The organism is Marvinbryantia sp. (assembly GCF_047017445.1).
GTDB lineage: Bacteria > Bacillota > Clostridia > Lachnospirales > Lachnospiraceae > Marvinbryantia.
In genome coordinates this window covers 1-57,671 of record NZ_JBKXTT010000007.1, presented here as the reverse complement: position 1 = coordinate 57,671, position 57,671 = coordinate 1, and the positions used below count along the sequence as shown (strand labels likewise).

Here is a 57,671-nt window from a genome sequence, read left to right as displayed (position 1 = left end):
CAAAAATCTCCGGCACTGTCTTTCCCTGGTCAAACCCGATCTCACAGAAAACCCAGCCGCCCGGCTTTAAAAATTTTTTCGCATCGGCCGCAATTCTGCGGTAAAACCTAAGACCGTCCGCGCTCCCGTCAAGCGCTGTAATCGGCTCATAGTCCCGCACCTCCGGCATCAGCCGGGGAATTTCCCCGCTCGCAATGTAGGGCGGATTGGAAACAATACAATCGTATTTCCCTTCCACCGCCTCAAAAAGATCGCTCTTAATAAAAGCTACGTCCGCCTGCAGTGCGGCGGCATTCTCCTGCGCGACCGCGAGCGCGCCCTCTGAAATATCCGCCGCAAAAGCACTGATGCGGCATCGCTTTGCCAGACTGATAATAATACAGCCCGATCCGGTGCACATATCAAGCACCGCCGCACCCGGACGGATTTTTTTCTCCGCCTCCAGGACAAGCAGCTCCGTATCCTGCCGCGGGATCAGCACCTGCTCATTCACGCGGAAAGAATACCCCATAAAATCCTGCTCGCCGGTAAGATACTGCACCGGCATATGCTGCGCCCGCCGCCCGATCAGCTCCCGGTAGCTCTCTGCCGCTTCCTTCGGGCAGCTTTCTGTCATTTTCAGAAAATAATGCGTGCGGTCGATGCCCGTCACGTGCTCAAGCAGAATCCAGGCGTCAGATGCCGCCTCCGTGATTTCCTGTGCCTTCAGCGCACCGATCCCCCACTGCAGCAGCCCGCAGTAAGAACGTTTTTCCGCCTTCTCCTGCTGCATGTCTTCCTCAGCGTCCCGGCATCCGGCTTTCGCAGCTTCCTCCGCAGCATTTCTCATCCTGCCGCGCCCTCCGCAGCGACGCCCTGCTTCTCTGTCGGCGCGCTATCCTTCTCCGTCCGCTCCGTGCCCGGAACGATCGTCTCTTTGCACACGTATTCTTTCTCTGTAATTTCGTAATTTGTTCCAAAATTTTCATTTAAAAATTTCTTCCAGTCGAACACTGCTTCCACGGAAGCGATCGCCACCTCCACCATATCCGGCGTCGGCTCGCGCGTCGTCTGGTGCTGCAGCATCATGCCCGGCCTGCTCAAAAGATTTACAAGCCTGTTCTCCGATTTCCCGGCAAGGCGGATAAACTCATAGGAAATACCTGCGATCACCGGCAGCAGCAGAATGCGGATCACAAAGCCGAGCACGCTCGACTCCACGCGGATAAACATATGCACGATCACGCTGACGACCATGACGATCAGCAAAAAGCTGGTTCCGCAGCGCTTATGCTCCCTGGAGCTTTTCATCACGTTTTCCACGTTCAGCTCCATCCCGTGTTCGATACAATTGATGCATTTATGCTCCGCGCCGTGGTACATAAACACCCGCTGGATATCCTTCATATTTGAGATCAGCTTGATATAAAGCAGGAAGATCGCAATCTTCAGAATACCCTCGCAGGTAACAATAATGTTGGTATTGTCCGTCACCTTCTGAAGAAGCAGCGACAGAAAATACGGCAGGATCATAAATACCGCTACAGCAAAGACCATGGAAATAGCCACCGTAATGCCCATCAGGATGTCCATGCCCTTCTTTGTGTTTAAAAAGCTGTCGATTTTTTTATCAAGCTTTGACGGCTCCTTCTCCGGCTCTTCCTCCTCTTCATCCTCAAAAAAGCCGGCGGAGTATGTCAGTGTTTTCATGCCAAGCACCAGTGAATCCACAAAGCTGAACACACCGCGCACAAACGGAAGCTCCAGCACCTTTTTCCCTTTGATAAATGCCGGAGATTCTTCCGTTTTCACGATAATCTCTTTATCGGGCTTGCGTACTGCCACGGCATAACGGTCGCCGTTTTTCATCATGACGCCCTCCATGACCGCCTGTCCGCCAATTCCAGAACCTTTCATACTGTCCTCCTTAAAAACGAAAGTCCATTCGGGACCTTCTTTCCCCACAAATGAAAGCCCCGATTGCTGCGTGCTGACGCATGTCGACCGGGCTTTCATAGCAAAAAAGGTTGAGATTTGTCCAACCTCAACCTTACCGTTACCATTTCTATTATGCATTGATGCCGTATTTCTTGTTAAACTTATCAATACGTCCGCGGGCAGCCGCTGTCTTCTGCTGTCCTGTGTAGAACGAATGGCACTTTGAGCAGATTTCTACGTGGATGTCCTTCTTTGTAGAGCCTGTCGTAAATGTATTTCCACAGTTGCAGGTAACAGTTGCCTGATGGTATGCCGGATGGATTCCCTCTTTCATGATTTTCACCTCACAATTCAGTTAAGCAATGCTTGGATTATAGCACATTCCGACTTTATTTGCAAGTACTTATATAAATTTTTGCTTCTTTACTGTCTGCACAAATTCACGGTTATCCCGCGTACGCACAAACAAATTGAGAATATTCTCCACCGCCTCATCAGATTTCATACCATTTAACGCCCGGCGCATAATGTACACCGCCTCCTGCTCCTCGTGGTCAAGCAGCAGATCCTCCCTGCGCGTGCTGGATTTCGGAATATCAATTGCCGGGAATACACGCTTTTCGGAGAGCTTGCGGTCCAGAACAAGCTCCATGTTGCCGGTGCCCTTAAATTCCTCATAGACCACATCGTCCATCTTGCTTCCGGTATCCACAAGGGCCGTTGCAAGCACGGTCAGGCTGCCGCCCTCGCGCATATTTCTCGCCGCACCGAAGAAGCGCTTCGGCATATGCAGCGCCGCCGGGTCAAGACCGCCGGACAGAGTACGTCCGCTTGGCGGCACGACCAGGTTGTACGCGCGTGCAAGGCGCGTGATGCTGTCCAGAAGGATCACCACGTCACGTTTGTGCTCCACCAGACGCTTTGCGCGCTCAATAACCATCTCGGACACGCGCTTATGATGCTCCGGCAGTTCGTCAAAGGTCGAATAGACCACCTCCACGTTGTCGCCAACGATCGCCTCACGGATATCTGTAACCTCCTCCGGGCGCTCGTCGATCAGCAGGATGATCAGATGAACCTCCGGATTATTTTTCAGGATTGATTTTGCGACGTCCTTTAATAGCGTCGTTTTTCCCGCTTTTGGCTGGGACACGATCATCCCGCGCTGTCCTTTTCCGATCGGGGAAATGAGATCCACGATACGCATGGACACGTCCCTGCTTCCGCGCTCTAGGCGCAGCCGCTCGTTCGGGAAGATCGGCGTCATATCTTCAAAGTTGTAGCGCTTTGACGCCTCGCCCGGCGCCATGCCGTTGATCGACGTCAGATACAAAAGCGCGCTGAATTTCTCCTGCATCGTCTTAATACGTGTGTTTCCGGTCAGGATATCTCCCGTTTTCAGCCCGAATCTGCGGATCTGTGACGGGGATACATAAACGTCGTTTTCCCCCGGAAGATAATGATTGCTGCGGATAAAACCGTAGCCATCCGGCAGCACTTCCAGAATTCCCTGCACAACAATGCCGCTGTCAAGCTGCGCGATATCCACGGGCGGCTTGTCCGACCGTTCTCCGGCCTCGCCGGCCTCCGCCGCTGTATTTTCTGTTTTTTCCTCTGCCGGACGGCGTTCCGTTTTCATTTCCACCGCAGAAGATTCTGCCTTCCCCGCGGCAGCGATCGGCTCCTCCGCTTTTGCATCCGCCGCGTTCTTCTGTCCGTCTTTCTCGTCCTCCGCAAGCATCAGTTCCACTACCTCTGACTTGCGCATACCGCCAGTTACCTTTAGTCCTCTTGCCCTGGCAATCTCCTTTAGCTGAACTGCCGGGAGCGATTCATACTGTTCTCTCGTCATAAAATTTCCTTTCTATTCTCACTCTGCGTATCTAACAAAAATACGAATATCCATCATCTGCACTTTAACATTTATAAAATGGGTATCTGTCGGAATTGACACGATATTATGTAGATAGCGGTATTATAGCACGTTGTTTTTCAAAATGCAACATTTTTCTATGCCAGCATTCCGCCAAGCATGCCTCCTCCAAGGCAAAGCAGCATCGTTGTGATAATTTCCGCCGCCTTCGCATCAATGCCGCCTGATATCCAGGAAGCCGCAAGCAGCATGATAAAATAAAGCGTGCCCGTCACCAGTCCCCACAAAAATTTCCGGCTCCTTATCCCTTTTCCCGCCAGCAGCCCGCCTAAAAAACTGCTGAGTACATAAATCACGAGGATTCCCACCGAAACCATACTCTGCTGCGGTTCCAGCCTGTAAAGCAGCAGCGCCGTAAGCAGCAGCAGAATCCCCGTAATAATATAGGAAATAATCAATGATTTCACCACGACCCGGATATTTGATCCTGCAAGCATAAATTCTCCTCCCTCCTGTCTGTTGTTAATATATGCGGCAGGCCCGGAAAGTATTCCTGACAGATGCGCAGCTGCAAACAGATACTAAAATTTATATAAAGTGTGCTTGTTTCCTTGATTTTTTTTTAGAAATACGCTATCATTATCAAACAAGTGCAGTATTTGATCTCTGCACCGAAAGGAGATGACATTTTGGACTCAGGCGAGGCCATACAGCTAGGCGTAATAGTGCTGCTGATTGCCCTTTCCGCATTTTTTTCCTCAGCGGAAACGGCTTTGACCACGGTAAACAAAATCAAAATCAAAACTCTGGCGGATGAAGGAAACAAACGCGCCGCCACCCTCTTAAAGGTGACGGAAAATCCGGGAAAGATGCTCAGCGCCATATTAATCGGCAACAATATCGTAAATATCGGTGCAGCTTCTATGGTTACCACCCTTGTCACCAGTCTGTTCGGAAGCTGGGCGGTCAGTATCGGAAGCGGCGTACTGACGCTGCTGATTCTTATTTTCGGTGAGATTTCCCCGAAAACATACGCTTCCCACAATGCAGAAAAGCTTGCATTGTCGGATGCCGGAATCATTTACATACTGACAAAGGTGCTTACACCGGTTATTTTCATTACGAACCAGCTTTCTAATCTGCTTATCAGGCTTCTTGGGGTCGACCCCAATGCCAAAGGCGACGTCATGACGGAAAATGAGCTGCGCACCTACGTGGATGTCAGCCACGAGGACGGCGTCATTGAGCAGGAAGAAAAGCAGATGATCTACAATGTGTTCGATTTCGGCGACACGCAGGCGAAGGATATTATGATCCCGCGGGTGGAGATGGTTTCCGTTGATGTCAACGCCTCCTATCACGAGGTGCTGAATATTTTCCGCGAAGAAAAGTTTACCCGACTGCCGGTTTATGAGGAAAGTACCGATAATGTCGTTGGTGTGCTCAATATCAAGGATCTGATCTTCTGTGACGAGAACAGCTTTGATCTGCGCGGCATGATGCGTGAACCATATTTCACGTATGAATATAAGAATACTTCGGAATTAATGGATGAGATGCGCCAGGCTTCCATCAACTTCACCATCGTGCTGGATGAATATGGCGCAACGGCAGGTCTTATTACACTGGAGGATCTGCTGGAGGAGATCGTCGGCGAGATCCGCGACGAATACGACAAGGATGAGGAAGATCTCATCAAAAAGATTTCCGAAAACGAATATGTGATCGCCGGTTTTATGAAGCTCGACGACGTCAACGATGCGCTGCATCTGTCGCTTCACTCGGAGGACTACGATTCCCTCGGCGGTCTGATTATTGGCGGACTTGACCATCTGCCTGCGGTTGGCGAATCCGTCACCACAGCGGACGGCATCCGTCTCGTGGTGGATGCGGTCGACAAAAACCGGATCGACCAGGTACATCTGTATCTTCCCAAAAAGGAAGAAGAAATAAGCGTTTAAAGTCAAAAAAGGCTGCGTCCCGCTGATATTTAAGCAGGCGCAGCCTTTTCTTTTTTAAATACCGGACAAGATGTCTGATTACTGTTCACGCCAGCCTCAAACACTTGCTGTTTGTATTCTTTCTATTTTACAACCAGATTGACAATCTTATTCGGAACGTAGATTTCCTTCACAACGGTCTTGCCGTCCACAAGGGAGTGGATCTTGCCGTCCGCGAGCACCAGACGGATTGCTTCGTCCTTGTCACAGCCTGCCGGAAGCGCTACCGCTCCGCGCACCTTGCCGTTAATCTGTACACCGACCTCCACCATCGCGTCGATGGTCTTGCTCTCCTCGTACTGCGGCCAGGACGCAAGCGACAGGAAGCCTTCGCCGCCAAGCGTTTCCCAGATTTCCTCGCAGATATGCGGAGCGATCGGGCAGAGCAGCTTGATCAGCGTGACAAGCTCATCCTTTGTGAGGGAGCCTTTCGCATAAATTTCATTTACCAATCCCATCAGCGCCGCGATCGCGGTGTTAAACTTCGTCTCCTCCAGATCGTTTGACACCTTCTTGATGGTCTTGTGGAATGCCGTCTCCAGCTCCGGCGTCACACCCTCACCCGACACCATGTCGGTAAGCGCAGCCACACGCTCCAGGAAGCGTTTGCAGCCCTTCACAGAATTTTCGCTCCACGGCGTTGCCGCGCCATAGTCACCCATGAACAGCACATACGTGCGCAGTACGTCAGCGCCGTACTCCTCCACCACATCCAGCGGATCGACCACATTTCCCTTGGATTTGCTCATCTTATCGCCGTCCGGTCCGAGGATCAGTCCCTGCGCCGTGCGCTTTGCATACGGCTCCGGCGTGTTGACAGCGCCGATATCGTACAGGAAATGGTGCCAGAAACGGGAGTAGATCATATGTCTGGTGACATGCTCCATACCGCCGTTGTACCAGTCGACCGGCATCCAGTATTTCAGCTTTTCCATATCCGCAAGCGCATCATTGTTGTGCGGATCGATGTAGCGCAGGAAGTACCAGGAGGAACCCGCCCACTGCGGCATCGTATCAGTCTCGCGCTTTGCGTCGCCGCCGCACTTCGGACACTTGCAGTTTACAAAGGAATCAATACGCGCCAGCGGAGATTCGCCCTCCTGCCCCGGCTCGAAGTTCTCTACCTTCGGCAGACGCAGCGGCAACTCCTCATAGGGAACCGGAACCACGCCGCAGTGCGGGCAGTGTACGATCGGGATCGGCTCGCCCCAGTATCTCTGGCGGTTGAACGCCCAGTCCTTCATCTTATACTGCACGCCAGCCTTTCCAACGCCGAGCTTTTCCAGCTCCTCGATCATGCGGGCGATGGAATCCTTTTTGTTGGTGTAGCCGTTGAGGAATTCAGAATTGATCATCTTACCGTCTCCGGCATAGGCAGCCTCCTCGATATTGCCGCCCTCAATGACCTGGATAATATCAATACCAAACTTCTTCGCAAATTCATAGTCGCGGTCGTCGTGCGCCGGTACCGCCATGATTGCGCCGGTACCATAGCCCATCATAACATAATCGGCGATGTAGATTGGAATATCCTTTCCTGTGAGCGGATGAGAAGCCGCAATGCCCTCAATACGCACACCGGTCTTATCCTTCACGAGCTGCGTGCGCTCAAATTCCGTTTTTTTCGCGCACTCCTCGCGATATGCCTGGATCGCGTCCATATTTTTGATCTCGGACGCATATTTATCGATCAGCGGATGCTCCGGCGCGATAACCATAAAGGTAACGCCGAAAAGCGTATCCGGACGCGTCGTGTAGATCTGGAAGCTGTCGTCCTTGCCGGAAAGCCTGAAATCCACAAAAGCGCCGGTCGATTTTCCGATCCAGTTCACCTGCTGCTGGCGGATATTCGGAAGGTAATCCACCGTATCCAGTCCTTCCAGAAGCTTGTCTGCATACTCTGTGATCCGCAGATACCATACTGTCTTTGATTTCTGAACGATATCGCTGTGGCAGATATCGCATTTTCCGCCCTGGCTGTCCTCGTTGGAAAGCACAACCTTGCAGGACGGGCAGTAATTTACCAGCGCCGTATCGCGGAACACCAGTCCGTTCTCAAACATTTTCAGGAAGATCCACTGCGTCCATTTGTAGTAATCTTCCTCCGTCGTATCGATCACACGATCCCAGTCGAAGGAAAAGCCAACCTTCTTTAACTGGTTCGTGAATTTTACAATATTTTCATCCGTGATCTTCCGCGGATGCTGTCCCGTCTTGATCGCGTAATTCTCCGTCGGCAGACCAAATGCGTCAAAGCCGATGGGAAACAGTACGTTGTATCCCTCCATGCGGCGCTTTCTGGAAATCACCTCAAGGCTGGAATACGCTTTGATGTGTCCCACATGCATTCCCGCTCCGCTCGGGTAAGGAAATTCTACCAGTCCGTAGAATTTCGGCTTGTCTCCATTATCTACTGCATGAAAAATCCCTGCTTCATCCCATTTTTTCTGCCATTTCGGCTCAATTTTTCTAAATTCGTGTCGCATAATCATTCCCCGCTCATATAAATTCTGACAGACTGCTCTCTAAATACAGCGGCAGTAAAACTATCAGACCTCATCATACCACACTTTTTTCCATTCTACAATATTCTTTTTACTCTGTGTTCTTATAATAGAAACTCCGCTAAAACATAGTTGCTGATATCCGTCCCGTATTCCGTGAGGCGCACTGCCTCTTTTGTGCACACGAGCAGTCCCTGTTGCTCTGCTTTTTGCAAAATCTCCCCATATATTTCTTCCATTTCCACTCCAAAGCTTTCACGGAAACGCGCAAAGGACACGCCCTCGCGCAGACGAAGCCCAAGGAACATCGTCTCCTCGATCTCTTCTTCGCGCGTCAGATGCTGCGGTGCTGCCCCCGTCCAGCGTCCCGCCAGATATTTCCGCATATCTGATGTATTGGAAAAGCGTGTATGATCCACCAGTGATGCCGCACCAAGGCCGAAGCCCTTATACTCCCGGCGCTCCCAGTAGCCGCAGTTGTGGCGGCAGGCAAAGCCCGGCAGCGCGTAGTTTGATATCTCATAGCGCGCGTAGCCTCTCTCCGAAAGCAGCTTCTCCGTCAGATGATACATCGCGCGCTCCTCCTCCTCGGACGGCAATATTTCGCAGGCATCTCCGCGCTCCCGGCGCAGCGCGTCCGCCTGGTAACGCTCGTAAAACGGCGTTCCCTCCTCAATGATCAGGCTGTAGACGGAAATATGCTCCGGCGACAGGGCAAACACTTTTTCCAGCGTATCGCGCCATGTCTCCCGCGACTGCCCCGGAAGCGCCGACATCAGATCAACGTTGATATTCTGAAATCCCGCAGCTCTTGAAAGCCGGTAGCTCTCCAGAAATTCCTCCCAGGTATGGATCCTGCCAAGCAGTTTAAGCTCCGCCTCCTGCGCCGACTGAAGCCCGATGCTGAGGCGGTTGATCCCTGCCTGCCGGTAGCTTTTCAGCTTGTCCGCCGTCAGCGTGCCCGGATTGCATTCCACCGTGATCTCCGTCTTCTCTTCAAACGGAAATTTCTTTTCAAGCGCCGCCAGCACCGCCGCGATATCCTCCGCCGGCAGCACGGAGGGCGTTCCGCCGCCAAAAAAGACCGTGGAGATGCAAGCATCCCCGCGGTCCTCCCACGCTTCTATTTCCCGAAGCAGCATACGGATATACGCGCGCTTCGTCTCCTCCTCCGCCGCAAAAGACAGGAAATCGCAATAAGCACATTTCCTTACGCAGAACGGAATATGAATATAAATCTGCAGTGGTCTCATAAATCTCTCCTATTTATTTATCATCCAGCTTCAGCACGCTCATGAATGCCTTCTGCGGGATCTCCACATTTCCCACCTGGCGCATCCGCTTCTTACCTTCCTTCTGCTTTTCCAGAAGCTTTTTCTTTCGGGTGATATCGCCGCCGTAGCACTTTGCAAGCACATCCTTGCGCATCGCCTTTACCGTCTCGCGGGCGATGATCTTGCTTCCGATCGCCGCCTGGATCGGAATTTCAAAAAGCTGCCGCGGGATTTCCTCCTTCAGCTTTTCGCACATCTTTCTGCCGCGCTCGTAAGCCGTACCCGCGTGTACGATGAACGACAGCGCATCCACCTCCTCGCGGTTCACCAGGATATCCAGCTTCACCAGCTCAGAGCGCTCGTAGCCCTTCATCTCATAATCGAACGACGCATAGCCGCGGGAGCGCGATTTCAGCGCGTCAAAGAAATCGTAGATGATCTCATTGAGCGGCAGATCGTATTTTAAAAGCGCGCGCGTCTCTTCCATATATTCCATGCCGAGATAGGAACCGCGCCGCTCCTCGCAAAGCTGCATGATCGCACCGATAAATTCTGTCGTCACCATAATCTCCGCGCTGACGATCGGCTCCTCCATGTACTCGATCTCCGACGGATCTGGCAGATTCGCCGGATTCGTCAGCTCGATCACATCGCCGTTCGTCTTGTGCACTTTATAGATAACGCCCGGCGCCGTCGTCACAAGGTCCAGATTGTACTCGCGCTCCAGGCGCTCCTGGATGATCTCCAGATGCAAAAGCCCCAGAAAACCGCAGCGAAAGCCAAAGCCGAGCGCGATCGACGTCTCCGGCTCAAACTGCAGGGAAGCGTCGTTGAGCTGAAGCTTTTCCAGCGCGTCGCGCAGATCAGGATACTTTGCGCCGTCCGCCGGGTACATGCCGCAGTAAACCATCGGGTTTACCTTTTTATAGCCCGGAAGCGGCTGCGCGCACGGGCGCTCCGTACCTGTGATGGTATCGCCCACCCGCGTGTCCTTCACATTCTTGAGGCTTGCCGTGAGATAGCCGACCATTCCGGCGGAAAGCTCATCGCAGGGAATAAACTGCCCGGCTCCAAAATAGCCGACCTCGACGACCTCCGCCTTCGCACCCGTCGCCATCATAGTGATCGGCGTCCCCTTTTTCACGCTGCCCTCCTTGATGCGGCAGAACACGATCACGCCTTTATAGGAATCGTAAATGGAATCAAAGATCAACGCCTGCAGCGGCGCTGCCGGATCTCCTTCCGGCGCCGGGATCTTTTCCACGATCTGCTCCAGCACCTGTTCCACATTGGTGCCGACCTTCGCGGAAATTAAGGGCGCATCATGCGCTTCAATGCCGATGACGTCCTCGATCTCATTGATCACACGCTCCGGATCGGCGCTCGGAAGGTCGATCTTATTGATGACCGGCATCACATCCAGGTCGTGATCGAGCGCAAGATACACATTCGCAAGCGTTTGCGCCTCGATGCCCTGCGCCGCGTCCACCACCAGGATCGCGCCGTCGCACGCCGCCAGACTGCGGGAAACCTCATAATTAAAATCCACATGTCCCGGAGTGTCGATGAGGTTGAAAATATACTCCTCCCCATCCTTCGCCCTGTAAATAATGCGCACCGCCTGCGCCTTGATCGTAATCCCGCGCTCGCGCTCCAGCTCCATGTTGTCAAGCACCTGCGCCTGCATCTCCCGGCTGGTCAGAAGGCCTGTCATCTCAATGATGCGGTCCGCCAGCGTCGATTTTCCGTGATCAATATGTGCGATAATACAAAAATTTCGAATTTTACTCTGATCTATCATGCTATCCGTCCTCTGCTGTGTTCTCATATGCACGCATTTTGCGTCCAGCCCATTGTAACATATCTTCCAAATATTTGTAAAGCCATTCCCCATGCTCAGGCGGTTACTATTCGCTCCGCTCCCCCGAAGGACCTGCTTCGCCCTGCAGCACTTTATCAAGTATCATCGCAAACGCCTCCATCGCGTTTTTTTCCTCCGCCACCGTGCTGAGCTGCGTGCCCGCCTCCAGAAGCAGGCTCTTCGGGCGCAGATGCAGGTTGAACCGGTAAGCCATCAGATAAATATTGCGCATCAGCTCCGGCGTCTCCTCTTCCGCCGCAAGCTGAAGCTGCAGGGCGAACGCCAGGTTATCCTGGATATAGGGATTGGGAAGATAAGCGATGTCCTGCCCGTCGGCTGTCCGGCTCATCCCGGCAATAAACATCAGCTGTGCCGCCGGCTTTCCATTGTATTCTGTCACAAAACGCGTTCCGTCCACGCCGTCGCGGTGCAGGTCAATCACGATCTCAATAGAAGGGTATTGCTCCAGTATCTCCGTCACAGCCGCCTCAGAAAAATCATAGGCGAGATTGCGGTCCAGCACGCCGTCCACCAGGTCAAACACGCCGTCCTCATGAATCACATTGTAGCCGTAATCCTCGCGCAGGATCTGTGCGAGATAGTCTCCGATTCCCACAATTGTCGTGGACGGATCGCCCTCCACCGAATCGGCGAACGCCTCCTGCGAATGCGAGTGATAGATCAGGATCTGCGGCTGTGAGGAATCCCGCTCCATCGTCATATCCATAGAAAGCAGTGTGCGCCCGTCCAGCCGCTGCGCGTCGATGGTCGTCGTCATATCCATAGAAAAATAGTGATTCAGAAGATACTGAAAATCCCATAAAGGATTCTCTCCGGCGGCGCCCTCTTCCGTCTGAGCCGTATAGCTTTCCGTCTCACGCGGGCGCTTGTTTTCCTCCGCCTGCGCCTGCGCCCGCAGGATCAGCTCGTACTCCTCCCTGCTCTCCACCTGCGCCTCATTTTCCTGCTGCCGTCTGACGTACCCGTACACCGGGAACATCTGATCCTCCATTTCCAGCAGGATATCGGGTTTTTCCGTCTCCTCCGAGACATAGGAAATGACGGGTATGTAAGTACCCGCCGTCCATTCTTCCATCTTTTCGTAAACCGCTGAGAGCAGCGGCGTATTTTTAAACAGACCGTTCTCGCCCGCGATCGCCACGCTGCGCACGATGATATAGCCGCCCAGCGCAAGCAGCGCACAGGTGAGAACCGCCTGAATGATCCTGTCCAGAAGCTTCATCTTGTCCACCCTTACCGCATGTAGTACTATATCCTATGCACGTCCGGGTGATTTTATGACCATTTCAAGACAGCGCGATATTCAGCCCCTCGGATATCGTGTAGCTGACGCGTTTGATCGTCTCGTCAATGTCCTTCGGCGTCACAAACATGGTATTTAACTGCGGAGATATCTGCTCCCGCAGGCTCTGTCTGCGCTCCTTCGTGTCAATTAAGTGCTCCATAGTGTCGTTGACGATCGTAGCGGCATCGACGACCGTCGGCACGCCGATTGCGATCACCGGCACGCCAAGCGCTTCCTCATTGATGCCGTTGCGGTGGTTGCCGACGCCGGAGCCGGGATTGATGCCGGTGTCCGTGATCTGGATCGTGCGGTTTAAGCGCCGGGTGCTCCTCGCCGCCAGCGCATCCACCACGATCACCGCCTGCGGCGCCGTCTCCTGCACCACACCGCGGATGATCTCCAGTGTCTCCATACCGGTCTGCGCCATCACGCCCGGCACGATCGCGCTCACCAGATGCGCGTTGCCCTCCAGCGACGCGCGCCCGTACTCCTTCGCAATGTGGCGCGTCACCCGCAGATTTCCGACCACCTGCGGTCCGAGGGCGTCCGGTGTCACCTCGCGGTTCCCAAGGCCGACCACCAGGACCGTCTGCTCCTTTTCTCCCAAAAGCTGGCCAAGATGACCGGCAAGCGCCTCGGAAATCTCCCGGTGATAGTCTTCATCCTCGGACGACATGTTCGGCGCCTCCAGCGTAATGTAAGTGCCCACCGGTTTTCCCATGGTCCTTGCCCCGTTCTCCGTCTCGATTCTCACAATGGTTGTGTATATCTCACGTTCCTCATCCGTCTCTTCCTCGACCCGCACCCCGCGGATCTCTACATCGTCCTCCTCAAAGCTCTCCTTCGCCTCCAGCGCAAGGTCCGTGCGCACGTTAAAATCTCCAAGCATAGCAGCCTCCTCATCATTTCTGAGAGGTAGTTTCTGCATTCAGGCGGAAAATATTCAGCGCTTTTTGATTCTTTCGTAAAAGCGCGCCTCCAGCTCCGGATCGACCGTGCTGAAATATTCCGCATCCTTTTCGCGCTCCGCGATAGATTCCTCCACCGGCATGCTGCCCTCGCGCGCAAACACGGCAAGCTCACCGGTGCGCACCGGATACCCAAGCTTCTCAATGCTGCATTTCTCCGCAATATGATGCGCCCAGCAGTCCGGATGCGGAACAGTGCTCTTCGGACGGTTCCAGCCAATCTTCTCCTGCAGGAACGCCATCTTCTCCTCATCCGTCACATCGTGATACATAAAGTAGGAAAGCGACGTCACCTCCGCCTCCGGCAGATAATCAAGGCGCTTCGTCTTCGCCATTTTTTCCACCAGACGTCCAAACATCTGATACTCGAAATCGGCAAGATTACGTGAAATTTCAAACGGCTCGATGCCTTTTGTGCAGTCCGCCGCCTGCAGCACCTGCATATGCGTTCTTCCGTTGACGATCAGCGGAATCTTATACTGCGACGCCAGCAGATGACTGTAGTAGTGGCAAAGATGGAAACAAACGCTGCAGAAATTGTGCATCAGCTTCATGCAGGCGGAATAATACCCGCGGAGCTTCGACTCATTTACCGTGATGCGGATGTGATCCACATCCAGCTTATCCAGCAGATTTGCAATATTATTCTTTCCGAAATCGGTAGAAAATCCATTGTCCAGCGTGTAGGTGAGTACGCGCATTCCATATTTGTGCTTTAACTGATAGGTGATGTATGCGCCGTCCTTTCCGCCGCTCACACCGACGATGCAGTCATATTTCGCGCCGTTTTCCTTCGCCTTCTCCTTTGCCTTCTCGATCTCCGCCGCAAATTTCTTTTCCAGCGCCTCATAGTCTGTCAGCTCCGACCTGTGTTCATCGTAGAAATGACAGTAATTGCACACTCCATGCTCATCCAGCTTAATTCCCGCATAATTTTCCGGTAATCCGCACCTTACACATCCGCTCATGCCTCTTCCTCCTTTAATCCTTACTTAAACTCTTCCATACTATCATAAAAATATTCCTGTGGATCACTGCTCTGCAGTACCTCCGCCAGAAGCTCTGAAAATACCTCGCTGCCCTCCACATTCATATGCTTGTAATCCTCAAACAGATCATTGGTAAATACCGTCTGCCGTTCCTTATAGAGCATAAAATTATAGTAATTTGCATCCATCTCTTCGGCAAGCGCGCGGCATACCTCATCCAGATTGTCCAGATCTCCCGCTCCATCAATGTAGTCCTGCGTAATCGGCGTCAGGAGCAGGTTAAGCTCAATTCCCTCTTCTCTGCAAAAATCAGCGATCTTATACAGATACTCCAGTGACTCTTCCGTAATCTGCGCTATGCCCTTGCTTCCATCCCAGTAACCTGTAAAACCGTTTTTCTTTCCTGCCCGTTCTCCCTCGTAACTCGTTTTTCTTGCACGCCAGCCGCGGTTACCATAGTATCTCTGCACCACAGTCCTGTACAGCTTCTTTTTGACATTTTTCTTAACCTGCTTCAGATTCAGATATTTGCTGATCCGTGTAGAATAAAGAAGCGACGATACCGTAAGCCCCTCGCTGCGGACAGAAAGCAGGTAACGCGCCTTCCAGCGCATCGTGCGCAGATATTCATAGGCAGATAAATACTCCTGATCCGTCGCCTCCTTCTTCAGCGTGGAAACCGAAAGCACCAGATAAATCTGCTTTACCGGATTTTCCTCTGCCGTCTCCTGTATCAGATAATAGGTTCCCTTCAGGGGCTGCGTGTTTGTGGCAATATTAAACCCTGTCGTTCCGAGCGCCTCATCCAGTATCACCGGCTGAATGCCGCGTGCGGCAATCGAGGTGCCGCAGTACAGCGTATCGATCGTTCCCTTCAGGTCACTGCGTTCCCGTTTGGAGGCAAGCGAGAAGGTCGTCCATCCCTCATAAGCGAAGCGCGCAACACTCTCGAACAATATCACAAATGCCAGCACCGCACAAATGCGGGGAGCTATTTTCTTAAAATTGCGCATAAGCAAATCCTCCTGTCATCGAAACATTGATCTGCCCGATCGCCAGAATCACTCCAAGCACAAAAAAATAGCAGAACCATCTCACCAGCAAGGGTCTCTTCGCCAGCGTATCGCGCACCGGCTGCTTTTCCTGCAGGATATCTACCGCAAACATCAAAAGCAGCGCGCATCCTAAAAATATTTTCATTTCCCTGGACAGCCCAGGCAGGATCTCCGACCATCCGGCCGGCATACGAATATCCGTAAACATTTTTTTCGCAAATTGCAGCATCTCTGCTGTACTTGCCGGTCCCGGAAAGATCTTCAGGATGCTCACAAGGAAAAACGTTCTCGCAATGCTGAACAGCTTCCAGCCTCTGCTCTCCTGACGGATATGCAAAAGCTCCTTTGCCTTCGCAAAATATGGCTCCAGAATCATCGCTCCCATGATGAAAACGCCGTTTGCCGCGCCCCACAGTATGTAACGCCAGCTCGCGGCATGCCAAAGTCCCGTACTGGTCCACACAAACACCAGTGCAAACAGCGATGGGAACAGCTTACCGACACGCGCGCCGAACCATTTTCTTCCCAGTTTGCCAAATTTCGTCGCCGGCGAGGAGACCGCCAGCGGATAAAACATATAATCACGGAACCAGGCGCCTAAGGTTATATGCCAGCGTCTCCAGTATTCCGCCAGAGATTCCGAAAAAAACGGCCGCCGGAAGTTCTCCTCAATATGGATCCCAAACAGCTCGGAAGCCCCTGCCACAATATCCATGTAACCGGAAAAATCCGCGTACATCCAGACAGTCATATACACACAACCCAGGAAACAGGTAATGCCGCTCAGTTCTGCGTACTGATCAAAAATACTTTGCATGACCGGACGCAGATTATCCGCAACCACCATCTTCTTAAAAAAGCCCCACAGCATACGCTGACACCCATAGGAAAAATTATGGTAATCAAATACATGTCCCTCATACAGCTGCGCCGCCATCGGCTTATAGCGGTTCATCGGTCCCTGCGTCATCTGCGGAAAGTACGCAAGAAACAAGAGCAGCTTTGCATAATTCTTCTGCGCCTGTATTTTGCCTTTATAAATATCCATCAGATAACTGATCGCAATTAACGTGTAATACGAAATGCCGAGCGGAATCAGAAACTGCGGAACCGGCAGCTGCACGCCTGTAAACGCAAACAGTTGATTACCGATCCTTACAAAGAATCCGCTGTATTTTAAGATTAACAGAATTCCCAGATTAAAAACAACCGCTATTGTCAGAATTTTCTTCTTTTTCTTTTTATACTGCTTTTTCAGCACTGCCGCCGTATTTTTCTTTTCGGCAATCATCCGTTTGCATTCCTGTTCCAGGCGCTCCATCCAAAGCCCGGCGGCCCAAATGGTGATGCTCGTAAGCAGCAGATACACCGGCGATGCCGCACACGCCAGTGCGTAAAAAAATACACTGGCGCCAAGTAGCACCATCCAGCGATACTTCAGCGGACATACATAGTACACCACATACAGCACAGCCAGGAACAGCAAAAAAAACAGGGAATTGACTGTCATTTTATGCCTCCTGCTGCAGTCTCTGTATCAGTTTGTACATATCCTCAGCGCTGTTGAAGTTTTCCGGCTCCATGTCCTCAAATTCAATTTCCACGCCAAACGCATCGTTCAGCTCGCCAATGAGGGAAACGATATCGAAGGAGTCCAGAATCGCATTATCGATCAATGCCTTCTCCGTCACAAAATCCACATCCGGTCTGAGTTCCTTTAAAATTTCCATTAACTGTTCCATACGTTTTCTCTCCTCTTCTTAGTTCGTTATTTTTCTCCCAGCAGAAACTGCCGTGAAATTACCCCATCATATATATAACCCATTTTCTGATAAATAGCAATAGCGTGTATATTTTCTTCATCCACCCAGAAATTTACTTTGTCGGCGCCGCCCTTCGTCAGAAGGTACTCCGTGGCGCCGCAGAAAAGCGTTCTTCCCATGCCAAGCCCGCGCAGTTTTGTGCTCACCACCAGGTGCTGCATAAAACCCGTCTTGCCCTTCGGGATCACCATGATCACCGCTCCTGCCGTGCCGTCCGGCAACCGCACCCCGATCACCTGCTGTTTTTCACAGTATTCGGCAAATTCCGTCTCCTGCGGAAGCAGTGTGCTGTAAATATCCAGGCTGCTCTTCCAGAGCGCCGCGACCTCCGGGTAGTCCTGCGATTTTAACGGCACGATCGGATACTCGGCAAGCTTCGCCCTCTGATCCGCCGGCGGCAGGAAATTTTCTTTTGCACACTCCATCCTGCGATAGCGCTTATACTCCGCAAACCCGTGCGCACACCAGTGTGAAACTCCGCATCTTGCAAGCGCCGCTTCCTCGTCACCCCGAAATACCGTGTCGAGGATCACCGGACGCATCCATCCGGAAAGAGCCGGAAGCTGCGCGCCCTCCTTCATATAATAATACAGCCGGCTGTAATATGCCTCCCTCACCTGAATGCAGAGCGCTTCTTCCGACTCCTCCACATACAGCTTTTCCCGCCGGATCATATCCTCCACCTCCACCGGTATAAAAAAGCAGTTGGTGAAAACCGGACGGTTTTTCTTCTTAAACGTCTTTACCCGCTCACCGAACAATGCGGCTGAAGCGATCTTCTCCATTACGCCTCACCTCCGCATTCTCCGTCTTTCGCAAAAAACAAATAAGGATTATCCAGCACCCGCTGCGGCAATTTTCTTTCCTTCCCAAAATCGCATACCAGGGTCGGCGCACACAGCTGCGCAAGATACTGCACCGTCTCCTCTTCGCCCGCCGTCTCCATTCTTACACAGTGGATGCCGCGCGCGATAAGCTCCTTCTCCTGTCTCTGCAGCGCTTCGCCCTCTCCCAGCAGCACTGCCTCTTTATATAGGGGAGCCCCCGGCTGCCCGGTAAATTTCTGCTTTAAGAAAACACGGTCGATCTTTCCCCGCTGGTTCATCGGCATCTGTTTCATCCAGATGAGCCGGTTCGGACACATATACTTCGGCAGATAATTCTGCAATTCTTTGATGAGTTGACCGTCACACCGCTCCTGCGCCTGGTAAATCAAAACGATTTTCCCCTTCGCCTCATCGTACTGACAGCAGCAGCGCGCGATCCACGGGAACGCATTGACAGCGCTCTCGATTTCAGAAAGCTCGATGCGGTGCCCCATATGCTTGATCTGCCAGTCGCGCCGTGCGGCGAACATCAGAAGCCCCTGCTCATTTCTGCGCCCGTAATCGCCGGTGTGATAAATTTTTTCCGGATACGCCGTATTGCGCGGATTCTGCCGGAATGCTTTTTCGGTCGCCTCCGGATTGCGGTAATAGCCGTGTGAGAGGCAGGTTCCCCGCACGCAGATCTCTCCTGTTTCGCCGTCGGACACCTCCCGTCCTTCCTCATCCAACAGCAGGATCTCCGTATTGGAAAACGCCTGTCCGATCGGCAGCGTCTCCGTATTGGAAAACTCTCTGTCCAATATGTAATAAGTGCAGTTGCAGGTAATTTCCGTCGGTCCGTACAGATTGACATACATCGCATCCGGGAGCTGTTTTTTCCAGTCGTTCAGCACCTTCATCGGCATCACTTCCCCGGAAAACATTACCCTCTTTAAATAAAGCGGTCTGCTCTTTTCCAGCACCTTCATAGAAGAGAGAATACTGAGAGCGGAAACCGCCCATATGATCGTCGTCACTTTATGCTCATTTAAATAGGGCACCAGTCCCTTTGGCATGGAAAACATCGTCTGAGGCACAATGTACAGGGAAGCCCCGTTGCGCAGCGTACTGTAAATATCCTTCACTGACACGTCGAAATCAAAAGGCGCTTGATTCGCAAACACTTCATTTTCATCAAAATGAAAGGTTTCCGCAAACTGCTCTGCAAGGTCGATCACCGACCGGTGACAGATAAGCACCCCCTTGGGAACGCCAGTGGAACCGGAAGTAAAGATCACATACAGCGGATCGGTATCCAGATGGGCCTGACGTATTTTCGCAAGCAGCGCCTCATCCGCCTGCAATCCCTGCTGCTCCTCACGGATCAAAAGCTGTTTTTCCGGCACAAACTCCCGAAACTTCTCTGCATCCTTTTGTGGTACGATCGTAAGGAACGGCTGCGTGACATCAAGGATCGCCCGGATGCGCGCCGCCGGAAGCTTTACATCCACCGGGACATAAAAATTTCCGCTGTATACGACCGCCATAAAATTGACCAGACACCAGACGGAATGATCGGTGGCAACCGCCACCGGCTGATTCCGAAATCCATATCCGGCAATCCTGCTGCCAAGCGCCTTTGCCCGCTCCACCAGTTCGCGATAGCAAACCTGATGCATTTTATCTGCGAAAGCCGTTTTCTCAGGAAAGCGCGCAGCCGAACGCTCCAAATAATCTAATACATTGGTAACCATAAAAACATCCTTTCTTCGCCGCCTATATATTATAACATACTTGTGAGAAAAATGTGAGAAAATTGAAACAAATTTGTAGGAATTAATTAATAAAAAAGTATCATTTTTGTATTGACACGACGAAGCGGATGCACTAAAATATAGAAGTATGTTTATGTTAGAACGTCCGTGTCCGGGATTAACATAACACGTTTAAGATGAAAATGAATTGAAAATATTTTGGAGGTGTCAGGGAATTGGCTAACATTAAATCTGCGAAAAAGCGTATTCTGGTAAACAAAACGAAGGCTATGCGCAACAAATCCATCAAGTCCGGCGTAAAGACAGCGATCAAAAAGGTTGAGGCTGCTGTTGCCGCAAAGGATAAGGCTGCTGCAGGCGAAGCTCTTCTTTCTGCTACTGCTACCATCGATAAGGCAGCAACAAAAGGCGTTTACCACAAAAACAATGCCGCAAGAAAAGTTTCCCGTTTAACGAAGCTTGTAAATAATATGTAATTTGCCGCAGGGGACTGCTGCCCTGCAAAATATTGCAAACAAAAAAGGAATCCCCATCGGCCCGTCATCCGATGGGGATTTTTTTACATATCTGAAAACAGATTTTTGTTATATACGCCGTCTGCGATCAGCTTTTTAAAGGATTCGATCACTGCCGGCTTGTCCTCCTGATAGGTAACTCCAAACCACTTGTCGGTTGTCTCCAGCATCTTTACCGTTACTTTTCCATCGCGCAGGAGCTGTCCAATGTACGTCGGAAGCAGATACTCCGCCTTTAATTCATTGCCGGCAATGTTTCGGAAAAACTCTGTAAAGCCCTGCTCCAGAAGCTCCATAAACTCCGGCGTCAGTCCCCACATATTCATAGAAACGTGGCTTTGGGCATCTATCGGAGTGCCATTCACCGCTGCTCCCTGATCAGTCTTGCGGATGTCGTGTGTTTCCACCACATCTTCCAGAAAATCCGCTTCATCCACGCGGCAGATTCCGCGCGTCACACCGCCATTGTCGCTCAGGGTGTTCTTCAGGATAAAGCCCGCCATACAGAACCGGTACGGCTCTTCCGGTGAATACGCCTGCAAAAAATCATACAGCTTGATAAAGGCTTCCTTTCCATAGTAATCATCCGCATTGATCACTGCAAACGGCTCTTTCACAATATCCTTGCAGCAAAGCACCGCCTGCCCCGTTCCCCAGGGTTTTGTACGCCCGGCGGGAACTGCAAAGCCCTCCGGCAGATCCTCCAGAGACTGGAAGGTATAAGCCACCTCCACTCCCTTCTTTTTGCAGACTGCTTCGATACGATTTCCGATCACCTCACGAAAATCTTTCTCAATGTCCCTGCGGATAATAAATACTATCTTGTCAAACCCTGCCTCGATCGCGTCGTGGATCGAATAATCCATGATGATCTCCCCGCACGGACCGACCGGCGCAAGCTGCTTAATTCCGCCGCCAAAGCGTGAACCAATACCGGCAGCCATAATCACCAACGCTGTACGTTTCTTCTCACTCATCCCACATTCTCCTGTCCTTTTACAGTTCTTTTTCGCACATCTCAAGTGCGGATACAATTACGGCGTCCATATCGTAGTATTTGTACTCTCCGAGCCTTCCGCCAAAAATCACATGCTCTTCTTCGTCTGCCAGCGCCCTATACTGCGCGTATAACGCTCCGTTCTTCTCATCGTTCACCGGATAATACGGCTCGTCTCCCGGCTTCCACTCTGAGGAATATTCCCGACTGATGACCGTCTTCGGCTGGGTGCCGAATTCAAACCATTTGTGTTCGATAATGCGTGTCCAGGGCGTTTCGCGGTCCGTGTAATTCACCGCCGCATTTCCCTGGAAATTCGGCATATCCAGCACCTCCGTCTCAAAGCGAACAGACCGGTACTCCAGTGCCCCCAGGCGGTATCCGAAATAAGCGTCGATCGGACCGGTGTAGATCACCTTATCCGCCAGCGCATCCAATATCTGCTTCTGTTCCAGATAATCCACGCCGAGGCGCACCTCCGTGCCCTCCAGCATATTTGCGACCATCTTCGTGTAACCGCCCACCGGAATTCCCTGATAGAGTGCGTTAAAGTAATTGTTGTCAAACGTCAGCCTCACCGGAAGGCGCTTGATGATAAACGCCGGAAGCTGATCGCACGGTCTGCCCCACTGCTTTTCCGTATAGCCTTTGATCAGCTTTTCATAGATATCTGTGCCGACCAGACTGATCGCCTGCTCCTCCAGATTCTTTGGCTCTGTGATCCCGGCCGCTTTTCTCTGCTCTTCTATCTTCTGCGCCGCCTCCTGCGGCGTCACCACACCCCACATCTTGTTGAAGGTATACATATTAAACGGAAGAGAGTAAAGCTCCCCATGATAATTCGCAACCGGCGAATTTGTAAAGCGGTTGAACTCAGCAAAGCGGTTCACATACTCCCATATCCTTTTATTGTTCGTGTGGAAAATATGTGCGCCGTATACATGAACATGGATTCCCTCCATCTCTTCTGTGTAAACATTCCCCGCGATCTGCGGACGCTTGTCGATCACCAGACAGGTCTTTCCCGCCCTCTTTGCCTCCTGCGCAAACACTGCGCCGTAAAGCCCGGCGCCAACCACCAGATAATCGTAGTGCTCCATTGCAGTCTCCTTTATAAACATTCTCAGAACCTGTATATATTATAATCGCTTTTGCAGCATGTGTCTATAATTTTCCCAAAATGCATTTACGAAAATACATTTACGAAGTTGCCAGGCAATTGTAACTACAGAATTTACATACTGCGGAACACAATGCTTCCGTCCACGGCATTCATAGCCTCGATGATCGCAAGTGATTCCAGCTGAATACCCTTTTCACGGATGAGATCGCCGCCTCGCTGATAGCCCTTCTCGATCGCTACACCGATTCCCTCCACAGTGGCTCCCGCACGATCCACGAGCTCCAGAAGTCCCATCAGTGCGCAGCCGTTTGCCAAAAAATCGTCAATGATCAGCACATGATCCTCTGGCGACAGGAATTTTTTCGATACGATCACCTCATAGATCTTTCCGTGCGTAAACGACTGTATCTTCGTCGTGTAATTATCATCATCCAGGTTGATGCTCTTTGCCTTCTTCGCAAACACGACCGGAACGCCAAACTCCCGCGCGGTGATCGCCGCGATACCAATGCCGCTTGCCTCGATCGTCAGTATCTTATTGATCGGCTTACCGGCGAAAAGCCGTTTCCACTCCTTTGCCATCTCCCCAAACAGCTCAATGTCCATCTGATGATTGATAAAGCTATCCACCTTCAGTACATTTCCCTCGCGGACGATTCCGTCCCTTCTGATCCGTTCCTCTAAGATGCGCATACCCCATATGCTCCTTCCTGCAGCATCCGCCGCGTTTTTATACTTTTGGCCTTACAGCGCAAGCTTTCGTCTTTGCGCATTCAATTCACCTACAGGACCTGCCACCGGCAGCTCCCTTCGGATGCATGGCAACCTACAGGACCTGCCACCGGCAGCTCCCTTCGGATGCATAGCAACAAAAAGTACCGCAACCCCTGAAGCTGCGGCACTTTCTGCATTTATTCACTCAATATTTAGAACTTGCCTGCCTTGGCTGCTTCCTCAATGGAAACGGCAACTGCAACCGTCATACCAACCATCGGGTTGTTGCCCACATCTGGCATGTAACCTTATTCCTCTGTGATTTAACTTTATCATTTGCAAATTATCCCCATTTTCCTGCACTTTACACGCACTGCACATTCCAATCTGATAAGATAAATCTCTTGTAAAACCTGTGCAGATTCCTGCGAATGTTGACTTGTCTTTTTAAGTATCTATCGACATTATTCTACACCAATATATACAAACAATCAATACTCCTATAATAAAAATTAATCTGCATCAAATTCGAACTCTTTGTTATCTCATTTAGACTTATCAAACCACTTCTATCTATCGTATACTGCCATTAAAAAACGGCATTTAAGGATATATGGATTATCACTTAAATGCCGTCTCTTCTATTCTATATTCTCTGTATCCAATTTCTTTACATTCGTCAGATCAGTCAAATCAAATCCCTCATATTCTTTAAGGAATTTGCATAAAGTCTCTTTTCTTACTTTGAGCCCTCCTAGTTTCAATGCCGGCAGAAATCCTCCCTTAATCAATTCATATACTCTGTTTTTTCCTATTCTTTATATTTTTGATACTTCAACAACCGTATACAATGTATCGTCCATTTACTCTCCTCACTCTCTGGTTAATAACCTATTCAATTTCAACGACTTCAAAATAAAGTCTAACTTACTGTTCCAATTTTCTCAATGTCCAAGCAGATTCCTATACAGTACCATTCCTTCAGAATCCAGATGCACATTGATGAATCTCTGGATTTCTTCCAACAATTCTTCTTTATCAAGGCTATCTGGTTTTTCTAAAAAATCCATAATGTCTTCCGCAATTGAGTCCTTCTGGAATTCCTGCAGTACTAATTTTGGCACCATAGATTCACACCCCATTGCGTCATACGGCAATTCGCTCTTTAGTTTTTCAAGTTGGAATAAATCAAAATCCTTTACTTCATCCCGGTCAAACACAATCCAAATCTATTTTTCTATTCCCCTTCCATTATTTCTTTCCCATAGACCTCAAGCTGCGTCAGTGCCGGAAACGGCGAGGGATCGCAGGAAGCAATCAGGTGTGACAATTCCAGCCAGCTTATTTTCTTTGCGTCAAAAACAAATTCCTGCGCCTCATCTGTCTTTCTGAACGTAAGTTCCATATTTTCTCCGTTTGAAAAAGTTACTGTGGCTTTTTCCCACCAGTTATCATGTGGGAAATCCGCCCGAAGGTAAACAATAAGTCTGTCAACCTTCACTTCTCTTCCAAATTCAAGCTTCATTCTGGCATCCGGGTTCCGGTTAATGCCCCAGGACTCAAAAGGCCATTCTCCATGGCAGTGATTGGCTGTAACTCCGTCAATGGCATTTTGGGCAGCAAAAACCGCCTCACCTCTTGTTTCCACATTTGCAGAAGCATGGGGGAACGACATGGTATTTCCGTGCTGGTCATTCACATTCAATGCCAGATTTCTATAGGTATTGATTTCAAAATCTCTTGCTTCCCTGACACTGACCAGATGGCGTTTCCCAGAAAAAGCCTTAGGGGACAGGTTCATTCTCTGCTCCCCAAAAGGCACTGTATACTGGATATCCTCCTTAACATACACAAGAGATTTTCCCAATGCGTCATCAATCTGAAGCCATACATAACAGGGCTTTTCAGAGACTTCCAGAGAAATCCTGTCACCCTCCTCATATTCCCGTGATACAGCCAGATTTACCTCATGCTCACCCCTGCTGACTGCTGCGGTAATCTGATTTTTGTCAATGATTTTCAGACAAAACATTTATTTTCCCCCTAGTCTATGATCTCTTTTACACAGTCTGCCAGACTCTCATTTTTACAATCATGGAAGAAATATTCTCTGAAATGTTCGCCGGATAAGGCGCCCCTCACCAGTTCCCGGTCAAGTTCTTTCAGGATATCTGTAAGGTTTTTATATGTGACTTTTTTTACCTCATCAAGGATCTTCTTGTTTCTCTGTTCTGGTACCGCGCGCTCTCTCGGATATCCCTGCCCGCTTTCTTCACAAAACAGTTTTTCAAAAATATATTCCAGATTCAGGTCTCCGCCCCAGCCAAATCCTTTGGCAAACGGAATGGCTATCGCGTTTCCATCATTAATCTGGGCAAATGTATAAGCATCTAATGCATCCTCCACATGACCGCAGATCACACCCGGGAAAGAATTGCAGGCAAGCATTGCCCCTTCTCCCGTACCGCATCCCGTGATCACATAGTCTGCCGCTCCGGAATTCAAAAGAACTGCCGTCAGGATCCCAACCTGAACATAGGTAAGCTGACAATCATCTTCTGCTGTATACATTCCATAGTTTTTCACCTCAAATCCCATTGGCTCTGCTACTTTTCTCAGGGCCTTTTCAATCACAGGATTTTTTGCAGCCTGGCTGTTTTCATTAATCAATGCGATTCTCATCTTTATTTTCCTCCATCTGATAACAAACATTCTCCAATTAATATAACATTTTTCGCCTTACGGCTGTTTACCAATATATGCCAGAATGCCGCCGTCTACATACAAAATATGTCCGTTTACAAAATCAGAAGCGTCCGAGGCAAGAAATACTGCCGGTCCCATCAGGTCCTCCGGATTCCCCCAGCGCGCCGCGGGAGTTTTCCCGATAATGAAACGGTCAAATGGATGGCGGGAACCATCCGCCTGAATCTCACGGAGAGGCGCTGTCTGCGGTGTGGCAATATATCCGGGACCGATGCCATTGCACTGGATATTGTACGAACCGTATTCGGAAGCAATATTTTTGGTCAGCATTTTCAGTCCGCCTTTCGCCGCTGCATATGCTGATACAGTTTCACGCCCAAGCTCACTCATCATAGAACAAATATTAATGATCTTTCCATGACCTTTTTTAATCATTCCCGGAATGACTGCTTTGGATACTATAAAAGGGGCGTTCAGGTCAATGTCCACAACCTCCTTTTTTCCATTACTTTTACCAGAGAAATATTCCGGTTCCTTTTAGTTTATAGATTGCCTCCGCAAAGAAATAATCTGCATAAGTCATGGTAAAGTGATGTTCCGGGCTGTGATATGCCCCTGTACAGTTCTGTACGACCGCATCACAGTCTCTGCCCCAATCCGAACGGGTTTCGTCGATTGCCCTCAGGATTTTTACCGCAGAGTTCACATACATCTCTTTTTCCTGTTCCGGCACATACTTCGCAATCTCCAGAAGCCCGCCGGCAATGACGCAGGCTCCGCAGGAATCCTCATACGCCGGTTCCTTTGGCTGCCTGAAATCCACCGGAATAATTCCATTTTCCGGGATATTGGCCATACAATAATGGGCTACTCTTTTTGCGGTATCCAGATATTCCTGCTTTCCGGTGTGGCGATAGCTGATCATAAACCCATAAACTGCCCATCCCTGGCCTCTTGTCCACGATGAATCCTCTTCATATCCCTGTCCTCCAAGGCTTCGCACCACTTCTCCTGTTTCCGGGTTAAACTCAACGATGTGGTTCACAGAACCGTCCGGTCTTACAAAATGCTTCATCACGGTATCCGCATGAGCCATGGCAATATGACGGAATCTCGGGTCCTTTGTCTCTTCCCACGCCCAGTACAGCAGGGAAATATTCATCATGCAGTCAATAATCGCCCAGCCGATAGTATCCTCATTGGAAACCTCATTCCATGCACGGATGAAATTTCCAACAGGATTAAACCTTCCGGCAAGAAGATTCGCCGCATGTAGCCCGATCTTTCTGGATCGCTCATTCTTTGTCAGGCGATAATCTGCGACTGCGGAAAGCTGGAACATGAATCCCACATCATGATGCAGCCCGTAAAAGCCTTCAAAGCATTTCTCCATCCTGTATTCAGAAAGTCTTGCAATCTCTGCATACCGCCCATCTTTCGTGTCCTGGTAGAGCAGCCACATAAGACCGCCCCAAAATCCGTTTGTCCACCAGTTAAGGCCATCATCCAAAGCCCATTTTTTGTTTGTATCGGAGCGGTCATCGTAATCTCCCGCCTCATTGGTCGTATAGGGAATCTTATCTTTATTCTTTTCACTTACCCATTCCATCTTTTTACGGATTTTTGAAGCGATTCCTTCCGCCCATTCCTCATATCCTGTCAATCTGTTTTCTTCCATGATATTTCCTTTCCTGCCGTTTTGGCTTTTATTGCGCCTGTTCCAGGCAACGATTCTTACGGTATACTGCCGAAGCAACCGACACGTCTGTCCTGCGTTTCCATAGAATCCTTCGCTTTTTCGGACCAGTAGCGGTACCATTTTCCATCATTTCCCTTTTGATCCATGACAGACTCCCCGTAAACCGGCGGACTGAAACGGATATTCGGATAGAGATTATCCCCATTCATATAGAGTGCCATAAACTCATAAACTCATGCGACATTCCATTCTCTTTGATCTCCTGCTGCATATATTCCAGCATAGAGACATACGGACTTGCTTCCTTTCCCTGACACCGTTCTTCCAGATCCTCCCATGCTTTCGCATCCTAAAGGACACTGTTGAATCCCAGTCTCCTGAGAAGCCGGACGCTTTCTTTCACAAATTCCCTGTCATCATATGCCGGACGGTAAAAATTGCCGAACCAGATATTGATATAGGGTTCGCCTGTTTTTTTATCTATCATCGTATTGATCCTGGCTCCTTTCTTTTTGTTACATTCCATTTCCTGTTCACAAATGTATCACTCATAATCAAAACTACTGTATACCAAATTTCACAAAATGCCATTCGTCTGTATGAGTTTCCTCCGGTGCATTCGGCGCATCAGCAAAATTTTTCTTTCCCTCATACTGCGCGGGACTGATGGTATGATAGTCTCCCTTGTAATAATGATGAGGTCCGTAAGTATTGTAGGTACTCGGGATTAAATCCACAGTAATCGTATGTAGTCCAGGCTCCGGGATGTCTACACGCCACTCTTCTCCCCATGTATACCCTGCTTCGCGTCCGTCCACATAGATTTTTGCTGCTTCCGCATGAATGTGTTCAACCGCGCCAAGCTTGCAGTTTTGACCGGTGCCGATATAAAATTCGCTTTCCAGCGTAATACATTCTCTCATAAACGGGAATCCAGACTCTATCAGATGTGCACAGTCTACCAGTGTCAGATCATAGTCCTCCAGGAAAAATGAGCCTCCAGTTACCAACTGTCTCTGGCCATACGGTTGAAACCTCTCCGTACTCTTTACCAGAAATTCTCCCTGAAGAAATACCAGAGGCTCCGGTTGTTCTGCTGTTCCTTCATAGTGAATAACTGCAAATCCATTTCTTTTGATCCGCCGCCGGATCTGCTTTGGTATCTCATACCAGTATTCCCCTGACTCTTTCTTTTTCGGGATAAGTTCTTCTCCCATAACCTCCAGTTTTGACAATACGTCCAACGCCAAAATGTTCCATGGCTCTGATTTCCGGTCATTCCCGCCGTGATACTCGATCTTTGTATCGTAGTCCTTTAGCAGAATCTGGTTATTTCCTGCATTTTTTACAGTCCACTGAAATACCTCGGACGATCGGAACAGATCTGACCGTAGATATTCTGCCACTTTTTTTGTCTCTTCCCACAGACATTCTTCACTGTATATTACCAGATCATACGCCTGTGAATTCAGATAGAATTTCCCGTTCCTTATCGTTCCGCATCTCTCGATCATCCATTCTTCTGCTACATCAAACTGCATGCCGCGCCGATACATCTGCTCTATAAATTCACTGAACCGATTGCTGCATCCGCCGCTTTTCGTGTCCGGCACCCCTGCTCCGTTATGTTCATTTACCACCATAGCGTCTGCCGGATCATATGTGGACATCACTCTTCTTGCGGGTGCGATTATAAGAACCGGCCTTTCCTGTTCCGCCTGATCATCCCAGCGCTTATGTAATTTTTCAAACAACGCAGGAAACACATCGCGCCAGTTTACTCCGAACGGAATATCCGGCGGCCAGTCCCCGCGTATCGATGCCGTATTCTTCTGATACTGGCTGATATGAAAGACATACGTTGTAATTCCACACTCTGCCAGCCAGTCAATATTGCGTTCCACATCCTCCGGCGACAGTCCCCAGCCGCTTCCTCCCAGAATCTCCGCCATCGAATTCCCATCTCCAAACTGTCTGCCGATGGAAGCAGCGATTCTTGGATAATAATGGTTTCCCGGATCACGCCCAAGCGCATCCACTGCCGGATTATTGACCCGGATCAGATTGCGGAACGCCGAGCCGCCGGGCGATATCTGAAAAAAGAGATTTTCTTCTCCTTTTAGATGTGCTGCGTATCTTTTTCCATATGTCCTGCACCAGGTGTTGATTCTTCCGTAATAATTCTCTGCCAGAATGTCCGCCAGCAGTTCCCAGAAACGAACCCTCATTTTCTCATATCCCGGTTTTTCTACAAACAGATATTCCAGATGCTCCGGCATCGTTTCACCGTATTTTTCCGTATATTTTTCCGGCAGGTCATCTGTCCACGGAATGCCGCCTGTCTGCATGGATATTCCGTGCCCGTCCAAAAATCCCACTTCGTCGCTGAAAAACCCGGTCACATATTCAAATGCCTCCTGATCCAGGCCGTTTCGGTATCCGTCATACGTAATCCTCACAAAACATTCCATTGCCTTTTCAGACAAAGTATTCACCTGATGGAATTCTCTTTTACACACTCTGCCATCCTGATATACCAACCACTGACAGATGCAGTCTCCCAGTTCTTCCATTACCTTCCCGTCAGCGCGTCCCGACGGCCAGCCGTTCTCATCGTAAATCCAGAACTCCATTCCCAGTTCCTTCGCATACAAGATCAATTCGGACAAAATTCCCAAATATCCGGAACCAAGATATGGAGGATCATTCGGATAATATCTCGGATGAAATACTGTTCCCTGAAAACCGTAATCTTTCATCGCCTTTAACTGCTGTTTTAACCTACCGATTTCCAGAGAATCGTTGATTGCCCAGAAAGTCAGAAACCTGATAGATGTCTTTGTCCTCTTTGTTCCCATATTTACTCCCCTTTTTCCTGATATGTAAACCAGTCAAAATCCGCGTAAGCTCCGCTGCCCGTCAGATCCTGACAGCAAATCCCTACCATTGCCCCGGTAAACCAGCCCTCCAGGCACGCTTCATCCGATAAGATGCTTGCATCAAATACCGGTCCGATCTGTTCGTATACTTCTTCTCCCAGTCCATAATAGAACTGTAATTTATCGTGATCCACGGATACTTTCAAATACACCGGTTTTCCTTCTTTGATCGGAACAAATCCAACCGGATATGTGTAGGTTTTGTTTTCTGCTTTCAGGATACTGATGCATTTTCCCAAATCTTCATCACAGGTAACGTGCAGGTAAAAATAATTATCCGTATCGTACATGCAGATCAGTCCCGCCATCTGTTTAAATACATTTGGTTCAAATTCCAGTTTTGTATCCGCTTCAAACTGAAATTCCGTCCACCGTCTGGCAATCAGGCTCTGATCAAACTTCGAAGACAGTCCTTCCCGTCCGTACATGCGCAGATATCCAGGCCGTTCTTTCAGGGAAAGAAACCTTTCGTCCATTGGGATACGCAAAGACTGATATTCCAGATCCAGTGTTTCTTCTTTAAAATCGTCCCTACATGTTTTTTCCCCAAACACATACGGTTCCAGACCAGTGACTTCTATTTTCTCATCCGGAAGCTTTGTTCCATTCGCCAGACGTAGCCAGCCGTCGCTCGTCCATTCCATTTTCTGAATAGCAGTCTCCCTTCCCAGCGGATATCTGCGCTCTCCCGAAAATCTGGGAGCGTCTTTGGCATTCCTGTTTTCCAGCGGACGCCCGCACAGATGCACGGCATACCATTCTCCTTCCGGTGTTTCCACCAGATCACAATGCCCCGCTTTCTGTAATGGGAAATCCGGTGTATCCCGGGTTGTGAGGATCGAGTTATTCTCATTCCATTCATACGGTCCCCAGATATTTTTCGCGCGAAGAATAGATTGTCCGTGTGCCTCTCCCGTTCCTGTATCTGCACAGAACAGATAATACCAACCATCTCGTTTCACAATATGCGGGCCTTCCAGATAAATCCGGTCGCCGGTATAGATATCCCGAACCGGACCGTACATATTCTTTGCTTTCGCGTCATACTCCTGCAAAATAATCCTGCCCTTATATTTTTTCGGGATACGGTGGTCTGTCACCATACTGACCATATATTTTTTTCCATCATCGTCATGGAACAGCGACGGATCAAATCCGAAATTATTTAACGCAGTCGGCTCGGACCACGGTCCGTGGATATTCTCAGCCGTCACCAGATAATTGGCGGTATCATACATATTACAATAAAAAGACTTCACCACGGTATAAACCAGATAAAAGATTCCCTTATCATAAGTCAGGCATGGGGCCCAGATCCCCTGAGATGCCCCCACCCCTTTCAGATCTAACTGCGATACCCGATTCAGCGGATACTCGATCATTTCCCAGTGTACCAGATCTCTGGAATGATGGAGCCGGACGCCCGGCCACCATTCAAACGTTGAGTTCGCCACATAATAATCTTCTCCAACCCGTATGATGGAGGGATCCGGATGGAAGCCTCGTAAAATTGGATTCTCTGCTTTCATATTTCTCCTTTCCCCATCAGCCAAAAGGCTGCCATGCCGAAACCTCCCGCATGGCAGCCTGCCATCCAATCACATGCGGTTCATTACATCCCGCTTCTTATTTTCCGTCCAGAAATTCCTGAAGCTGTTTTTCTACTTCCGCTCTGACGATCTCAATATCATTCTTTGCTTTTTCGTAAAACTCGTCGATTTTTGCCTGTGTATCCGCTCCGAACAGGCCGCTCTGAAGCTGTGCCCTATAATCTCCGCCTGTCTGTTTCAGGGCTGCATATGCTATTTTTACTTCTGTCGATACGTTCGGATCGAATACAAAGCCGCTGATCGGATTCAGTTCAAAATTTTCCTTATCAGTTGCGTAAGCTTTATATTCCCGCATCTCCTCCGGCCATGTTACGTTGACTCTTGTGTATTCCGGATTCCAGCACAGCTCATATCCCGGAAATACATATTTGTTATTCGGTGTCAGATCTTCCATTGTCTTGTCGCCTGCGTCTTCCCAGTCCTCACCCTCGATTCCGTAGCAGAAAAGGTCGTGGTTTTCCTGGCTCTGGAAAATCCAGTCAAGGAATTCCATCGTTGCGCCAATATTTTCAGAATAATACGGTACTGCCACATAGTTTGCCGACAATGCCTGATTGGTAAAGGTTGCCTCTTTGTTGTTGATCTGATCCTCATAGAACCATACGCCAAGTTCGCTGTCCGGTGCGTTTTGTTTCAGGTTGGTGGCAATGTTATTATATCCGTCCAGATTTCCTTCAATGGCACCATATTTTCCTACATAGAACTTTTCTTCCGAGTTCGTCACTGTCGCTGAATCTGCGTTTCCGAAATCACCGTATTCATCTGCGATTTTCAGAAAGCGCTTTGTCATAAAGTTTTCCTGATACCCTTCGGGATAGTCTGCAAACCGTTCGTCCGGATCGCCAAAGATGCTTACATCTTCTACCGTCTTCCCGTCATCTGACAGAAGCGCCCGGAAATTCAAGTTCGCAGTAACTCCGGTGTTATCCACTTCTACAATATTATTTTCCACCGCCGTATACCAGTCAGAAAGATAGTAGAAGTATCCGCGGTCTTTCAATCCCATTGCAGACTCAATACCAAGGGAATCCTTATTCTCATTTACCGCCTGCAGATACGCATGGAATGTTTCTTCGCTGGTGACTGGCTCACAGCCAAGCTGCTCTCTCCAGTCTTCACGGTAGAAGATGCACCGCATGTCCGCATACTGTTCAAAAAACGGGATCGCATAGATCGCGCCGTCATCGCTCACCATCGTTTCCAGAATCTCCGGTGTAAATGCCTTCTTCAGCCCCGGATACTCGTCATTATCAAAATATTCCGAAAGATCTGCATACAGACCATTGCTGATATTGGATGCCAGATTTACCCAGTAGGCGTCAAAGGTCAGGTCGCATGCTTCCTGATTCATCAGCTTCAATGGCATCTCTTCCACATGCTTTGTTGTCCAGTTTACCTTGATGTCAATTCCCATGTCCTCGCCTGCACGCTTTTCAAATTCATCGAATACCTTTTCATAGTTCTCCCCTTCATTTGTGAGCCAGAATGTAAGCTCTGTCTTTTCTCCAGACGTCTCTTTTGCCTCTGATCTGCATGGCGCCATGGATACCGCCATCACAGCCGCAAGTGCGGACACCGCTGTTCTCTTCCAGATTTTTGTTGTCATAATTCCTCCTTCTCTGCTTTTACAGATGATATATATTTTTTGTTGCATTACTGCCTTATCCTTTGACGGAACCTACCATAATTCCGCCTGTGAAATATTTCTGCGCGATGGGATATACCAGTATAATCGGCCCGATCGTACAGAGCGCTGTCGCCATTTTCATGGTCGTGCTTGGCAAGGTCGCCGTATTAACCGCAGCTCCCTGTGACGCCATGTTTGCCAATGTTTCAGTTTTTCTGATCAACTGCATGATCAGATACTGTAGCGGCCATGTATTTTTGTCTCCCGCATTATAGAGCATTGCCTTGAACCATTCGTTCCAGTACCCCAGCGCATAAAACAGGCTAACGGTAGCAAGCGCTGGTTTTGAGCATGGGAGGATAATACGGAACAAAATCGTCATATCATTGGCACCGTCCAGCTTTGCCGATTCTGCTAACGAGCTCGGTATCGCCGTAAAAAAGTTCCGCAGTAGGAATACATTCCATGGAATAACCATGCTCGGCAGGATCAGCGCCCAAACCGTATTGGTAAGATGCAGATATCTGGATATCAACATATACGTGGGGACAAGACCTCCGTTGAATATCATGGTAAAGTAAATATACAGGTTGATTCTGGAACCGTATTTGATTCCTGCCGCCAACGGATATGCCAACATAGAACTTACAAGCATACTCAAAAGCGTACCAGCTACCGTGACAAAGATAGATACTCCGTAAGAGATCCAGATTTGTTTTCCTCCAAATACCACCTCATACGCCGCCATGGTAAACCCCTGCGGAATCAGTTTAAATCCATTCTTTAGTATCAAAGCTTCTTCCGAAAATGAGCAGGCTATGATGTAAACGAATGGCACAATACAAAAGAATGCAAAGACTCCTGCAATCAGATAACACGCGATCTTGAGCGCCTGCTCGCTTTTACTTAACTTTCTGTGATTCTTAACTGCCCTTTCTTTCATAATGCCCTCCTAAAAAATAGCTGAATCCGGTTCGTATTTTCTTGCCAGCTTATTTGCCGTTACCACCATGATGAATCCAAGAACTGATTGTACCATACCGATCGCCGTGCTCAATCCATATTCATTCAGCGTCCGCATCGCCCTGTATGTATACGTATCAATGACGTCCACCGTAGAATAAAGCATGGAGTTGTCCCCGATCAACGCATAGAACATTCTAAAATCTCCGTAGAAAATTCTTCCTATGTTAAATAATGTCATCAAGATAACCGTCGGACGCAGGATCGGCAGCGTCATATATCTGATCTTCTGCCACTTTGTAGCTCCGTCAATCTCAGCCGCCTCCATGATTCCAGGATCAATCCCTGTAATTGTAGCCAGATAGACTATTGCGCCGTACCCCGACGCCTGCCATACCTTTAAAACTACCATAATGATCGGCCATACCCATGCCTCCTGATAAAAATTGATCTGAATCCCCATGCCTTCCAGCAAATTCGTCAGGATGCCGTTATCTGTACTGATTACTGCATTGTTCAAAAACAAAGACACAATCGTCCATGATATGAAGTAAGGAAGCAGTGACAGCGTCTGTGTGATCTTCTTATACTTTTTGGCTGTAATCTCACTGAACACCACTGCAAGGACTACGGATACAAATGTCGATGCTATAATAAAGATTACATTCAGCCACAGCGTATTGACTGCCGCCTTGCTTAATCCAGGCCAGATACTGCCATTAAAGAAAAACCTGAAATTATTCAATCCGCAGAAGCTGCTCCCGAATATTCCGTCTTTTACATTAAAATTCTGAAATGCGATAACCAGCCCCAGCATCGGTATGTAGGAAAAAATAAAAATCTGAAGGATTCCCGGAACCGTCATTCCATATAGGAAGCCATGCTTTTTAATTTCCTGAAAGAAACCGTTCTTTTTCTTTACCCGTTGCATTTTATTACCTCTCTTCCTCTTTCTTTATACTTATCATAGCAGTTTCAGATTTTTTTCAAATGCTGCTTTTCAAGAAAAAAGTGCAGGTTTTCAAGACGTTTTTTGCCCGTACATAAAAGGAGCCGGATATCCGACTCCCATAAATGTCCTGTATTATTTTGTATTTCCTGTTACTTTTCTGTCAGTTTTCTTTTATACTCTGCCGGGCTGCAGCCGTAATATTCTCTGAATTTCTCCGTAAACTGCCTTGTATTCTGATAGCCGACCTTTTCCGCAATTTCATAGGTTCTGAGATCTGTCGTAATCACAAGCCGTTTTGCCTCATCCATACGGAGACCTGTCAAAAAGCTTTTGAAATTCCGGCCCGTTGTTTTCTTAAATAATGCCCCGAAATATACCGAATTTACACAGGCCATTTCCGCCATTTTCCGCATATTGATATCTTCCTCAAAATGTGCCTTCATATAATTGACTACCTGTGCAATGGCCGGATTCTCCCAAAGAACCGCACGGCTGGCAATCTGATTGGTAAGCAAACCGTAATAGTCCAGAAACTCCTGCTTCAGTTCATCATAAGTAATGGAAGCACGCATTTTTTCCATAAATTCAATCTGCCTTTTTTCATCTTCTCCAAAAGCGGCGCCATATGCCTTTAGGTCGTCATTGAGTGTTCCAGAAAAAAGAATACAACGGTTAATCACAGCATAGCGGTTTCCGTAATGAAGATTTTTGATTAATTCAATACATTCTTCAAACTTCTCCGTTACTTCCGGCCTCCGGGTTACAAGCATTTCCAGGATCTCTTTTTTCAACCGTTCGTAATCTTCAAAGGAATCTGTGAATTTCTTATGGATATCGTCTGCGCAGATCACTTTCCTGTCTAAAAAATACCGCATCTCATATGCAAATTTTGCCGATTTATACATATAACCCAAATCGGACGCTTTTTCCGAAAACGATCCCACGCCGGATCGAAGTTCTGTTTTCATCTCCTGCTCCACCAAATCCAACACCGGCAGCACGTAGTCTGAGAGCAATGTTCCCTTCTCTTTTGGCTCAATCATGCAAAGAATATAAAGGCAGTCCTCTTCCCTTTTCATCGGAACTCCCTTCTTATTATCCCGGAAAAAGTTCTGGATACGGTTAAACACAGAGAATTTAATCAATTCTGCTTTTTTATAATTCTCCACTTCTAGCCGCTTTTTCCGCTTGTCATCAAGATAGAAGCAGATGCCAACAAAGGTTTTCCCTTTGTAATCGATCCCCATATTACAGAAGCTTTCATACAGTTCCTCCGGCGCATATCCATTATCACTGTTCAGTCTTGCAAGCAGTTCCTGAAGTTCATTCTTTTCTTCCCGGAATATTTCCAGCCTTTCCTGATTGCGGAGACGCAGCAGCGCTTTTTTCACGGCTCCCTCCATCGCTTCCCTTAACACCGGCTTCAGAATATAATCCACTGCGCCCAATTGGATCGCTTCCTGCACATATTCAAATTTCTGATATCCACTGATAAAAATCACCTGAGGCTCTATCTGCTCCTGCTTTAAGCGTGCCATGAATTCCAGGCCAGTCATTTCTGGCATACAGATATCTGAAACGACAATGTCCGGCTTTTTCTCTGTCACTTTCTTCCACAGTTTCTTTCCGTCCATCGCTTCATCTATGATGGACAGACCGTATTCTTCCCACGGGATCAGCTTTTTCAATCCTTTTACGATGACAGGCTCATCATCGGCTATGATTACTTTTAACATTTCTCATTCCTCCAGCACCGGCAGTGTATATTCCACAATTGTTCCCAGGTTCTCGCAGCTTGTAATCTGAAATCCGTAGCTATTTCCGTAATTCTTTACAATCCGGTCATACGTATTTTTAATGCCGATTGAGATTGTTTCCCCTTTCCTGCTCCCGATAGTGTCCTTCCCCAGCAGATCTGTGATTTCCTGCACCTTCTCCTCCGGCATCCCCACACCATCATCCATAACAGTGATGCACAGGCATCCGGATCTTCTCAGCACACTGATCCGAACCTTTCCGGCTCCTTTTTTCGGACGCAGCCCATGTTTTACCGCATTTTCAATTGCAGGCTGCAGAATCAGCTTCAACACTTTCAGGTGCAGGCAATCCGCCGGAACATCCATCTCAAGATCATAAAGATTTTCATACCTCACTTTTACAATATAAAAATACTCCCGAATGTTTTCCAGTTCCTCTTTCAGCGTTACCTGATCCGATTCATTTCCAATCAGATACCTAAGCTGTTTGGAAAGACTGTCAATCAATCTGGAGGCTTTTTCCGCGTTTTCTGAAATTGCCGTCATGCGGATTACCTCCAGTGTATTGTACAGATAATGAGGCTTGATCGTGGATTTCAACGCGGCAAGCTCCGCGTCCTTCTGCCGCAGTTCAGCCACATACACCTGATCAATGTACTGCTGCAGATGATCCGCCATCTCGTTAAATCCCTCCCCCAGAACCTGTATTTCATCATGGCTGCGGATGTCTACCCGGGTATCCAGTTCGCCTTTTTGCATCTTTTCCATCGCGTCTTTCAACGTCCTGACCGGACGGCTGGTATAACGGGAAAATCCGTAAAACGCCACAAGAATCAGCACAGCGGCTCCCAGCATCCCGAGAACAAACCTGCCGCTGTCCATATACATTCCTTCGATATTTTGCCTGCTGATACTTGCCAGTACTTTCCAATCGGTATTTTCTACACTGCAATATGCATAAATGCTGTCTTCTGTCCGATATACCCCGCTCTCGCCTTCCAAGGCTTCCAGAATGCCGCTGATGCTCTGGTTTTTCTGTGTCACCTTCTCCGAATCCCTGCTGTATATGACCGTACCGTCTTTTGCGTCTGCCACAACGACCTCGCTGTCCTCCCCCATATCCATTCCCTCTTCCAGAATCTCCAGCTCCGATGGATCGAAATCAACATACAAAGTTCCCATGCGCCTGCTCCCTGCCGTGCGCATCGTTGACACATCCATATAATTCCGCGCCATAGTAAACACCTTTTCTTCGGAATTATAATAATAGTTGCTTTCCGAATGAGTCGGCATGATATAAAGGCTGTTTAAATCTTCCTCCCGCGGTTTCCACTGCGCGTCCAACACTTTGCGGATATCCATATTCTTTGTGGAATCCCGGCTCACATTATAAATCTTATCATAGATAAACCGGACATTTTGAATGGACCGATCCATATTCATTATGTTGTAAAGAATATTGGTAATCTGGCGTTCCCGTTCTTCTTCCTCCAGCTCTGTATCATCCAACAGCTCATAAAAGTACAGATAATCATCGGAAGTATAATCGTACAAAGACTGCGTAATATCATCATATTTTCCAATCAGGTCGGATACGTTTTTTCCCATGTTCACCGCCATCTGTGACGCGTTGCTTATCATAACCTCCTCCACACTGGATGAAAGCCGCATATAAAGGATCTGTCCGGTCAGCAAAAGCGGAATCAGGCCAATCAGAATAAAAGCAATAAACATTTTTACAAACATGCTGCTATAAATGCGCTTCTTCTCTTCCGGTTTCTTATCCTGCATCCGCAACCGCCCTTTCCCATTCCTGCTGGTATTCTTTTAACATCTCTTCTTTTGTTTTTTCCCCGTCAAGCACTTTCTTCAAACCTGCGCACAAAAAATTCCGGAAACCTTCCGGCGTATCTTCATCCCCGATTTGCATCTCAGGCTTCAGTACTCCACTGCCGACCTCTTCGCTGATTGCTTTTAGCTGCTCATTTTCTACCGGAATTTCCTGTTTTGTCACCGGAAGCGCATTCATCAGGCTGCAGATTTCTCCGTAAATTTCTTCGGAATAAAAAAACTTCAGAAAATTCACTGCAGCGTCATATTTTTTCTCATCGTTTCCGCACTCCGCTGAAATACCCCACCCGGACTGATTGTCGGTAAAGGAATATTTCCGGCCTTCATCATCCGGCATAAAGAACCAGCCAAGCCGTATCTCCGGATTCAGGCTCTGTATCTTCGGGATCTGGTTGCACAGAGAATACAGCATAACGGCATTGCCGTTAGCGATGTACTCGCAGGTCTCAGCATCGCCAGTCATGGCATAGCCGCGGCTGACGTATCCTTTTTCAAACAGTCCAGCGAACCGATCCAGCATTTCCGCCGGTTCCTCTTCCGTCCACGACACCTTCCCCAGTGTGCAATCCTTCTGCCACGATGGGTTCGATGACGTTACACAGGAATTAAAAAAATACCTGCACCAGAACATCAGATGCCAGCTATCGCCTCCCCCTACCACTAGGGGTGTATACTGCCGTTCCTTCAGCGTCTCGCACAGGACTTCAAATTCCTCCCAGGTGGAAGGCGGCGTCAGCCCCAGCGCGTCAAACACATCTTTGTTATAAATCATCCCCTGCTCCAGCCTGACGCCGGGCAGCGTATACACACAGCCGTCAGGAGCCATCCACGTATCTTGCAGAAGGTCTGTCAGCTCATCCGGAAGCGGGCAGAACATACCTTCCTCATATGCCATCCTGATATCCTTTACCTCCACCACATCCCCAAGTTCGCCAACGGCAGTCTGCCGCTTTAAATAGTCGTCGTAAAATCCGCTCTGCGTCCTTGTGGAAGGCTGCAGTCTCACCTCAATCTCCGGGTACTTTTCCATAAATGCGGCACACACCAGACTCACTGATCTGTTCCATCCGTCGTCCCCCGACGCGAAGGTCACGATCAGTACGGTTTTCTCCTCCGTCTGCGTGTTTTCCACTTCGGCATGCCTATTATAAAAAGCAAAAATTAATGCGAACAAAGCGGCAGCTGTCAGGCATCCCACTGCAATTCTCCTGATACCACGGTTCTTTTTGATGATCCTCCGTAATTTCTCTTTTCCCATTGTCCCACTCCGAATGTTTCATTTACTCTTCTTTTACATCCTAATCTTCTTTTTGCGGTCGTAAGGCATCGTCTCCTGATGCATCGCCTCTTGTATTTCATGATAATTCCATTCTGCGGATTTTGCAATATTTTCTCATTATTCCGTAGAATTATTCGTAACGCAATTCAGCCATAACAGCCAATCCAAGCTGTTATGGCTAATCTATTTCTGATTGTACTATACTTGCAATAATTCTTGATACAATTCCGGCTTCCGTTCCAAAAGCCGCGATTCCCGGCAACGCTTTGCAGCTTTCAGATCCACCTCTCCGATAACCACGTCATCTCCTGTACAATTGCCGGACGACAGTATCCGTCCGTCCGGCGAGATGATCTGGCTCGGACTGCGGAGATCTTGAATATCCATCCAATATGGCACCCCCATCGCGGCGGCAGTATAGATTCCATTTTCATAAGCCCGTGCAGGCCCATAGATCCATTCCCATCCCCACGTTGGACAAAAAATAATATCCGCACCTTTGTGCGCCAGTATCCTTGCTGTCTCCGGAAACTGCATATCCCAGCAAATTGCAAAACCAAACTTTCCATATCCGGTATCTGTCACAGTGAAATCTTCTCCTGCCTTCAGATATGTCTTCTCGTCCCCCGCCAGATGAATTTTCTTGTAACACGCTTTCACCTCACCATCAGGATCAAGCAGAAAAGCACAATTAGAGAGTTCGTTCTCTCCATCTGCATAAAACATTCCCGCAATAAGATATGCCTTCGAATCTTTTGCCGTCTGTAAAAACTTCTCCAAAATATTGTCCTGCGTTTTTTTTATCAGCTTTTTGTAGTCACCCTGATATTGTTTTGGCTGTCCGGCAAAATTGATTGCTTCCGCAGTCACGATTACATCTGCTCCCAGACTCGCGGCCCGTTTCGCCAGCAACAGATTCTTCTCTGTCATCTCTTTTTGGCAGTCCAGAATTTCTGCTTCCGTCCATATATTTTCTCTGTGTTCAAAATCATACAACTTGTTTTGCTTTGTCTGCAGCAATGCGATCTTCATCATTCTTCCCTTTCCTCGAAATCTTTTTCACCAGTATTAATGCACAACAAGCCGTACAGGCAAAGGTATCCGAATATTCATATCAGTTCTACATTCAGGACTGCCGCGCTAAGCGGCGGAATTACAATTCCAGATGGTTCTGTACACCGGAATTCTTTGAGGGAAAGGCGGTTTGGATGTTCCAGATCATTTTCTGTATCCGGTTCTGTATTTCCAAAAAATTTCCCAGAAATCGCTCCTACCGTTTTTCCTTTTATTCCGAAACTTACCGTTACGTCTTCTTTTATATGTCTGTTTACCAGATTCAATACTAATCGTTTTTTTTCTCTGTCATAACTGCAGGAAGCATCCAGATAAGGAACTTCCTTATAATAAGCTCCCTCCCATGTCGGCGACTGTACCCAGATATCCACCGCCTCCAGTCCCTTATTGGGGAGAAATAATTCCTGTACATAAGATACCGCCGTCCGAAAGGACCTACCTCCGCCCGGTTCTACGATCACTGCCGGAAGTACGTTCACAAGCTGTGCCATGTTGCACAGCACCGCGACATCCGCATTTCGGATAAAGATGTTAAAATAGGCCGCCGCCAAAAGTCCGTCTGCTGCAGTATAGTTACAGCAGATGTTCTCATCGGCGCGATACCATGGATTATACTCGTCCAGCGCAATGCCGATGGGTTTCATGTTCCCATGCTTATGCCTGATCAGACGGATATCTTCCCGCATAATCCGGTAAGCGTCCTCTAAAATCTGCATCTGCTCATTCAGATAATAATGTACCTTTTCTGTTCCCATCTTTTCCCATGTCTGCATAATATCATCTTTGTAGTCATGTCCGATATAGTGATGCAGATCAATATAGTCCAGATATTCAAACATACGATCCAGTACTTCCCGGTTCCAATTATCAGACGGATTAGGGAAATATCCGGTTGGTGCGTCATAAATGCCATCCAGTACCGGAAAATGTGCACCACAGCCGATCAGTTTAATTGAGGGATCCGCCTCTTTCATCGCCATTGCAAATTCACGTGCCCGTCTCACATAATCTCCTGCATGATCGAAATATCCAAGCTCCCAGTTTCCGCCAACTTCATTTCCAATACCCCACAGCCTGACTCCATGAGGTTCTTTATGACCATTTTCCCATCGTTGATCCGCATAACGGCTTCCAACTGAACCGTTGCAGTATTCCACCCAGTTTCTTGCCTCTTCCGGGGTTCCGGTTCCCATATTGATACAGATAAACGGTTCGGCACCTATCTTTCTACACCACTTGATATATTCGTCTGTTCCAAACGAATTATCCGGATTATCATAATGCGTTCTGTATCGTGTCTTCGGCCGTTGTTCCTTCGGTCCGATTCCGTCTTCAAAATGATAATACGGCGCATAGCAGCCGCCGGGAAAGCGAACTGAAGTCACTCCCATTTTTTTCGCTGTTTCTATCACGTCCATCCGGAACCCATCCTCATCCGCCGCAGGACTTCCCGGATCATAAACCCCGCCATAGATACATGCGCCAAGATTTTCAATAAAACTCCCGAAAATACCGGCAGATACTTCCGATATCACCCTGTCCGGATTTACAAATACTTCTGCTCTCATCACTTTCCCTCTCCTGCTGTTTCCTACTGCTCTGAAATCAAAACAACACTCCACGGTTTCAGTGTCAGATCCAGATTCAGGATTCCCGTTTCATCCGCTTCCAGCATCTCTTCTTTCAGATTCTCCCCACAGGTTTTCAACGCCGTTTCCTGTTCCCGTGTAAGATTTGACGGACAGCCAAAAGACTCCCATAGTTTTACTACGTTTCCACTTTCCTGATCCAAAATCTCCATTCTGAAAGACGATGACGCTGCTAACTTGGTAATACACATAGAGAGCTCTGCCGTTTCTCCTTGTTTTTGGAATTCTTCAATCGTCCTTCTGTCGGGATATGCTGAAATTGGAACAGATTCTGCGACTTCTTTCGGATAATGATAAAAAAGCGCCCGAAGTTTCCCCTGTTGATTTTTTGTAATTATAGCTCCCTCTGTTTTCCAGATCACTTCTTCTCCCAATTGATTCAGAAAACGATATGCATGATATGCCGGTTTTTTAATCCCTTGCATATTGAGCAGGCCGAATCCTCCGTGAAATGGTTCCGGGCCTGGTCCTTGTTCTTCAAAGATATCGGTAAACACCCAGTAGGAGAGGGAATCTGCCAACCCTTCTGAATCCAGATTGCATTTTATAATGTATACCGCTTCGGCAAGAGAATCATGGCTACAGTCTCTTGACGTCGGACTGGAACTCCATTCCGTCAGATGGATCTCCGCATCTTTATATACACTGGCGTCTAACGTGTTCCTAAGCCATGTCAGGTCATCCTGCAGAGCATTCACATACCGCGACCTGCCTTTCAATCCGGTTCCTTCTCTTTGGTTGTCTACTGCAAAATCTGTCGGATACGGATGTGTGGACACAAAATCAACCGACAAATGCTCTGTCTCACAAAAGCGCAGAAAATCCTCAATCCATGTGCCTTTCCATTCCAGACTCTGCAGATCCTCCACCTGATTCGTCTTATGAGCGCTTACGTCTTCCACTTCTCCGTCAAATCTGGAATCCGGCACAAAATTACTGGTCGCCGGCCCGCCGACACGCAGTCTTTCGCAGATACCTTTTATTGCATTTACCGAAGTCTGATAGAGACGGAAATACTGGGATTTTGTCCCATACCAGAAAGCATGGAGATCCGCTTCGTTCCAGATTTCAAAATACCACTGCTCCACTTCCTCCAGCCCATATCTCTCGATCCAGTGTCTGACCAGATCGGCAAGCAGCCTCCCCCACGCTTCATAATCAACAGGCGGCGTTACATTCGCTCTCCACCAGAATTGGGTTCCGTCTCCGCTTGCCATCGCTTCCGGCATAAATCCGAATTCTACAAATGGCCGGATCTTCATCCCCAACAGCGCATCGAACAGCATATCTATATAGGCGAAATTATAAAATTCCTTTTCCCCTTCTTTTCGATATACGCCCATCTCATCACACAGAAGTCCGTGAAAACGGATATATCGAAATCCACAGTCTCTTACCGTCATTTGCAGCTGTTTCTGCCACACTGCCCTTAATCCCTCACCGGCTCTTCCTGCTCCGATACAGGTATTCCAGTATTTTTTTATCTTCTTTCCATTTTCTTTTGCATTTACTCTGATCGTTTCCATCGTTGATGCCTTCTTTCTATTCTGATCTTTTCTTATCATAGCATTTCCTCACCAGCAGAAAAGTCAGAAATTCAAGAAAAATCTGCTGAAAATCGTGTTTTTCCTGCACAGCAGCTCAAATTGGCAAAATCTGAATCCGGTAATATATAAGTGGCCTAATGTGAGAAAGAACCTTATGGATATTGGCGCTTTTATAATTCTGATTATTGTTTCTTTACTTCAGGAAAAATGGAGAAAATAGATAATGACTATATATATTGTTTTTGAAAACTGAATTATAGAATAAAATCACCTAAACGGACGATAACCCAGAATGCTACCGTCCGTTTTTGCCTTTTGCAAATGTACAACTACCTCACAGCGGCAGGCATGAGCAGAAAGCAGGTTACAAGGCTTCCAACTCAATAACAGCAAAATATGCAAATCTTAAAAAATCTTAAAAAAATCAGTTTTTATTGTTTTGAAATAAAGCAACCGTTTTTTTCTCCCCTTCCGGTGCAAGAAGGCATTTTTCGTGAATTAGGCAGCTCTCCTTTGTCTCCATATCCGCCCTCTCCAGACAAAGCACGCTGCTGATTTTTTCTGCAAACTCATTTTTCCATATATTCCCGTTTTCACTTCCCAAGCCATCTGAATAGGCAATCAATATCATTGCACAACCGGTATGCTTCGCAATCCCCTCCAGCTTATGCAGGATCGGATAAATCAGCTCCGGTTCATCCCCATAAACCTCATATTCCAGATATTCCTGAATAGGATCAACAATCATCACATGAATATTAAAGTCTTCAATCAGTTTTTCTATACTTTCATCTGCCAGAGTAAAGGGAAGCATGTCATTGACAGCTAATATTCTGGACAGATCCGCGCCGGATTCTATAAGCCTGGGTCCTACCATGTCGGAAAGATCATCATCCGCACTGAAATAAAGCACATTTCCCGTTGGGTGTTCCTCCATCCCTTCCAGATTCTTCTGACTTGTAAATGCTGCCATGAGCTGACAGGCAAACATGGTTTTTCCGGAATCCGGCGCACCATGGATAACCGTAATCTTTCCAGACGGTATATACGGATACCAAAGCCAGTTTAAAGGCTGTTCTTTTACTTCACTCATATTTGTTACTTCCCTGCTCTTTTCTTTTAATTGAAACATCATAATCTCCCTTCTTTTAAATCCGCCGCTTTTCTGCGGTCTTTGTTCCGTTCCATATGTCCCCGCGGGAACCGTGTTCATCTCTCCTGCATCTAATAGCCCCGGCAAGCTTTTTAAAATTACATCTGTCTTTCCGGTCTGCGAAAAAAACGGGTGCCATCACAGCACCCGTAACTTCCCGATAATCTTATTTTTTAGATACCAGACCTTCCCTGCCTGGCCGCAGGGATCTGTCTGGTATCTGTTTCTATCTTTAGAATAATCTTCTCTTTGTTTTTCTCGCCCTGTTTCTTCTCCTGTGTCTGCTTCTGATGTATTCCGTCTGTTTCGGCTGCTGCAGAAGTTCCTGCCAGAATGAGCGCAGTGCTGCACAAAGCAAAAGCCAGCGAACTCGCAACGCGCCCTTTTCTATGATTCTTTTCCCAACTATCTTTCCCCCTTCATGACCTGATATATGTTCTGGTTTCCATAGAAAACTGTCTTTTCCAACCACGCCGCATCCTTGCTTTCTGCGGCTGATCCCGGACAGACAAAAAGGAACCTGCAATGCAGATTCCTTTTTGTCCGGCCACAACCATCCTGTGACAGATAAATCTCTTTCATTCCGTTTTCTTAATAAAACAGTTTTGTATACTCTGTCTGAGTATCCGCAATATGGTATACATATACTGTTTTATCAATTTTCCTGTAAATGGCAACATGTTTTTTACAAATTACCATGCGGTATCCCTGTTCATTCAGCCACGTATCTGGTATCATTGATCCAAAATCCAGGAACTGCTCCAAGCGTTCAATAACATCCAGGATATGATCGCTGACTTTAACCGCAGTTTCTACATCAAACTGTACCGCATACCAATCCTCAATCCTTTTTAAATCTTCCCACGCGGTCGGAAGAATCTCTACCCTATATGCCATTTAGTCTTTCCCTCAGTTTTTCCCTCGCTTCGGAAACAGTTAACGTCGGCTCCCCGGCAATGCGTTCCTGTTCTGCCTGCAATACTTTTGCCCGCAGTTCCAATATCTGCTCCCGCTTTTCAAAAGCTTCTATACTCATGACTACTACATCACCTTCTCCGTTCTTGGTAATGTAAATAGGTTCCTTGGTTTCTTTGGCAAGGTTAGAGATTGCTGTATAGTCATTTCTTAAAGCTGCAGATGCTTTTATAATCATCTCGTCACCTCCATATATCTTTTTTTTGATATAATTATATCATTATTCATCTATATTGTAAAGGCAATAGAATCACGCAGCTTTCCGTTTCTTTTCCATAGTATCTCTTAAGATCCAATCATCAATCCCTTTATAGGCTCCATTCCACAATCCATCTTCTCCCACATCCCACGTCATGCGGCAGCATCGAAGATCTAGCTCCCGGCAGATTTCATAAAGCTTCAGGCATCTCTGGCGTATCGAATCCCGTTTCTGCTGCTGTCATAATGTGAAACAACTTCAAATACATAATTTGAGTTAAAAAACCCCCTCTTTCAGCAAATCTGCTTCCAGAGGGGAATCTCAGACTTCTATCAATAACCACTTAACCTAAAATATCCTGGAACATTTCACACATCTGTTCCGGCTCTACACATGGAATATCGCTTCCTGAAAAATCTGCAACATTGCGTGTTACAATATAATCTGCATGATATTCTTTTGCACACTCCATTTGCAGGCAATCTTCGAAATCATCAAATTCATCATTTTTCAATGCATTTTGAATTTTGCCTGTATCCACGCACTCTACATCAAATAATGTACATACGGCAAGCAGTATTTCTTTTCTCTCTGCTATGGTATATACCTTGCGTAAGATAAAGAACATATTAGAAACTGTATGTGCCGCAATGCACCCGGATATCTTCCGCTTTTCACAGGCTGCCACAATCTTTCTTGCTGACTCAGAATATGGCTCGCGGTTTAGTATATAATCTAAAACAACATTTGTATCAATCAACACCCGCATTCCCATATTTCTCCTCACGATAAGATGCTAACTCCTCCTTGTAATCTAAATCAACCACATCCGTTTTTCTTAGCCGCTCTAATGTTTGAAAGGCCTTTGTTCTCCGCTCATCATCCTGCCCATACAGCCCGGCTACCCCTTCCATGATCTGTATAATAAATACTAATTTGTCTTCTGGAATTTCATTTAATAGTGTTATTGCATCCTGTCTCAGCTTTGTCATTATCATCGCCCCTTTCTCTGACTTAATATTGACTATGCTTCTTTATTTTATCATACTCTGCGGCTAAAGTCATTTTCTTTTTTCTCAATATCAGCTTTGACGAGCAAAATATATTTTGTTTATATAAAGAGCGTCTTTTTGGCTTTTTTACTCATTGCATCTGGCTGTTCGTTCTCAAAAAGCCGAAACTTCCCCTCTTTTTCCCTTTATGCACCCTTCTTTTCCCCTTATCTTCCCTCATCACTTCCTTTCGTTAGTTGTACACAAATCTCACTTGTATTTTTTTCTCCAATTCTGATTCATCCTCTTTTATCCGTCTGTTTTTCCACGCATTGAGCAGGAGCCGGTGCTTTTGCTTCCTGCTCTGCTTTACTTTTTCCCACAACATCTCCCAGGCTTCTATGATTTGTGCAATCATGTGCCCAATCTGTATCAGATAATAATGGTTCTTCATCCCCTGGTAATCATGGCTGAACCGGTGTTCCAGATAATACCCTTGTTTTTTCTGTGCGTTGAATCCTTCATTTTCTATTTTCCATCTCCATCTTCCTCGTTCCGCTGTTTCTTTTACATTTCTCCCCGTGATACTCAGATCCGTTACAAACAAAAACTTCTTTTTCTCTTCCACGGCCTCGTATTCCACTACGTTGATGCTTTCTCCTCGGTAATCAATCCCTGTAACATAGTCATATACTCCTTCCGGCTTTTCCTGCAGGTTCTTTTCCTGCTTTTTTAATACCTGATACTCCTGGTTAATACTGGGGATGCTCCCTTCCTTATATCGTAAAATATATTTCCATTTCTTCCTGCGGCATTCTTTAAAAAATCCTTCACTCGCATACAAGCTGTCCCCCGCAGATACAGATCTGCAGCATCGGGAATTCCTGTTTCAAACGCTCCATCAGCCGTTTTGCACCTTCCTGCTCACAGTCCTGCTTCTCCACTTCCCGCTTTTCATTCTCGATAAACCCTGTCAGAATGCTCACCTGAATCTTTTCGTGAAGAATGACCTTTGCTTCCAATACATAATAGTAATACTCCGTATATTCTCCCTCAGTTCCTTTCTTCTTTCGACAGAACAAGCTGTGTTCTCCCAGATCTTTTCTGCTCCGATACAACTGTGTCCCATCTATAATAATCTGCCAGTATTTTCCTCGAAGCCGCGCATCCTCGAAAGCTCTGCTCCGGATCAGCCTGTATACCAGCCGACATACAACTTTCTGTAATTCATCCGATGAAAACCGTTTCAGATAATTGTTGATCGTTTCCCAATAAGGCAGCTCCTTTAGTTCTTCTCCGCACAACACCCCAATATTTTCAATTACAGTTTCATCATTAAATTCTCCGCTTGTACTCCTCATGCTGTTGATATAAAATATAGATGACAGGATCCGTGTCATCAGTAAGACATGGTTGCTATAGATGATATAGCTTTGGTGCCTTGGATCCTCCACCTGCTTTAACAAGGATAAAAGTTCCGGGAAAAAGTGGCGGATCACCTTTACCAATTCACAGGCAAGGTTAAACCGTGCCAGGTGTTCCCTTGATTCTTTTCTCATGATTTTTTCTTTTGTTTTTGCTGGAAAAACCTCCCTTCTTTCGGGCTTGCGAAGAAAAAAGTTTTCGAGCTAACTTTATTATCTCGCAATTCTCCTGAAAAAGGGAGGTTTTTATTAATAATTATTTTTGCTCGTCAGAGCTGGTATCAAGATAAAACTCGTTCTGTAAAACAAAAACAATTAGATAATGGAAGCTCAAGAGCCGGTAACGGCTACTGGTACTTTTCAGAACCTAAATTCCGTTCTTATCGAGTAATTGATATTGACAATGAATTAACGGAACTGTTAGGAAAAGAAATTGAAAAACAAGATAGAGCACGTACTTATTATGGTAATTTTTATAAACACTATTACGTTGAAGTACCATTGATATATGGAGGAAAAAGACCAGAAAAGTTTCCGCCTGCCATGAACCGACTCTCGGACAATTTAGGGAGCGTAGAAATACAGCCGTTACTGGTTAGAGAAAATGGAGAATATATTGCGCCACGTACTATGCAACATACTTCATCTGTAATCCATCATAAAATGAATTTCCCTGAGTTTGATTTCCATAGTCTACGCCATACGCACGCTACAATGTTACAAGAAAACGGAGCTGATATGGTTTACATACAAAGACGATTAGGACATGTAAATCTTTCTACTACAAATATATACACGGATCATTTAACAGAAACAATTCAAACACGCAGCTTTGCAATTTTAAATAGCATGTATGACTAATATACTAAAATATTCTGCCTGCCGCAAAGCCAAATCATATCAAAAAAGTCAACATTTGGTCAACATTGAAAATGAATGTTGACCAAATGTTGACTTTTTTCAAATCTAACCCAATTTTCCATTGAAAATCGCGATTATCAGCTGAAAAAGAAAGGAGCCTTCGGGACCTGCCCGAAAGCTCCAAACCCTTGATTTTAAAGAATTTTTTAATTAAAATTTGCCTGCTTTTGCAGCTTCCTCAATGCTTACCGCAACCGCCACCGTCATACCAACCATCGGGTTGTTGCCCGCACCGATCAGACCCATCATCTCAACGTGAGCCGGAACGGAAGAGGAGCCTGCAAACTGTGCATCAGAATGCATACGTCCAAGCGTATCTGTCATACCGTAGGAAGCCGGACCTGCTGCCATGTTGTCCGGGTGAAGGGTACGGCCTGTGCCGCCGCCGGATGCTACGGAAAAATACTTCTTGCCCTTCTCGTTACATTCCTTCTTGTAGGTACCTGCAACCGGATGCTGGAAACGTGTCGGATTGGTGGAGTTTCCGGTGATGGAAACGTCTACGCCCTCTTTCCACATGATCGCAACGCCTTCCGGAACGCTGTTTGCGCCGTAGCAGTTTACCTTTGCACGAAGTCCCTCAGAGTAGGATTTGCGGAATACTTCCTTTACCTCATTGGTGTACGGGTTGTACTCTGTCTCAACATAGGTGAAGCCGTTGATTCTCGCGATGATCTGAGCAGCGTCTTTTCCAAGACCGTTCAGGATAACGCGCAGCGGTTTCTGACGAACCTTGTTTGCCTTCTCAGCGATACCGATCGCGCCCTCTGCTGCCGCGAAGGACTCATGACCAGCCAGGAATGCGAAGCACTCGGTATCTTCCTCAAGAAGCATTTTGCCGAGGTTTCCGTGACCAAGACCTACCTTACGGGTATCTGCAACGGAACCCGGAATGCAGAATGCCTGCAGACCCTCGCCGATCGCTGCTGCAGCTTCAGATGCTTTCTTGCAGCCCTTCTTGATCGCGATCGCTGCGCCTACAGTGTATGCCCAACATGCGTTTTCAAAACAGATCGGCTGGATGCCTTTGATCTGATCGTAAACGTTCAGCCCTGCATCCTTTGTGATCTTCTCTGCCTCTTCAATGGAAGCAATGCCATAACTATTCAGAACGGAATTGATTTTGTCAATTCGTCTTTCATATGATTCAAATAAAGCCATTTCCTGTTACCTCCCTCTATTATTCTTTTCTCGGATCGATGATTTTAACAGCGTCTGCTACACGGCCGTACTGACCTTTTGCCTTTTCCCATGCAGTGTTCGGATCGTCGCCCTTTTTGATGAAGTCTGTCATCTTTCCAAGGCTTACGAACTGATAACCAATGATTTCATTGTCTGCATCAAGAGCAATGCCGGTAACATAACCTTCTGCCATTTCCAGGTAACGCGGACCTTTTTTCAGTGTGCCGTACATGGTACCAACCTGGGAGCGAAGACCCTTTCCAAGGTCCTCCAGACCAGCGCCAACCGGAAGTCCGTCCTCCGAGAATGCGGACTGGGAACGTCCATATACGATCTGCAGGAACAGCTCTCTCATTGCGGTGTTGATCGCATCACATACGAGGTCTGTGTTCAGCGCCTCCATAACAGTCAGACCCGGAAGGATCTCCGATGCCATAGCTGCGGAATGGGTCATACCGGAACATCCGATCGTCTCAACCAGCGCTTCCTGGATGATACCCTCTTTTACATTCAGAGTAAGCTTGCATGCACCCTGCTGCGGTGCGCACCAGCCAACACCATGTGTCAGACCGGAAATGTCTTTTACCTCTTTTGCCTGAACCCATTTTGCTTCTTCCGGAATGGGAGCTGCGCCATGATGAACGCCTTGTGCAACTGGACACATTTCTTCTACTTCGCGTGAATAAATCATTTTAAGACTCCTTTCAATAATAAATATCTTTCTATGTACACCGGCTGACTGCTGCGGCCGGTTTGTACCTCGCTCATATTTTCTCATAAAACGCCAAAATAGTCTAGCGTTTTTTGTGAAAAACATCATTTACTTGCAAATACCTCTGCCGAAGCGACCCCATTGTTGACCGCAACGGAATGGTCATTTACATAAATGTCAATGTGTTTTCCCTCCACGCCGCTTCCGGTATCCTCAACGCAATACTCGTGACCGTTGATATAGATGTGCGTGCCAAGCGGAAGCACCTCCGGATCTGCCGCGACTGTCCAGTCCGCCACCGGGTACGCCCCGCTCGCCGTCGGTCCGCCGGACCACCACCCGCAGCAGAGCTCACACGCACAGTAATAGGTGACGGTAAAGACGCCCATTGACTCCCCGATATTCTGCGCCCCTGCCGGCACAAGGTCCGAGAGATACTCATTGCTCACAAAACCAACGACCCCGCTTTCCATCTGTACACGGCTCCAGCCGTTGTCACAGACGCCCGTCACCTGCACCTTCGTATACTGCGCAAGCTTGCCGACCTCCTCGTACTCCGTGCCCGGCAGCGCACGCACCGTCAGCACATCGGTTGTATAGGACTCCTTCTGAATGGCAACCTCCTGCACATTCTGCTGCGCAAGCTCTTCAACAGGCTCCTCCTGCGGAACCTCTCCCTCGCTCATAATGCTGAGCATCGCCGCGCTGTAGTCCGCATCGATCACCGCAGGCTCCTGTGCGTTCACCGCCGTTGACAAGCAGAGACCGGCAAGCATACAGACTCCTGCTATTTTTTGTTTTATACGCATTGCAAAATCCTCCCAAATGATTTCCCTTCCCCATCCGGGCACTCCATATATGCCATGCGCATTCCCGAAACAATACAAAGCGGGATCTTACACGCAAAAAAGACGGAGTACCCCTTTTGAATACTCCGCCCCTTAGATGTACTTATTTTACCATATATTTCCATACTTGACAAGCACGACTTATCCACACAAATTCCTTCAATATTTATTTGCCTGATTCCGCAAAATGCGCTATAATGCAGTCATGATTACGAAAATTTACCCCATTCAGTTAAATTTAAACGGCACCGCATTCCAGGATTATAACAAATCCGGTATGCTCTTTTTTGATATCGAAACGACGGGGCTTTCCGCGCGCAGCTCCTCTTTATATCTGATCGGAGCCGTCAGCTATGCTCCCTCCGGCTGGCAGATTACCCAGTGGTTCGCCGAGACTCCATCTGAGGAGGATCAGGTTCTGGCCGCCTTTCTCGCCTTTGCGAGAAAATTTTCCCAGGTGATCCACTTTAACGGCGACCGTTTTGACATTCCCTATCTGCAGGAAAAGTGCCGCGCTTACCAGCTTGCGGACACCTTCTCCACACTTGTCAGCCGCGACCTGTACCGTATGCTCCGGCCGCTGAAGAATCTGTTGTCCCTGCCGGCGCTGAAACAGAAAAGCCTGGAGGAGTTTCTGGATATCCGCCGCGAGGATCAATACTCCGGCGGCGAGCTGATCGACATCTATCACCAGTATGCGTCCGTTCCCTCGAAGGATAGCTTGAGACTGCTTTTGCTGCACAACTACGAGGATCTGCTCGGTATGCTCTCTATCCTGCCGCTGCTCTCCTACCTGCCGGTCTTAAACGGAAGCTTTGGCGTTGCGGGCGGACATGCGGCAGGCGATTCTCTGATCATCGAGACCTGGTACCCTGCAAAGCTGCCAAAGCCCTTTTCCTACCGCGGCGAGCATTTTTATCTGACGGGCGAAAATACCCGTCTTGCCTTTCAGATTCACGGTATACGCGGCTCCCTGAAGCACTTTTTCCCGGACTATAAAAATTATTACTACCTTCCTCTTGAGGATATCGCCATTCACAAAAGCATCGCCGCCTATGTGGACAAGGACTATCGGGAGCCAGCCACCGCCGCCACCTGCTTTACGAAAAAAGAAGGCTTCTTCCTGCCGCAGAATGATATTCTGTTTGAACCGGTATTTAAAGAAGCCTACAAAGATAAAGTTTCTTATTTTCAGTGTACGGAAAAGTTTCTGCAGGATAAGGAACAGATGCTCCGCTATCTGCGGCATCTCGTCTCCGCTATCTGAAGCAGCATCTCTGCTATCGGAAACCCGGCGTTTCAGCTGTCCGTTTTCCGTAAAATTCCAGTAAAAAAGGATACTCACAAGGGAGAGGCTACATAAGGAAGTAGCTTCTCCCTTTGGCTTTGTAGCCAGCCAGATTGATCGGATTGTAGGTAAAATCAATCATATTGGAGGATTACAAAATGAAACAGCATTACACAGATGAAAAAACAGGTAGCAGTTATACACTTCAAGGCGACTATTATTTGCCTGATCTTATTTTACCCGCCGAAAAGGAAAAAAGGCATATTGGCGTATGGGGACAGCGGCACGCAAAATACTTAAAGTAAAATTATAAGGTTTTGTATATGAATTTGTTTACAAGCGGTAAGCTAAACAGCCACCTTGCCGCCGTTGCGTTAAGTTCAAATACATATTGTGAGAAGTTCTCAAAATTCATTCAATTTTAAAAAATAAATTTCGCAATACTACTTTTCTGAGCATCGCTGAGGTTTTCAATTTTTTCATTAAATTTAATTTCCGTTTGATTAATACTTTCAACACAAGGCTTCAACCATTCAATTTCTTCAAAAGAAAACCCATATCGTAACATCCATATCTCAGTTGAGTCTTCTGTTCCATATTTGATGTACTTTGCCAACCGCTCAGCACGTTCGTCTTGATACGAAAGATAATACTGATGGAAAACCGCATAGAACAAATCGCTCAGTATAAACCCTATAAGTTTATCGAGAAAATCATATGTATCATAAACAATATGGTCGTAATCGACATCTTTACCCTTTGTTTCAGCAGGGAATAAGGGGAAAATTTCTCAAGATCCTTATTTGTAAGATTATACTTATCCGAGAATTCCCCTGTTTTGATTGCTTCTTTGTACTCCCTAAAATTCATCTGGTATTATTTTATTAAAGGAAAGACTGTGACGCTTTTCGATTGCTTCGATTTCTTTTTTTAATGATTTTCTAAACTGTTTCATAGCTTTGTCAAAATTCAAATCTTCCCAAGTGCCCTCTATTTCATTACTTTTAAATATAATATTGGGTAATTTTAAAAGTGAAACTGTATCTAAATACTGATTACAATCTTCAATCATATTACGAATAATAGATAAATCATCTTTCTTGAAAGAAGTGTCTTTAGTAATTGAAACAAGTTGATCTTTTATTTCTAAAACTGATTCTATACACCATTCTTTATTTTCCATTTCAATCGGATTAACTAATATTCTTTTTGATTCTAAATATATCAATAAAAAAGAAAACTTATCTTTTGCAGAAATAGATTTATTCCAAGAAATTCCTCCAAATGGCGTGCTTATACCATTAAGTTCATATTTCATTTCTGTTCCTCCGCCTGTTTCTTAATCAGCTTTGCCTGCAAAATATGCCTCTGCATAGCTAACTCCCCAACAATTTGATCGTTTGTTGACTGACTGAAAGGTATAGAAGATACGGAAAGATTTACAGCAGCAGCTGCCGCTATATCTTCATCGCTTATCCTTAATTCTTGAATTTTTTTAATCGCAGCATCTCTATCTAACCATCCGTATCTTTGATAATTGAAAATAATACTATCTCTTTCATCTATATCTTTAGTCAAGGACGCTTTATCAAATGCGTCTTTAATTGGATTACTTATTATACAATCCCTCCTAATTACATCCACTCGCTATTAGCGGCAGACCATTTTTCAATAAATTCTCTGTCTCCAACTGCTGCTGTAAACGGTTTTGCTAAAAAGGCTTTTATTGTTATCAACACCGTACTAAAATCATCAGTTTTCGTGTCAATTTTACGGCAAAAAGCTTTCCATTTCTTCTGCATAGCCTCGTCATCATCAAAAGCCCTGACCTGTTCAAACTGCTCCACTGTAAAATTGTGTTCACGGTTCGCAAAGGTTTTTCTGAGTGCTTCGGTCAGCACATTACCGTCAAAATCAAATTTATTGGCAAGATAGTAAATATCATAATAGTCTTTCATGCGGCTGGAAAATTCCATCAGGGTGAGGATCGCATCAATTTTTTCAGCAACGGTCGTTTCGATGGAATAAGTATTAATTGTAGGTGCAATAAAATCATCAAGCTGAGTAGGAATTTTTCTTTTTTCCTGTTTCGGCACAATGACATCGCCAACACCAAAATCATTGCCTGTCTGAACCGTAATAATTTCCTCAAGGATACCCTTTAATTGTTCTGGTGTATTGGGTATTTGCCGAAGCAAAAAATCTACATCAACCGTTACTCGGCTATCAAAGTCAGTAAGGGAATAGAGAAACAAGCCGCCCTTCAATACGAGATTATCGGCATACTTGGACTTTTCCAAACGGCGCAAAAATTCCTCTTGGCAAAAGAGTTGCAAGCAGAGCTGATAACTTCTGCCGCTTTCGGCAGCCTTGTTTTTCAGTCGTGCAAGCACAGATGCAGCAATATCAGCCATTGAGCAGCACCTCCATTACATTCATAACTTTTGTATAAAGCTTCATTTCCTTTGCGTACTTAGATAAATTTGCAAGGTTCTTTTTTTCATCAGCAGCATAGGCATTGACAGCCTTATTAAAAATTTCATTGTCAAGTTTTGTGCGGTACTTAAAACAATCGCATATTGTTCGCTCACGGTCATACACAGGCAATATTACACCGTTAAAATTGCTTGTGGACTTGCCTATATCTAAAAAGCCCTTTTGAATATAGTAAGCCTTCATCGGAAATTCTTCAATGTTCTTTACAGCACGAGACGCTGTTCTCGGCACAGCAATCGACCATTCACGGGGGGAAAAATCACTATATCCGTAGTGAAACAAAGCGGACTCCACACAAATAATTCCCTGCGGAAGAAGCTCTCGTATG

The 57,671-nt window shown here is 47.3% G+C and carries 55 protein-coding genes and 1 pseudogene (1 of these 56 running past the window's edge); 5 read left to right on the top strand and 51 right to left on the bottom strand.

All coding sequences use genetic code 11. The annotated features are described in order from the left end of the window. From prmC to ACLU9Q_RS09540, 5 genes are all read right to left on the bottom strand, one after another. Window positions 1–772, bottom strand: partial view of a peptide chain release factor N(5)-glutamine methyltransferase gene (gene prmC, locus ACLU9Q_RS09560; protein WP_412625201.1) — the 5' portion only. It extends 80 nt beyond the left edge of the window; the window shows 772 of its 852 coding nt (coding positions 1–772); the start codon lies at window positions 770–772; its stop codon lies beyond the left edge, outside the window. 53 nt (window positions 773–825) lie between these two features. Beyond that, on the bottom strand, window positions 826–1,896 hold the full coding sequence (locus ACLU9Q_RS09555) for a DUF1385 domain-containing protein (RefSeq protein ID WP_298512883.1): 1,071 nt from the start codon (window positions 1,894–1,896) through the stop codon (window positions 826–828). A 151-nt stretch (window positions 1,897–2,047) separates the two neighbouring features. After that, the gene (gene rpmE, locus ACLU9Q_RS09550) at window positions 2,048–2,251 is read right to left on the bottom strand and encodes a 50S ribosomal protein L31 (RefSeq protein WP_296835552.1); all 204 of its coding nucleotides are present in this window, start codon (window positions 2,249–2,251) and stop codon (window positions 2,048–2,050) included. 69 nt (window positions 2,252–2,320) lie between these two features. Continuing rightward, window positions 2,321–3,769, bottom strand: a complete 1,449-nt coding sequence (rho, locus tag ACLU9Q_RS09545; protein WP_298512879.1) for a transcription termination factor Rho — start codon at window positions 3,767–3,769, stop codon at window positions 2,321–2,323. A gap of 158 nt (window positions 3,770–3,927) precedes the next feature. Next, complete coding sequence (locus ACLU9Q_RS09540; protein ID WP_298512876.1) at window positions 3,928–4,287, bottom strand: TIGR04086 family membrane protein; 360 nt, start codon at window positions 4,285–4,287, stop codon at window positions 3,928–3,930. A gap of 192 nt (window positions 4,288–4,479) precedes the next feature. On the opposite strand from ACLU9Q_RS09540, the gene ACLU9Q_RS09535 reads away from it, so the two are divergent. Next, window positions 4,480–5,751, top strand: a complete 1,272-nt coding sequence (locus tag ACLU9Q_RS09535; RefSeq protein ID WP_298512873.1) for an HlyC/CorC family transporter — start codon at window positions 4,480–4,482, stop codon at window positions 5,749–5,751. Window positions 5,752–5,873: 122 nt separating this feature from the next. On the opposite strand, the gene leuS is transcribed toward ACLU9Q_RS09535, so the two are convergent. The 11 genes from leuS to ACLU9Q_RS09480 form a co-directional block, all read right to left on the bottom strand. Further along, entirely contained in the window at window positions 5,874–8,276 is a 2,403-nt protein-coding gene (leuS, locus tag ACLU9Q_RS09530; RefSeq protein WP_298512870.1) for a leucine--tRNA ligase, read from the bottom strand. A gap of 122 nt (window positions 8,277–8,398) precedes the next feature. Next, complete coding sequence (hemW, locus tag ACLU9Q_RS09525; RefSeq protein ID WP_298512867.1) at window positions 8,399–9,547, bottom strand: radical SAM family heme chaperone HemW; 1,149 nt, start codon at window positions 9,545–9,547, stop codon at window positions 8,399–8,401. A 13-nt stretch (window positions 9,548–9,560) separates the two neighbouring features. Then, window positions 9,561–11,369 carry a translation elongation factor 4 gene (lepA, locus tag ACLU9Q_RS09520; protein WP_298512864.1) on the bottom strand — a complete coding sequence of 603 codons (1,809 nt, stop codon included), beginning with the start codon at window positions 11,367–11,369 and terminating at the stop codon, window positions 9,561–9,563. Between the two features lie 106 nt (window positions 11,370–11,475). Beyond that, entirely contained in the window at window positions 11,476–12,672 is a 1,197-nt protein-coding gene (locus tag ACLU9Q_RS09515; protein WP_296835568.1) for a stage II sporulation protein P, read from the bottom strand. Between the two features lie 64 nt (window positions 12,673–12,736). Further along, window positions 12,737–13,624, bottom strand: coding sequence for a GPR endopeptidase (gene gpr / locus ACLU9Q_RS09510; RefSeq protein ID WP_296907187.1), 888 nt, complete (start codon window positions 13,622–13,624; stop codon window positions 12,737–12,739). Between the two features lie 54 nt (window positions 13,625–13,678). Next, window positions 13,679–14,671 (bottom strand): hypothetical protein, encoded by a 993-nt coding sequence (locus ACLU9Q_RS09505; protein WP_296841109.1) that lies wholly within the window; start codon window positions 14,669–14,671, stop codon window positions 13,679–13,681. Between the two features lie 20 nt (window positions 14,672–14,691). Further along, window positions 14,692–15,705 (bottom strand): hypothetical protein, encoded by a 1,014-nt coding sequence (locus ACLU9Q_RS09500; protein WP_296841106.1) that lies wholly within the window; start codon window positions 15,703–15,705, stop codon window positions 14,692–14,694. After that, the gene (locus ACLU9Q_RS09495) at window positions 15,692–17,257 is read right to left on the bottom strand and encodes an MBOAT family O-acyltransferase (RefSeq protein WP_412625113.1); all 1,566 of its coding nucleotides are present in this window, start codon (window positions 17,255–17,257) and stop codon (window positions 15,692–15,694) included. Before ACLU9Q_RS09495 ends, ACLU9Q_RS09500 begins: the two co-directional genes overlap by 14 nt. A 1-nt stretch (window position 17,258) precedes the next feature. Further along, window positions 17,259–17,489, bottom strand: coding sequence for a phosphopantetheine-binding protein (locus ACLU9Q_RS09490; protein WP_412625112.1), 231 nt, complete (start codon window positions 17,487–17,489; stop codon window positions 17,259–17,261). A gap of 26 nt (window positions 17,490–17,515) precedes the next feature. Then, window positions 17,516–18,355, bottom strand: coding sequence for a GNAT family N-acetyltransferase (locus ACLU9Q_RS09485; RefSeq protein WP_412625111.1), 840 nt, complete (start codon window positions 18,353–18,355; stop codon window positions 17,516–17,518). After that, the gene (locus ACLU9Q_RS09480; protein WP_412625110.1) at window positions 18,355–20,130 is read right to left on the bottom strand and encodes an amino acid adenylation domain-containing protein; all 1,776 of its coding nucleotides are present in this window, start codon (window positions 20,128–20,130) and stop codon (window positions 18,355–18,357) included. The genes ACLU9Q_RS09485 and ACLU9Q_RS09480 overlap by 1 nt, the downstream gene beginning before the upstream one ends. A 236-nt stretch (window positions 20,131–20,366) precedes the next feature. On the opposite strand from ACLU9Q_RS09480, the gene rpsT reads away from it, so the two are divergent. Continuing rightward, the gene (gene rpsT, locus ACLU9Q_RS09475; RefSeq protein ID WP_296832286.1) at window positions 20,367–20,627 is read left to right on the top strand and encodes a 30S ribosomal protein S20; all 261 of its coding nucleotides are present in this window, start codon (window positions 20,367–20,369) and stop codon (window positions 20,625–20,627) included. 83 nt (window positions 20,628–20,710) lie between these two features. Here rpsT and ACLU9Q_RS09470 read toward each other — a convergent pair whose 3' ends face one another. From ACLU9Q_RS09470 to ACLU9Q_RS09335, 28 genes and pseudogenes are all read right to left on the bottom strand, one after another. Then, entirely contained in the window at window positions 20,711–21,643 is a 933-nt protein-coding gene (locus tag ACLU9Q_RS09470) for a sugar phosphate nucleotidyltransferase (RefSeq protein WP_296832289.1), read from the bottom strand. Window positions 21,644–21,662: 19 nt separating this feature from the next. Further along, window positions 21,663–22,763: a UDP-galactopyranose mutase gene (glf, locus tag ACLU9Q_RS09465; RefSeq protein WP_296832292.1), complete on the bottom strand. Its 1,101-nt coding sequence runs from the start codon at window positions 22,761–22,763 to the stop codon at window positions 21,663–21,665. Window positions 22,764–22,897: 134 nt separating this feature from the next. Then, window positions 22,898–23,479, bottom strand: a complete 582-nt coding sequence (locus tag ACLU9Q_RS09460; RefSeq protein WP_412625109.1) for a xanthine phosphoribosyltransferase — start codon at window positions 23,477–23,479, stop codon at window positions 22,898–22,900. A gap of 965 nt (window positions 23,480–24,444) precedes the next feature. Then, a complete protein-coding gene (locus ACLU9Q_RS09455; RefSeq protein ID WP_302591544.1) occupies window positions 24,445–24,720 on the bottom strand; it encodes a hypothetical protein in 276 nt (91 codons plus the stop codon). A 17-nt stretch (window positions 24,721–24,737) separates the two neighbouring features. After that, window positions 24,738–25,532, bottom strand: coding sequence for a hypothetical protein (locus tag ACLU9Q_RS09450; RefSeq protein WP_006863515.1), 795 nt, complete (start codon window positions 25,530–25,532; stop codon window positions 24,738–24,740). Between the two features lie 11 nt (window positions 25,533–25,543). After that, window positions 25,544–26,182 carry an RpiB/LacA/LacB family sugar-phosphate isomerase gene (locus tag ACLU9Q_RS09445; protein ID WP_302591541.1) on the bottom strand — a complete coding sequence of 213 codons (639 nt, stop codon included), beginning with the start codon at window positions 26,180–26,182 and terminating at the stop codon, window positions 25,544–25,546. A 57-nt stretch (window positions 26,183–26,239) separates the two neighbouring features. Beyond that, window positions 26,240–26,704, bottom strand: a pseudogene (locus ACLU9Q_RS09440) (SDR family oxidoreductase); the annotation flags it as partial. Window positions 26,705–26,717: 13 nt separating this feature from the next. Continuing rightward, on the bottom strand, window positions 26,718–27,884 hold the full coding sequence (locus ACLU9Q_RS09435; RefSeq protein ID WP_302591539.1) for a glycoside hydrolase family 88 protein: 1,167 nt from the start codon (window positions 27,882–27,884) through the stop codon (window positions 26,718–26,720). 56 nt (window positions 27,885–27,940) lie between these two features. Then, window positions 27,941–28,126 carry a hypothetical protein gene (locus ACLU9Q_RS09430; RefSeq protein WP_412625108.1) on the bottom strand — a complete coding sequence of 62 codons (186 nt, stop codon included), beginning with the start codon at window positions 28,124–28,126 and terminating at the stop codon, window positions 27,941–27,943. A 128-nt stretch (window positions 28,127–28,254) separates the two neighbouring features. Further along, window positions 28,255–28,392, bottom strand: coding sequence for a hypothetical protein (locus ACLU9Q_RS09425; RefSeq protein WP_412625106.1), 138 nt, complete (start codon window positions 28,390–28,392; stop codon window positions 28,255–28,257). Between the two features lie 73 nt (window positions 28,393–28,465). Beyond that, the gene (locus ACLU9Q_RS09420) at window positions 28,466–30,763 is read right to left on the bottom strand and encodes a hypothetical protein (RefSeq protein WP_412625105.1); all 2,298 of its coding nucleotides are present in this window, start codon (window positions 30,761–30,763) and stop codon (window positions 28,466–28,468) included. A 2-nt stretch (window positions 30,764–30,765) separates the two neighbouring features. Further along, on the bottom strand, window positions 30,766–32,373 hold the full coding sequence (locus ACLU9Q_RS09415; protein ID WP_302591535.1) for a glycoside hydrolase family 43 protein: 1,608 nt from the start codon (window positions 32,371–32,373) through the stop codon (window positions 30,766–30,768). 97 nt (window positions 32,374–32,470) lie between these two features. Beyond that, window positions 32,471–34,060, bottom strand: coding sequence for a DUF3502 domain-containing protein (locus tag ACLU9Q_RS09410; RefSeq protein WP_412625104.1), 1,590 nt, complete (start codon window positions 34,058–34,060; stop codon window positions 32,471–32,473). Window positions 34,061–34,115: 55 nt separating this feature from the next. Continuing rightward, window positions 34,116–35,024: a carbohydrate ABC transporter permease gene (locus ACLU9Q_RS09405; RefSeq protein ID WP_302591533.1), complete on the bottom strand. Its 909-nt coding sequence runs from the start codon at window positions 35,022–35,024 to the stop codon at window positions 34,116–34,118. 9 nt (window positions 35,025–35,033) lie between these two features. Next, window positions 35,034–35,975 carry an ABC transporter permease gene (locus ACLU9Q_RS09400; RefSeq protein WP_412625103.1) on the bottom strand — a complete coding sequence of 314 codons (942 nt, stop codon included), beginning with the start codon at window positions 35,973–35,975 and terminating at the stop codon, window positions 35,034–35,036. 170 nt (window positions 35,976–36,145) lie between these two features. Further along, window positions 36,146–37,732, bottom strand: a complete 1,587-nt coding sequence (locus tag ACLU9Q_RS09395) for a response regulator transcription factor (protein ID WP_302591530.1) — start codon at window positions 37,730–37,732, stop codon at window positions 36,146–36,148. Between the two features lie 3 nt (window positions 37,733–37,735). Then, window positions 37,736–39,544: a sensor histidine kinase gene (locus ACLU9Q_RS09390; RefSeq protein WP_006863502.1), complete on the bottom strand. Its 1,809-nt coding sequence runs from the start codon at window positions 39,542–39,544 to the stop codon at window positions 37,736–37,738. Continuing rightward, entirely contained in the window at window positions 39,534–40,862 is a 1,329-nt protein-coding gene (locus tag ACLU9Q_RS09385) for an ABC transporter substrate-binding protein (protein WP_006863501.1), read from the bottom strand. The genes ACLU9Q_RS09390 and ACLU9Q_RS09385 overlap by 11 nt, the downstream gene beginning before the upstream one ends. Window positions 40,863–41,081: 219 nt before the next feature. Beyond that, a complete protein-coding gene (locus tag ACLU9Q_RS09380) occupies window positions 41,082–41,918 on the bottom strand; it encodes a carbon-nitrogen hydrolase family protein (protein WP_412625102.1) in 837 nt (278 codons plus the stop codon). Window positions 41,919–41,992: 74 nt separating this feature from the next. Continuing rightward, window positions 41,993–43,525, bottom strand: a complete 1,533-nt coding sequence (locus ACLU9Q_RS09375) for an alpha-L-arabinofuranosidase C-terminal domain-containing protein (protein ID WP_412625101.1) — start codon at window positions 43,523–43,525, stop codon at window positions 41,993–41,995. 23 nt (window positions 43,526–43,548) lie between these two features. Further along, window positions 43,549–45,171, bottom strand: a complete 1,623-nt coding sequence (locus ACLU9Q_RS09370; RefSeq protein WP_412625100.1) for a GH39 family glycosyl hydrolase — start codon at window positions 45,169–45,171, stop codon at window positions 43,549–43,551. Window positions 45,172–45,577: 406 nt separating this feature from the next. Then, on the bottom strand, window positions 45,578–46,246 hold the full coding sequence (locus ACLU9Q_RS09365) for an AAA family ATPase (protein ID WP_412625099.1): 669 nt from the start codon (window positions 46,244–46,246) through the stop codon (window positions 45,578–45,580). Between the two features lie 651 nt (window positions 46,247–46,897). After that, on the bottom strand, window positions 46,898–47,203 hold the full coding sequence (locus ACLU9Q_RS09360) for a type II toxin-antitoxin system RelE/ParE family toxin (protein ID WP_006863492.1): 306 nt from the start codon (window positions 47,201–47,203) through the stop codon (window positions 46,898–46,900). Next, window positions 47,193–47,459, bottom strand: coding sequence for a type II toxin-antitoxin system Phd/YefM family antitoxin (locus ACLU9Q_RS09355; protein ID WP_006863491.1), 267 nt, complete (start codon window positions 47,457–47,459; stop codon window positions 47,193–47,195). The genes ACLU9Q_RS09360 and ACLU9Q_RS09355 overlap by 11 nt, the downstream gene beginning before the upstream one ends. A gap of 364 nt (window positions 47,460–47,823) precedes the next feature. Then, window positions 47,824–48,249: a PIN domain-containing protein gene (locus ACLU9Q_RS09350; protein WP_302591517.1), complete on the bottom strand. Its 426-nt coding sequence runs from the start codon at window positions 48,247–48,249 to the stop codon at window positions 47,824–47,826. Next, a complete protein-coding gene (locus tag ACLU9Q_RS09345) occupies window positions 48,233–48,472 on the bottom strand; it encodes a hypothetical protein (RefSeq protein WP_040785737.1) in 240 nt (79 codons plus the stop codon). The genes ACLU9Q_RS09350 and ACLU9Q_RS09345 overlap by 17 nt, the downstream gene beginning before the upstream one ends. 253 nt (window positions 48,473–48,725) lie before the next feature. Further along, window positions 48,726–49,316, bottom strand: a complete 591-nt coding sequence (locus ACLU9Q_RS09340) for a hypothetical protein (RefSeq protein ID WP_412625098.1) — start codon at window positions 49,314–49,316, stop codon at window positions 48,726–48,728. Beyond that, the gene (locus tag ACLU9Q_RS09335; protein ID WP_412625097.1) at window positions 49,303–50,031 is read right to left on the bottom strand and encodes a hypothetical protein; all 729 of its coding nucleotides are present in this window, start codon (window positions 50,029–50,031) and stop codon (window positions 49,303–49,305) included. The genes ACLU9Q_RS09340 and ACLU9Q_RS09335 overlap by 14 nt, the downstream gene beginning before the upstream one ends. Window positions 50,032–50,439: 408 nt before the next feature. On the opposite strand from ACLU9Q_RS09335, the gene ACLU9Q_RS09330 reads away from it, so the two are divergent. Further along, a complete protein-coding gene (locus ACLU9Q_RS09330) occupies window positions 50,440–50,757 on the top strand; it encodes a tyrosine-type recombinase/integrase (protein WP_074680303.1) in 318 nt (105 codons plus the stop codon). A 210-nt stretch (window positions 50,758–50,967) separates the two neighbouring features. Here the strand turns inward: ACLU9Q_RS09330 and ACLU9Q_RS09325 are convergent, their stop codons facing one another. The 3 genes from ACLU9Q_RS09325 to ACLU9Q_RS09315 form a co-directional block, all read right to left on the bottom strand. Then, entirely contained in the window at window positions 50,968–51,978 is a 1,011-nt protein-coding gene (locus ACLU9Q_RS09325; RefSeq protein ID WP_296832297.1) for a GGGtGRT protein, read from the bottom strand. 19 nt (window positions 51,979–51,997) lie between these two features. Next, window positions 51,998–52,690, bottom strand: a complete 693-nt coding sequence (locus tag ACLU9Q_RS09320; RefSeq protein WP_296832301.1) for an iron-sulfur cluster assembly scaffold protein — start codon at window positions 52,688–52,690, stop codon at window positions 51,998–52,000. A 125-nt stretch (window positions 52,691–52,815) separates the two neighbouring features. After that, window positions 52,816–53,520: a 3D domain-containing protein gene (locus ACLU9Q_RS09315; RefSeq protein WP_296832304.1), complete on the bottom strand. Its 705-nt coding sequence runs from the start codon at window positions 53,518–53,520 to the stop codon at window positions 52,816–52,818. A gap of 244 nt (window positions 53,521–53,764) precedes the next feature. Between ACLU9Q_RS09315 and ACLU9Q_RS09310 the strand changes: the two genes are divergently transcribed. Both ACLU9Q_RS09310 and ACLU9Q_RS09305 read left to right on the top strand, forming a co-directional pair. Continuing rightward, window positions 53,765–54,826, top strand: coding sequence for a ribonuclease H-like domain-containing protein (locus tag ACLU9Q_RS09310; RefSeq protein ID WP_296832307.1), 1,062 nt, complete (start codon window positions 53,765–53,767; stop codon window positions 54,824–54,826). 179 nt (window positions 54,827–55,005) lie between these two features. Continuing rightward, a complete protein-coding gene (locus ACLU9Q_RS09305) occupies window positions 55,006–55,152 on the top strand; it encodes a TnpV protein (protein ID WP_296832310.1) in 147 nt (48 codons plus the stop codon). 554 nt (window positions 55,153–55,706) lie between these two features. Here the strand turns inward: ACLU9Q_RS09305 and ACLU9Q_RS09300 are convergent. The 4 genes from ACLU9Q_RS09300 to ACLU9Q_RS09285 form a co-directional block, all read right to left on the bottom strand. Continuing rightward, a complete protein-coding gene (locus ACLU9Q_RS09300) occupies window positions 55,707–56,165 on the bottom strand; it encodes a DUF6650 family protein (protein ID WP_296832313.1) in 459 nt (152 codons plus the stop codon). Further along, window positions 56,162–56,491 (bottom strand): hypothetical protein, encoded by a 330-nt coding sequence (locus tag ACLU9Q_RS09295; protein ID WP_296832316.1) that lies wholly within the window; start codon window positions 56,489–56,491, stop codon window positions 56,162–56,164. Before ACLU9Q_RS09295 ends, ACLU9Q_RS09300 begins: the two co-directional genes overlap by 4 nt. Then, complete coding sequence (locus ACLU9Q_RS09290) at window positions 56,482–57,261, bottom strand: nucleotidyl transferase AbiEii/AbiGii toxin family protein (protein WP_296832321.1); 780 nt, start codon at window positions 57,259–57,261, stop codon at window positions 56,482–56,484. The genes ACLU9Q_RS09295 and ACLU9Q_RS09290 overlap by 10 nt, the downstream gene beginning before the upstream one ends. Then, on the bottom strand, window positions 57,254–57,671 hold a 418-nt coding region (locus ACLU9Q_RS09285; protein WP_412625096.1), incomplete at its 5' end, for a type IV toxin-antitoxin system AbiEi family antitoxin domain-containing protein. The genes ACLU9Q_RS09285 and ACLU9Q_RS09290, both read right to left, overlap by 8 nt.

Coding starts and splice junctions, on each gene's coding strand:
- rho (WP_298512879.1), bottom strand. CDS start 3,769: ATGACGAGAGAACAGTATGAATCGCTCCCGGCAGTTCAGCTAAAGGAG.
- ACLU9Q_RS09325 (WP_296832297.1), bottom strand. CDS start 51,978: ATGGCTTTATTTGAATCATATGAAAGACGAATTGACAAAATCAATTCC.
- ACLU9Q_RS09390 (WP_006863502.1), bottom strand. CDS start 39,544: ATGCAGGATAAGAAACCGGAAGAGAAGAAGCGCATTTATAGCAGCATG.
- ACLU9Q_RS09405 (WP_302591533.1), bottom strand. CDS start 35,024: ATGAAAGAAAGGGCAGTTAAGAATCACAGAAAGTTAAGTAAAAGCGAG.
- ACLU9Q_RS09480 (WP_412625110.1), bottom strand. CDS start 20,130: ATGGTTACCAATGTATTAGATTATTTGGAGCGTTCGGCTGCGCGCTTT.
- ACLU9Q_RS09490 (WP_412625112.1), bottom strand. CDS start 17,489: ATGGAACAGTTAATGGAAATTTTAAAGGAACTCAGACCGGATGTGGAT.
- ACLU9Q_RS09500 (WP_296841106.1), bottom strand. CDS start 15,705: ATGCGCAATTTTAAGAAAATAGCTCCCCGCATTTGTGCGGTGCTGGCA.
- ACLU9Q_RS09315 (WP_296832304.1), bottom strand. CDS start 53,520: ATGCGTATAAAACAAAAAATAGCAGGAGTCTGTATGCTTGCCGGTCTC.
- ACLU9Q_RS09380 (WP_412625102.1), bottom strand. CDS start 41,918: ATGATGAAGATCGCATTGCTGCAGACAAAGCAAAACAAGTTGTATGAT.
- ACLU9Q_RS09320 (WP_296832301.1), bottom strand. CDS start 52,690: ATGATTTATTCACGCGAAGTAGAAGAAATGTGTCCAGTTGCACAAGGC.
- ACLU9Q_RS09470 (WP_296832289.1), bottom strand. CDS start 21,643: ATGAGTGAGAAGAAACGTACAGCGTTGGTGATTATGGCTGCCGGTATT.
- ACLU9Q_RS09305 (WP_296832310.1), top strand. CDS start 55,006: ATGAAACAGCATTACACAGATGAAAAAACAGGTAGCAGTTATACACTT.
- ACLU9Q_RS09425 (WP_412625106.1), bottom strand. CDS start 28,392: ATGATAGATAAAAAAACAGGCGAACCCTATATCAATATCTGGTTCGGC.
- ACLU9Q_RS09360 (WP_006863492.1), bottom strand. CDS start 47,203: ATGGCATATAGGGTAGAGATTCTTCCGACCGCGTGGGAAGATTTAAAA.
- ACLU9Q_RS09345 (WP_040785737.1), bottom strand. CDS start 48,472: ATGACAAAGCTGAGACAGGATGCAATAACACTATTAAATGAAATTCCA.
- ACLU9Q_RS09420 (WP_412625105.1), bottom strand. CDS start 30,763: ATGGGAACAAAGAGGACAAAGACATCTATCAGGTTTCTGACTTTCTGG.
- ACLU9Q_RS09450 (WP_006863515.1), bottom strand. CDS start 25,532: ATGTTTTGTCTGAAAATCATTGACAAAAATCAGATTACCGCAGCAGTC.
- ACLU9Q_RS09385 (WP_006863501.1), bottom strand. CDS start 40,862: ATGGGAAAAGAGAAATTACGGAGGATCATCAAAAAGAACCGTGGTATC.
- rpmE (WP_296835552.1), bottom strand. CDS start 2,251: ATGAAAGAGGGAATCCATCCGGCATACCATCAGGCAACTGTTACCTGC.
- ACLU9Q_RS09290 (WP_296832321.1), bottom strand. CDS start 57,261: ATGGCTGATATTGCTGCATCTGTGCTTGCACGACTGAAAAACAAGGCT.
- ACLU9Q_RS09505 (WP_296841109.1), bottom strand. CDS start 14,671: ATGAGCGGATGTGTAAGGTGCGGATTACCGGAAAATTATGCGGGAATT.
- ACLU9Q_RS09300 (WP_296832313.1), bottom strand. CDS start 56,165: ATGAAATATGAACTTAATGGTATAAGCACGCCATTTGGAGGAATTTCT.
- ACLU9Q_RS09540 (WP_298512876.1), bottom strand. CDS start 4,287: ATGCTTGCAGGATCAAATATCCGGGTCGTGGTGAAATCATTGATTATT.
- hemW (WP_298512867.1), bottom strand. CDS start 9,547: ATGAGACCACTGCAGATTTATATTCATATTCCGTTCTGCGTAAGGAAA.
- ACLU9Q_RS09395 (WP_302591530.1), bottom strand. CDS start 37,732: ATGTTAAAAGTAATCATAGCCGATGATGAGCCTGTCATCGTAAAAGGA.
- ACLU9Q_RS09350 (WP_302591517.1), bottom strand. CDS start 48,249: ATGCGGGTGTTGATTGATACAAATGTTGTTTTAGATTATATACTAAAC.
- ACLU9Q_RS09435 (WP_302591539.1), bottom strand. CDS start 27,884: ATGGAAGAAAACAGATTGACAGGATATGAGGAATGGGCGGAAGGAATC.
- ACLU9Q_RS09445 (WP_302591541.1), bottom strand. CDS start 26,182: ATGAGAATCGCATTGATTAATGAAAACAGCCAGGCTGCAAAAAATCCT.
- ACLU9Q_RS09375 (WP_412625101.1), bottom strand. CDS start 43,525: ATGAGAGCAGAAGTATTTGTAAATCCGGACAGGGTGATATCGGAAGTA.
- ACLU9Q_RS09370 (WP_412625100.1), bottom strand. CDS start 45,171: ATGATAAGAAAAGATCAGAATAGAAAGAAGGCATCAACGATGGAAACG.
- ACLU9Q_RS09335 (WP_412625097.1), bottom strand. CDS start 50,031: ATGAGAAAAGAATCAAGGGAACACCTGGCACGGTTTAACCTTGCCTGT.
- ACLU9Q_RS09365 (WP_412625099.1), bottom strand. CDS start 46,246: ATGAGTGAAGTAAAAGAACAGCCTTTAAACTGGCTTTGGTATCCGTAT.
- ACLU9Q_RS09485 (WP_412625111.1), bottom strand. CDS start 18,355: ATGGAGAAGATCGCTTCAGCCGCATTGTTCGGTGAGCGGGTAAAGACG.
- ACLU9Q_RS09460 (WP_412625109.1), bottom strand. CDS start 23,479: ATGCGCATCTTAGAGGAACGGATCAGAAGGGACGGAATCGTCCGCGAG.
- ACLU9Q_RS09355 (WP_006863491.1), bottom strand. CDS start 47,459: ATGATTATAAAAGCATCTGCAGCTTTAAGAAATGACTATACAGCAATC.
- glf (WP_296832292.1), bottom strand. CDS start 22,763: ATGGAGCACTACGATTATCTGGTGGTTGGCGCCGGGCTTTACGGCGCA.
- ACLU9Q_RS09555 (WP_298512883.1), bottom strand. CDS start 1,896: ATGAAAGGTTCTGGAATTGGCGGACAGGCGGTCATGGAGGGCGTCATG.
- ACLU9Q_RS09415 (WP_302591535.1), bottom strand. CDS start 32,373: ATGAAAGCAGAGAATCCAATTTTACGAGGCTTCCATCCGGATCCCTCC.
- ACLU9Q_RS09515 (WP_296835568.1), bottom strand. CDS start 12,672: ATGAAGCTTCTGGACAGGATCATTCAGGCGGTTCTCACCTGTGCGCTG.
- leuS (WP_298512870.1), bottom strand. CDS start 8,276: ATGCGACACGAATTTAGAAAAATTGAGCCGAAATGGCAGAAAAAATGG.
- ACLU9Q_RS09410 (WP_412625104.1), bottom strand. CDS start 34,060: ATGACAACAAAAATCTGGAAGAGAACAGCGGTGTCCGCACTTGCGGCT.
- ACLU9Q_RS09495 (WP_412625113.1), bottom strand. CDS start 17,257: ATGACAGTCAATTCCCTGTTTTTTTTGCTGTTCCTGGCTGTGCTGTAT.
- gpr (WP_296907187.1), bottom strand. CDS start 13,624: ATGCTTGGAGATTTTAACGTGCGCACGGACCTTGCGCTGGAGGCGAAG.
- ACLU9Q_RS09310 (WP_296832307.1), top strand. CDS start 53,765: ATGATTACGAAAATTTACCCCATTCAGTTAAATTTAAACGGCACCGCA.
- ACLU9Q_RS09430 (WP_412625108.1), bottom strand. CDS start 28,126: ATGGCACTCTATATGAATGGGGATAATCTCTATCCGAATATCCGTTTC.
- ACLU9Q_RS09330 (WP_074680303.1), top strand. CDS start 50,440: ATGAACCGACTCTCGGACAATTTAGGGAGCGTAGAAATACAGCCGTTA.
- lepA (WP_298512864.1), bottom strand. CDS start 11,369: ATGATAGATCAGAGTAAAATTCGAAATTTTTGTATTATCGCACATATT.
- ACLU9Q_RS09400 (WP_412625103.1), bottom strand. CDS start 35,975: ATGCAACGGGTAAAGAAAAAGAACGGTTTCTTTCAGGAAATTAAAAAG.